Annotated in this window: 55 protein-coding genes (2 of these 55 running past the window's edge); 38 read left to right on the top strand and 17 right to left on the bottom strand. The window is 32.1% G+C overall.

The features are described from left to right. Nucleotides 1–229, top strand: the 3' portion of a protein-coding gene (locus HKO22_RS02025) for an ABC transporter permease (RefSeq protein WP_169968175.1). It extends 647 nt beyond the left edge of the window; only the last 229 of its 876 coding nucleotides appear in the window; its start codon lies beyond the left edge, outside the window; it ends in the stop codon at nt 227–229. After that, nucleotides 222–1001, top strand: a complete 780-nt coding sequence (locus HKO22_RS02030) for an ABC transporter ATP-binding protein (RefSeq protein ID WP_169968176.1) — start codon at nt 222–224, stop codon at nt 999–1001. The genes HKO22_RS02025 and HKO22_RS02030 overlap by 8 nt, the downstream gene beginning before the upstream one ends. Before the next feature lie 79 nt (nt 1002–1080). Here HKO22_RS02030 and HKO22_RS02035 read toward each other — a convergent pair whose 3' ends face one another. The 4 genes from HKO22_RS02035 to HKO22_RS02050 all read right to left on the bottom strand — a co-directional run bounded on the left by HKO22_RS02035 (nt 1081) and on the right by HKO22_RS02050 (nt 4025). After that, nucleotides 1081–1380: a hypothetical protein gene (locus HKO22_RS02035; RefSeq protein WP_075659560.1), complete on the bottom strand. Its 300-nt coding sequence runs from the start codon at nt 1378–1380 to the stop codon at nt 1081–1083. A gap of 46 nt (nt 1381–1426) precedes the next feature. After that, entirely contained in the window at nt 1427–1870 is a 444-nt protein-coding gene (locus tag HKO22_RS02040) for a hypothetical protein (RefSeq protein ID WP_169968178.1), read from the bottom strand. 161 nt (nt 1871–2031) lie between these two features. Continuing rightward, a complete protein-coding gene (gene hutG / locus HKO22_RS02045) occupies nt 2032–3063 on the bottom strand; it encodes a formimidoylglutamase (protein ID WP_169968179.1) in 1032 nt (343 codons plus the stop codon). 8 nt (nt 3064–3071) lie between these two features. After that, on the bottom strand, nt 3072–4025 hold the full coding sequence (locus HKO22_RS02050; protein WP_169968181.1) for a 2-hydroxyacid dehydrogenase family protein: 954 nt from the start codon (nt 4023–4025) through the stop codon (nt 3072–3074). Between the two features lie 422 nt (nt 4026–4447). Between HKO22_RS02050 and HKO22_RS02055 the strand changes: the two genes are divergently transcribed. The 5 genes from HKO22_RS02055 to tuf all read left to right on the top strand — a co-directional run bounded on the left by HKO22_RS02055 (nt 4448) and on the right by tuf (nt 10119). After that, entirely contained in the window at nt 4448–4714 is a 267-nt protein-coding gene (locus HKO22_RS02055; RefSeq protein WP_169968182.1) for a hypothetical protein, read from the top strand. Nucleotides 4715–5379: 665 nt separating this feature from the next. After that, nucleotides 5380–6117, top strand: coding sequence for a DUF1835 domain-containing protein (locus tag HKO22_RS02060; RefSeq protein ID WP_075659556.1), 738 nt, complete (start codon nt 5380–5382; stop codon nt 6115–6117). A 35-nt stretch (nt 6118–6152) separates the two neighbouring features. Next, the gene (locus HKO22_RS02065; RefSeq protein ID WP_169968184.1) at nt 6153–6653 is read left to right on the top strand and encodes a hypothetical protein; all 501 of its coding nucleotides are present in this window, start codon (nt 6153–6155) and stop codon (nt 6651–6653) included. A gap of 846 nt (nt 6654–7499) precedes the next feature. Further along, nucleotides 7500–8843 carry an MATE family efflux transporter gene (locus HKO22_RS02070; RefSeq protein ID WP_169968186.1) on the top strand — a complete coding sequence of 448 codons (1344 nt, stop codon included), beginning with the start codon at nt 7500–7502 and terminating at the stop codon, nt 8841–8843. A gap of 82 nt (nt 8844–8925) precedes the next feature. Beyond that, the gene (gene tuf, locus HKO22_RS02075; protein WP_075659124.1) at nt 8926–10119 is read left to right on the top strand and encodes an elongation factor Tu; all 1194 of its coding nucleotides are present in this window, start codon (nt 8926–8928) and stop codon (nt 10117–10119) included. Between the two features lie 171 nt (nt 10120–10290). On the opposite strand, the gene HKO22_RS02080 is transcribed toward tuf, so the two are convergent. The 3 genes from HKO22_RS02080 to HKO22_RS02090 form a co-directional block, all read right to left on the bottom strand. After that, the gene (locus HKO22_RS02080; RefSeq protein WP_235932801.1) at nt 10291–10521 is read right to left on the bottom strand and encodes a hypothetical protein; all 231 of its coding nucleotides are present in this window, start codon (nt 10519–10521) and stop codon (nt 10291–10293) included. A gap of 44 nt (nt 10522–10565) precedes the next feature. Continuing rightward, nucleotides 10566–10832, bottom strand: a complete 267-nt coding sequence (locus tag HKO22_RS02085) for a hypothetical protein (RefSeq protein WP_169968187.1) — start codon at nt 10830–10832, stop codon at nt 10566–10568. 116 nt (nt 10833–10948) lie between these two features. Beyond that, on the bottom strand, nt 10949–11890 hold the full coding sequence (locus HKO22_RS02090; protein ID WP_169968189.1) for a LysR family transcriptional regulator: 942 nt from the start codon (nt 11888–11890) through the stop codon (nt 10949–10951). Nucleotides 11891–12005: 115 nt separating this feature from the next. Here HKO22_RS02090 and HKO22_RS02095 point away from each other — a divergent pair, with 115 nt between their 5' ends. The 7 genes from HKO22_RS02095 (at nt 12006) to HKO22_RS02125 (ending at nt 20924) form a co-directional block, all read left to right on the top strand. After that, on the top strand, nt 12006–13214 hold the full coding sequence (locus HKO22_RS02095; RefSeq protein WP_075659551.1) for a dicarboxylate/amino acid:cation symporter: 1209 nt from the start codon (nt 12006–12008) through the stop codon (nt 13212–13214). 21 nt (nt 13215–13235) lie between these two features. Continuing rightward, complete coding sequence (locus HKO22_RS02100; RefSeq protein ID WP_075659550.1) at nt 13236–14453, top strand: pyridoxal phosphate-dependent aminotransferase; 1218 nt, start codon at nt 13236–13238, stop codon at nt 14451–14453. Beyond that, nucleotides 14453–14872 carry a RidA family protein gene (locus HKO22_RS02105; RefSeq protein WP_075659549.1) on the top strand — a complete coding sequence of 140 codons (420 nt, stop codon included), beginning with the start codon at nt 14453–14455 and terminating at the stop codon, nt 14870–14872. The genes HKO22_RS02100 and HKO22_RS02105 overlap by 1 nt, the downstream gene beginning before the upstream one ends. A gap of 42 nt (nt 14873–14914) precedes the next feature. Continuing rightward, on the top strand, nt 14915–16189 hold the full coding sequence (locus tag HKO22_RS02110) for an aminotransferase class V-fold PLP-dependent enzyme (protein ID WP_075659548.1): 1275 nt from the start codon (nt 14915–14917) through the stop codon (nt 16187–16189). Between the two features lie 111 nt (nt 16190–16300). Then, on the top strand, nt 16301–18013 hold the full coding sequence (locus tag HKO22_RS02115) for an ABC transporter ATP-binding protein (RefSeq protein WP_169968190.1): 1713 nt from the start codon (nt 16301–16303) through the stop codon (nt 18011–18013). Beyond that, complete coding sequence (locus HKO22_RS02120) at nt 18000–19742, top strand: ABC transporter ATP-binding protein (protein ID WP_169968192.1); 1743 nt, start codon at nt 18000–18002, stop codon at nt 19740–19742. Before HKO22_RS02115 ends, HKO22_RS02120 begins: the two co-directional genes overlap by 14 nt. A 9-nt stretch (nt 19743–19751) precedes the next feature. Further along, nucleotides 19752–20924 (top strand): iron-containing alcohol dehydrogenase, encoded by a 1173-nt coding sequence (locus HKO22_RS02125; RefSeq protein WP_075659545.1) that lies wholly within the window; start codon nt 19752–19754, stop codon nt 20922–20924. Between the two features lie 67 nt (nt 20925–20991). Here HKO22_RS02125 and HKO22_RS02130 read toward each other — a convergent pair whose 3' ends face one another. Beyond that, the gene (locus HKO22_RS02130) at nt 20992–21345 is read right to left on the bottom strand and encodes a class II SORL domain-containing protein (protein WP_075659544.1); all 354 of its coding nucleotides are present in this window, start codon (nt 21343–21345) and stop codon (nt 20992–20994) included. Nucleotides 21346–21471: 126 nt separating this feature from the next. Between HKO22_RS02130 and HKO22_RS02135 the strand changes: the two genes are divergently transcribed. Together HKO22_RS02135 and HKO22_RS02140 are read left to right on the top strand one after the other, a co-directional pair. Next, nucleotides 21472–22602, top strand: coding sequence for a THUMP domain-containing class I SAM-dependent RNA methyltransferase (locus HKO22_RS02135; protein ID WP_169968193.1), 1131 nt, complete (start codon nt 21472–21474; stop codon nt 22600–22602). 52 nt (nt 22603–22654) lie between these two features. Then, nucleotides 22655–23752, top strand: a complete 1098-nt coding sequence (locus HKO22_RS02140) for a SpoIIE family protein phosphatase (RefSeq protein WP_169968195.1) — start codon at nt 22655–22657, stop codon at nt 23750–23752. Nucleotides 23753–23780: 28 nt separating this feature from the next. On the opposite strand, the gene HKO22_RS02145 is transcribed toward HKO22_RS02140, so the two are convergent. Both HKO22_RS02145 and HKO22_RS02150 read right to left on the bottom strand, forming a co-directional pair. After that, nucleotides 23781–25439 carry a hypothetical protein gene (locus HKO22_RS02145; RefSeq protein ID WP_169968197.1) on the bottom strand — a complete coding sequence of 553 codons (1659 nt, stop codon included), beginning with the start codon at nt 25437–25439 and terminating at the stop codon, nt 23781–23783. Nucleotides 25440–25443: 4 nt separating this feature from the next. Continuing rightward, nucleotides 25444–26160 (bottom strand): ABC transporter ATP-binding protein, encoded by a 717-nt coding sequence (locus tag HKO22_RS02150; protein WP_169968198.1) that lies wholly within the window; start codon nt 26158–26160, stop codon nt 25444–25446. 302 nt (nt 26161–26462) lie between these two features. On the opposite strand from HKO22_RS02150, the gene HKO22_RS02155 reads away from it, so the two are divergent. Beyond that, nucleotides 26463–26666: a hypothetical protein gene (locus tag HKO22_RS02155; protein WP_169968200.1), complete on the top strand. Its 204-nt coding sequence runs from the start codon at nt 26463–26465 to the stop codon at nt 26664–26666. An 80-nt stretch (nt 26667–26746) separates the two neighbouring features. Here HKO22_RS02155 and HKO22_RS02160 read toward each other — a convergent pair whose 3' ends face one another. The 5 genes from HKO22_RS02160 to HKO22_RS02180 are packed head-to-tail and all read right to left on the bottom strand — an operon-like array spanning nt 26747 to nt 31291. After that, nucleotides 26747–27454 carry an ABC transporter ATP-binding protein gene (locus tag HKO22_RS02160; RefSeq protein ID WP_075659538.1) on the bottom strand — a complete coding sequence of 236 codons (708 nt, stop codon included), beginning with the start codon at nt 27452–27454 and terminating at the stop codon, nt 26747–26749. Next, a complete protein-coding gene (locus HKO22_RS02165) occupies nt 27447–28217 on the bottom strand; it encodes an ABC transporter ATP-binding protein (protein WP_075659537.1) in 771 nt (256 codons plus the stop codon). Before HKO22_RS02165 ends, HKO22_RS02160 begins: the two co-directional genes overlap by 8 nt. Then, a complete protein-coding gene (locus tag HKO22_RS02170; protein WP_075659536.1) occupies nt 28217–29197 on the bottom strand; it encodes a branched-chain amino acid ABC transporter permease in 981 nt (326 codons plus the stop codon). Before HKO22_RS02170 ends, HKO22_RS02165 begins: the two co-directional genes overlap by 1 nt. Beyond that, entirely contained in the window at nt 29197–30084 is an 888-nt protein-coding gene (locus tag HKO22_RS02175) for a branched-chain amino acid ABC transporter permease (RefSeq protein WP_169968201.1), read from the bottom strand. Before HKO22_RS02175 ends, HKO22_RS02170 begins: the two co-directional genes overlap by 1 nt. A gap of 55 nt (nt 30085–30139) precedes the next feature. Further along, nucleotides 30140–31291, bottom strand: coding sequence for an ABC transporter substrate-binding protein (locus HKO22_RS02180; protein ID WP_169968203.1), 1152 nt, complete (start codon nt 31289–31291; stop codon nt 30140–30142). Between the two features lie 362 nt (nt 31292–31653). Here HKO22_RS02180 and HKO22_RS02185 point away from each other — a divergent pair, with 362 nt between their 5' ends. The 11 genes from HKO22_RS02185 to HKO22_RS02235 all read left to right on the top strand — a co-directional run bounded on the left by HKO22_RS02185 (nt 31654) and on the right by HKO22_RS02235 (nt 44397). Beyond that, nucleotides 31654–33861 carry an S-layer homology domain-containing protein gene (locus tag HKO22_RS02185; RefSeq protein WP_169968205.1) on the top strand — a complete coding sequence of 736 codons (2208 nt, stop codon included), beginning with the start codon at nt 31654–31656 and terminating at the stop codon, nt 33859–33861. A gap of 428 nt (nt 33862–34289) precedes the next feature. Beyond that, the gene (locus HKO22_RS02190; RefSeq protein ID WP_075659533.1) at nt 34290–34724 is read left to right on the top strand and encodes a universal stress protein; all 435 of its coding nucleotides are present in this window, start codon (nt 34290–34292) and stop codon (nt 34722–34724) included. A gap of 347 nt (nt 34725–35071) precedes the next feature. Next, on the top strand, nt 35072–36214 hold the full coding sequence (locus tag HKO22_RS02195) for an acyl-CoA dehydrogenase (protein WP_075659532.1): 1143 nt from the start codon (nt 35072–35074) through the stop codon (nt 36212–36214). 18 nt (nt 36215–36232) lie between these two features. Then, on the top strand, nt 36233–37030 hold the full coding sequence (locus HKO22_RS02200; RefSeq protein ID WP_075659531.1) for an electron transfer flavoprotein subunit beta/FixA family protein: 798 nt from the start codon (nt 36233–36235) through the stop codon (nt 37028–37030). Nucleotides 37031–37044: 14 nt separating this feature from the next. Next, nucleotides 37045–38052, top strand: coding sequence for an electron transfer flavoprotein subunit alpha/FixB family protein (locus HKO22_RS02205; RefSeq protein ID WP_075659530.1), 1008 nt, complete (start codon nt 37045–37047; stop codon nt 38050–38052). 169 nt (nt 38053–38221) lie between these two features. Further along, entirely contained in the window at nt 38222–39145 is a 924-nt protein-coding gene (locus HKO22_RS02210; RefSeq protein WP_075659529.1) for a branched-chain amino acid transaminase, read from the top strand. Nucleotides 39146–39390: 245 nt separating this feature from the next. Continuing rightward, nucleotides 39391–39924 carry a TetR/AcrR family transcriptional regulator gene (locus HKO22_RS02215; RefSeq protein ID WP_235932802.1) on the top strand — a complete coding sequence of 178 codons (534 nt, stop codon included), beginning with the start codon at nt 39391–39393 and terminating at the stop codon, nt 39922–39924. Nucleotides 39925–40190: 266 nt separating this feature from the next. Continuing rightward, nucleotides 40191–41987 (top strand): oleate hydratase, encoded by a 1797-nt coding sequence (locus HKO22_RS02220; RefSeq protein WP_169968208.1) that lies wholly within the window; start codon nt 40191–40193, stop codon nt 41985–41987. 267 nt (nt 41988–42254) lie between these two features. Beyond that, nucleotides 42255–43376, top strand: a complete 1122-nt coding sequence (locus HKO22_RS02225; protein WP_169968210.1) for an FAD:protein FMN transferase — start codon at nt 42255–42257, stop codon at nt 43374–43376. Between the two features lie 8 nt (nt 43377–43384). Further along, nucleotides 43385–43882, top strand: coding sequence for a hypothetical protein (locus HKO22_RS02230; protein ID WP_169968212.1), 498 nt, complete (start codon nt 43385–43387; stop codon nt 43880–43882). A gap of 8 nt (nt 43883–43890) precedes the next feature. After that, entirely contained in the window at nt 43891–44397 is a 507-nt protein-coding gene (locus HKO22_RS02235; RefSeq protein ID WP_144015200.1) for a phosphatidylglycerophosphatase A family protein, read from the top strand. Here HKO22_RS02235 and HKO22_RS02240 read toward each other — a convergent pair whose 3' ends face one another. Continuing rightward, complete coding sequence (locus tag HKO22_RS02240; RefSeq protein WP_169968214.1) at nt 44398–45042, bottom strand: Crp/Fnr family transcriptional regulator; 645 nt, start codon at nt 45040–45042, stop codon at nt 44398–44400. It abuts the gene before it with no gap. Nucleotides 45043–45161: 119 nt separating this feature from the next. Here HKO22_RS02240 and HKO22_RS02245 point away from each other — a divergent pair, with 119 nt between their 5' ends. From HKO22_RS02245 to HKO22_RS02280, 8 genes are all read left to right on the top strand, one after another. Further along, nucleotides 45162–45434, top strand: a complete 273-nt coding sequence (locus HKO22_RS02245; RefSeq protein WP_005957852.1) for an NAD(P)H-dependent oxidoreductase subunit E — start codon at nt 45162–45164, stop codon at nt 45432–45434. A 12-nt stretch (nt 45435–45446) separates the two neighbouring features. After that, nucleotides 45447–46952 (top strand): 4Fe-4S dicluster domain-containing protein, encoded by a 1506-nt coding sequence (locus tag HKO22_RS02250; RefSeq protein ID WP_169968216.1) that lies wholly within the window; start codon nt 45447–45449, stop codon nt 46950–46952. A gap of 164 nt (nt 46953–47116) precedes the next feature. After that, nucleotides 47117–47545, top strand: a complete 429-nt coding sequence (rplM, locus tag HKO22_RS02255; RefSeq protein WP_075659522.1) for a 50S ribosomal protein L13 — start codon at nt 47117–47119, stop codon at nt 47543–47545. Nucleotides 47546–47557: 12 nt separating this feature from the next. Continuing rightward, on the top strand, nt 47558–47950 hold the full coding sequence (rpsI, locus tag HKO22_RS02260) for a 30S ribosomal protein S9 (RefSeq protein WP_075659521.1): 393 nt from the start codon (nt 47558–47560) through the stop codon (nt 47948–47950). A 330-nt stretch (nt 47951–48280) separates the two neighbouring features. After that, a complete protein-coding gene (locus tag HKO22_RS02265; protein ID WP_169968218.1) occupies nt 48281–51706 on the top strand; it encodes a pyruvate carboxylase in 3426 nt (1141 codons plus the stop codon). A 64-nt stretch (nt 51707–51770) separates the two neighbouring features. Continuing rightward, on the top strand, nt 51771–52076 hold the full coding sequence (locus HKO22_RS02270; RefSeq protein WP_075659516.1) for a PspC domain-containing protein: 306 nt from the start codon (nt 51771–51773) through the stop codon (nt 52074–52076). Nucleotides 52077–52243: 167 nt separating this feature from the next. Further along, nucleotides 52244–54427 carry an SF1B family DNA helicase RecD2 gene (recD2, locus tag HKO22_RS02275; protein WP_169968220.1) on the top strand — a complete coding sequence of 728 codons (2184 nt, stop codon included), beginning with the start codon at nt 52244–52246 and terminating at the stop codon, nt 54425–54427. Next, nucleotides 54408–55010: a ComF family protein gene (locus HKO22_RS02280; protein ID WP_169968222.1), complete on the top strand. Its 603-nt coding sequence runs from the start codon at nt 54408–54410 to the stop codon at nt 55008–55010. Before recD2 ends, HKO22_RS02280 begins: the two co-directional genes overlap by 20 nt. On the opposite strand, the gene HKO22_RS02285 is transcribed toward HKO22_RS02280, so the two are convergent. Then, entirely contained in the window at nt 55007–55930 is a 924-nt protein-coding gene (locus tag HKO22_RS02285; protein ID WP_169968224.1) for a YihY/virulence factor BrkB family protein, read from the bottom strand. The genes HKO22_RS02280 and HKO22_RS02285 overlap by 4 nt on opposite strands. An 82-nt stretch (nt 55931–56012) precedes the next feature. Between HKO22_RS02285 and HKO22_RS02290 the strand changes: the two genes are divergently transcribed. Both HKO22_RS02290 and HKO22_RS02295 read left to right on the top strand, forming a co-directional pair. Next, nucleotides 56013–56705, top strand: coding sequence for a response regulator transcription factor (locus HKO22_RS02290; protein ID WP_169968226.1), 693 nt, complete (start codon nt 56013–56015; stop codon nt 56703–56705). Continuing rightward, nucleotides 56705–57671: the 5' portion of a sensor histidine kinase gene (locus tag HKO22_RS02295; protein WP_169968228.1), read on the top strand. Its footprint extends 251 nt past the window's final position; the window shows 967 of its 1218 coding nt (coding positions 1–967); it begins with the start codon at nt 56705–56707; its stop codon lies off the right edge, out of view. The genes HKO22_RS02290 and HKO22_RS02295 overlap by 1 nt, the downstream gene beginning before the upstream one ends.

A 57671-nucleotide genomic window follows, 5' to 3' on the forward strand; every position in this document is an offset into this window, starting at 1 on the left:
CATGGTCATGGGACTTGCGGCAGTTGTCCTTGGAATAAAACTTTTAGAAAGTTTTAATTTTATTAAAGATTCCACAAAAGTTTTAATTGGATCAATTTTATACAAGGCGTCCATTGCCTTGGCAATTGCAATTGGATTTTCAGCAAACTCAATGAAACTCATAACGGCAATTATTTTTCTTGTAATTTTAATCGCTGGAAGAAGTAGGAAGAAGGTTAAAAATGCTTGAACTTAAATCAATTGACAAAACCTTTAACATTGGAACAATAAATGAGAATAAATTATTTAAAGATTTTAATTTAAAGGTTGGGAAGGGAGAATTTGTATCCATAATTGGTTCCAATGGTTCGGGGAAGTCCACTCTTTTAAATATTATTTGTGGTTCCATAAGAGAAGATAGTGGAGAAATATTAATAGATGATGAAAATCTTAAAAAAATTCCTGAACACAAAAGATACAAAAAAATTGGAAGAGTATTTCAAGACCCAAAAGTTGGCACATCTCCAAATATGACAATATTAGAGAACTTGTCTATGGCAGAAAATAAAAATAAATCATGGAATTTAACTCGTGGAATAAATAAGAAGAAAAAAGAAGCTTATAGAGAAATGTTAAGTGAAATTGGACTTGGACTAGAGGACAAGTTAGATGACAAGGTTGGACTTTTATCTGGTGGTCAAAGACAATCCCTTGCACTGCTTATGGCGACTCTTGTACCCATAGATTTTTTAATCTTAGACGAGCATACAGCAGCACTTGATCCAAAGACTGCAGATATAGTCATGCAAATCACAAATAAAATAGTGCGAGAAAAAAACTTGACAGCGTTAATGGTAACTCACAATTTAAAGTATTCCTTAAAGTATGGAGATAGGCTAATTATGATGCACAAGGGAAATAAAGTCATGGATAAATCTAAAGAGATTAAGAAAAATTTAAAATTAGAAGATATACTAGATAAGTTTTACGAAATAAGTATTGAAGTTGGAAACTCTTTATAAAACATAAACAACTCAAATAAACCTCTCAATCACAAAGAAAAGAGAGGTTTATTATTTTATCGGAAGACTAAGGCATATTTTAGTGATTATTAGATTGAGGATAGCTAACAGTTATTATTAGCCCATCATAATCATTATAGGAATTATGGGATAAAGTAGAATCAAAATCATTTTCAAGAAGTTCTCTGCACTTTGAATCTAATATTTTGTCTATCTCTTCAATAGACTTATCGCCAAAAATTTTTGATTTATCCTTTAAAGAATAACCAACAGTAACAATTTTCTTTACTTTAGGACTTTCTGCATTTTTATCTTGAGCAAAAGCTATGAAAGGCACACTAATTAAAAGCACTAATAAAAAATAGAAAAACTTTTTCATACTACCACCTCCAATAAAATATTTTTTGCATTTCTAAAACATAGAATTATGAATCGACTTTTAAATTTTTCATAAATTTTTCTAATTTGTGGAATTCTTCTTCGCTATTTTTAATATCATCTAAACTTTTATTACATTGAGCAGATAAAAACACATTTGCTATTTTTTTATCAACACCAAAAAATGAACCTCTTTTATTTTCGTAAATTATATCTTCGGCATTTGTCAAGATCAATAAATAAACTCCATTTACAAAATAAGGTTTTAGATTGGCATTAAAATAATCTATATTATTGTCAAAAATTATAGTAATTGTCTTATCTTTTATTTCTATTTTGTAGGAATCCTTATTCTCCCAATCTAATTGATTGATTAATTTCTCGACATTTTCCTCGTGGCTTAAGTCAGTTTTTAAAGAATATAAATTAGCTTTTGAGCAAGCCATTGTAAAGATTAAAATAAAAGTCAAGATGAGAACTTTTTTAGTCATATAATGCTCCCTTGATAAAAATTTAGCAGTTTATTCAGGTAAATTATAACGCTTTCACAAGTTTTTATCAATCATTTTTAAGCATATCCATAAAAATGCCCTCCTTACTATTTTCCAAGTAAAGAGGGTAATCAATAAATAAGAGACACTTATATTAAATTTTATAGAGGGATGTATTTTTTATTTTCCTTGCCCAATATGCGTTGCGCCATAGTTGATACAACTGTGTAGACTAAAATTGAAGCTAAGTTAGCAGTTACAGAGTCGTGGTCAAACCTTGGAGAAACTTCACATATGTCAAAACTAATTGGCTTTCCAGTTGAAAAGACGTGTTTTAGAAGAAGTATTACTTTTTCGGGGTCAACTCCAAGTGGTTGTGGTGCAGATACTCCCGGTGCAAAGGAAGATGTGAAACAGTCCATACAAATTGTAATGTATAGGTGATCTTGTTCGTGGATGTATTCGTCAAGGTTGTGAATTATCTCAAAGAAATTTCCATTGATTAAATCTTTTCCTAATACATATTTTACTCCTAAATCATCAGCGGTTCTAAAAAGCGCAAGAGTGTTGGAATGTTTTTGAATTCCAATAACATAATATGCGTAATCAGTTCCCTTTTCACGAGTATAGTCGGCGATTTGTCTAAACATTGTTCCACTTGTTCCAGTTCCCTTTTCGTAAGGTCTTAGGTCAAAGTGAGCGTCAAAATTTAAAATACCCAGTTTATTGTCTTCTTTATCGTCGAGATATGTGCTAATTCCCTTGTAATGACCAAAGGCAGTTTCGTGTCCGCCTCCTAAAACAAGTGGGAATAAATTTAATTCTAAAACTTTTTTTACAGCCTTTGCAAGTTCATCTTGGCTTGCTTCAAGAGTTGTGTTTTTACTTGTAACATTACCGCAGTCATAAATTTTAAGGTCTTTAGAAAACTGACAAGGAAGTTTTGCAAGTTCCTTTCTTATTGCAGCAGGACCTGCAGCAGCACCAAATCTACCCTTATTTAGTTCAATACCTTGGTCTGATTCAAAACCAATTATTCCAAAACCAAGCTTGCCGTCAAAGGGAGTTAGGCTATCGTCATTTAAGTCAAGGGGCTTAACCCATTGATGCCATCTAAAGCTTTCATAATCATTTTCGTCGTCAATTCTACCTGACCAAATTTTCATTTCTTGGGGACTGTAATAATTTATCATTTTACACCTCAGTTTACTTTGTTCTTTGGAGTTTTTCCATTTTTAAAATCAATTAAATTGTCCTTTGCATTTTCACCCATTTCTAGTCTTGCTTCAAAAGTAGCATTGCCAAGGTGAGGAGCAAGGATTACATTGTCTAGGTCTATTAGTTTTTCATTTACCTTAGGTTCTTCTTCATATACATCGAGAGCAGCTCCCGCTATTTTTCCTTCTATTAGGGCATCAGCAAGGGCATCTTCGTCTACAACTGGACCTCTTGAAGCATTTATTAATATAGCACTTTTTTTCATCATAGCCAGTTCGTTTTTAGAAATCATATGATGTAGTTCAGGCACATAGGCAGTGTGAAGACTCAAAAAGTCAGAATTTTTAATTACATCATCCTTTGTTCTATATTCAATATTGTATTCACTCTCAAAATCTTCTTTTCTAGTGCGTGAATAATAAATTACATTCATCTCAAAGGCTCTTGCTCTTTTTGCTAGATTTTTGCCAATATTTCCAAGACCAATTATGCCAAGAGTTTTTCCCTTAAGTTGACTTCCAAGGTAAAAAGTTGGTCTCCAACCATAGAATTCTCCTCTTCTTGTAACTTTGTCGCCTGACACAATTTTTCTTGCAGCAGCAAGCATTAGTCCAAAGGCAAGTTCCGCAGTGGAAACGGCAGATGCAGGTGCCGGTGCATTTGTAACAACAATATTTTTTTCTCTTGCGTAGTTTATGTCTATATTGTCAAAACCAGCTCCGTAGTTTGCAATAATTTTTAAGTCACTTCCTGCGTCAATTACATCCTTATCAATTTTATCAGATAGAGGACACAAAAGTGCATCTTGACCCTTAATTTTTTCAATAATTTCTTCTTTTTTTAAAGGCATATTGGAGTCGTGATAAGTTATCTCGAAATTTTTATTTAGTTCGTCATAAATTTTTTCAGGAATATTACTCGTAATTAATAATTTCATTTTATTCACCTCATAATCTTATTTTAACATATTTAAGGAATATATTAAAAGATGATAAAAATTTTATAAAGGGGAAAAGTCTAGGTTCATCAAACATTCGTGACAAAAAATAGTATAAAAGAAAAATAGGAAAACGTATTGACTAAAAAACAAGCAAATGTTATATTAAGCTAAAAGAGAAGGGATGTTTCCAATGTTCATATTATATTAATAAAAGAGATTAGTGTAGACATAGTTTTTATTAATAAAAAGGAGATTACGATAAAAAAATTATTATTTTGATGTAGAATTATTAGAGTCAGTTGGATTTTCTGTAACAAAATCAGAAAGTTGGTTTGCTAGAAAATTTTATAATTTCAACATAACCTTAGGAGTATAGCATTTTATGCATAGTGATAGCCTTGAATGAGGAAAAACATAATATGGAAAAAATTTATAAAATATTAAAATATTTTTTATATTTAATTAGTTCGATAGTAATGATGCTATTTGGAAGTAGGGGATTAGGTTTTGATTCTATAATTTATTTTATAAATCATATTAAATGGAAAATCACAGGAGATATAAGTCAAAGCATAAAGTATTTAGCTTTTTTTCAAATTGTTGAAAATATAATAAGTCTTATTGGTTTAGCCTTATTTATCTATACTATTACGAACATATTATTACTGTTAAAAGAAGAAAAATAAATAGAGAAAGATAAAATGTATTGACAAAAAAACTAAAGTGCAATATTTTTAAACAAATAATTTAAAGTGTTAAAAATATAAACAAGTAAATAAATTAAACATAGGAGGTGTTTTCAAGGTTTATAGGTTACCTTTAAAAACCTAAATGTATTATATAAGGAGATTATTATTAAAAAAATTATTTTAATATTAATAATATTAATTGGAACTATAAATGTTGTATGTGCGGAAAAATTACATACAGATTATACGGAAGAATTCTATGACATAACTTCTTCTAAATATTTAGAAGAATATAATTATGATGGGTATAAAGAAGGATATATAATTGAGTCTGATATAAATAGTAAGTCATTTATCCCCGATATAGCATTAGCTTATTCTGGTTTTAATGTAAATAGATTTACTAAGAAAATAAGAGGGTGGGCATCTACATCAGCACCTGAAAAATATGAAGTAAGTGTAAGAGGAGATATGTTCAAAAATTATCATTCAATAAATTTAGCATCTTCTACAAGAGGTTATGGAAATGTTAGGTCCAACTCTCCTTATATTGATTATAAAAAAGGAGATGTTTTTGAATTTAGAAGTTTCCATAACTGTTGGAATTCAGCGGGTGTTAAAGTTTTTAATGATAGTTTGTATATATCCAGAAACTTATAGCTATGAATCAAAAAGAAACTATTAATATTTGTTTTTCTCAGTCGTTAGAAGGAGTTTTAAAGGATTTTAATAGAGAATTAAAAATATTATCCATACCAATTTCCTTTGACATTGGAAATTTACAAGAAATAGAAAACCTTGAGTTTCAGGTATGCTTAGATCCTTATGTGGAAAATGAAATAAATATAAGAAGTATTTTAGACAAACTTGAGTATTTAGTAGCGAGTACTACTTTAAAGAATTTTGTGATTTGGTATTCAGAAGATTCCAATGAGTACTGTGGAATGCTATATGTTCTTTATAAGTTAAGAAAAACTAATAATAAAAATATTTATTTAATCAATGGTAGCGATGTATTGTATTTAAATAATCTTATTATAGATATAAAAAGGACTTCAGAGATAACAAAAGAATTTATACCTTTAACAATGAAAAAAATTAAAAGAATAAATAACATAGAAAAACAAAATTATATTGCTGAATTTAAACAAAATTTTAATAAAAAAGGCACTATTAGATTATATAATAGTAATTATAGGAGGATATTAAATTTCAGTTATTCAGAATTGGTTCCAGATGTATATTTTGCTTTAGAAACAAAATATAATCTAGAAGAGAATATACTTTTAATCAGAGATAAGCTTTCCTATAGTTATAATATTGCGGCTCACATGATAGAATTTCTTGAAAAAAATAATATGATAGAAATAAGAGAAGGCATGATTGTAAAAATAATATGAAATCACTTAAAAAGCTTATACTAAGTGGAATTTTATTGACCGTTTTGTTATTTTTAAATTTTTTTGAATTTTATAAAAATGAAGATTTAGTTAATTATGAATGCACCAATATTCAAATATTAGGATCAGAAAATAATATCAGAACGATAGCATTAAACGACAAAGGAAAAAATGTAAATAATGAAATAAACTTAAACATTAACTTCTCAACAAATAAAGAATTGTTATTTAATACGGTGCTGATTAACAATTTCGAAAATAAAAGATTTTCGATTAATGAATTAAAGAGTTCAAATATACAGAGAATAAAGTTCCCAGAAACAAAGAAAGCATCTTCAAACAATTTAATAAAAACAGAAAATACTGGTTTAAATTTAAATGATTATATTTTGATTTTTTTGGGAACTAAACAAAATAAAATTGACATAATTAAACATTTTAGATTCACAGTTCAAGATTATGGAACAAAGTCAATACAAAAAATAGAGCCGACATATACAAAAAATTTATATAGAAAAATAAAAAAACAAACTTAGATGGGATAGAAAACTTAGCACTATTAGATTATAAATTTAATGAGTTAGATAAAAATTTCAAAAAGAAAGATGATCTGAAAAAAACATATATATTTATAGATATAGAAAAAGAGTTAAATAATTCACCATATTTTGATAAACTAATAAATGATATTAATTTTGAAGAAAATATACTAGTTAGTTTAGCTATATTTTTTATAAAAGATAATCAAGGACAGATAATAAGAGATAGAGTATTTTATATAAATACTGAATTAGACAAGAAAATTTTAATAGAAAATCCATGTACAGATGAATTAAATAGTAAAGGAGATTTTCGAGTAATGGCTGTATTTTATCCTATGGAAAAATCAGATGATAAATTATATTCTTATAAAATATCTCTGTGGGACGTTTTATTTTATTCTAAAGTTTTTATCAGATATAAGAATTAAGTAAAAGATGAAAGAAATTATTGAAAAGATATACAAATATTTTTTTATTTTTAATAACATCATTGATTATAATGTTATTTGGAAATATTTCAAAATATAAAGAGTCTGAATTTAGGAGTATAGTTGTTTTATTAAATGACATTGTATTTCTTATCGGTGTAGAAGTAATCAAAAGTCAAAAACCTATAATTTTTTGTAAATACATATAGAATTTTATAAGATTAGTGGACTTAATACTAATTAATTATTATTGTTTTCAAAATATAATTACTTGTAAGTGAAAATAAAATATAAATTTATAAGAAGTTGGGAAATTATAATTTCTAACTTCTTTTTAAATTGCATAAGCTTTAAAAATTTTAAAATCTAATATATAATAGATAGGCTTATAAAAAAGTTAGGGAGTGATTAGGTGCAAAGTAATGAAAATAAATTGGGGACAATGGCAATCCCAAAGCTTTTATTTCAAGTATCCTTTCCCATTGTAGTTTCTATGTTTATACAATCTATGTATAACTTAGTGGATTCTTATTACATTGGAAAGATCAACGAAGAGGCCTTTACAGCAATTTCAATTGCCTTTCCCATTCAAAATATAATGATAGGAATAGCAGTGGGAACTGGTGTAGGAATGAACTCTTTGATATCAAGGTACTTGGGAGAAAAGAATTTTGAAAAATCAGATAGGGTTGCCGAGACAGGTTTATCTCTTGCAATAATTTACGGAATAATACTTCTAATAATTTCAAGGTTTCTGCCAAGACCTTTTTTGTCAGCACAGACGACAAACGAGAATATAATAAATTATGGAGTAGATTATCTCCAAATTGTAATGGGTCTATCTATGGGAGTTTTTATGCAAATTTTTCTCGAAAGGCTCTTACAGTCCACGGGAAGATCAATATTCACAATGCTCACGCAACTCATTGGGGCAATATTAAATATAATCCTTGATCCAATTTTTATATTTGGATATTTTGGACTTCCTGCCATGGGAGTAAAGGGAGCGGCAATTGCAACTGTAATGGGACAAATTATAGGAGCTCTCTTTGGATGCTTTTTCGAATATAAATTTAATGAAGAGATAACAATTAAGAAACCAGTTTTAGATTTAGATATAGTGAAGAGAATATACGTAGTTGGAGTCCCTTCTATGATTACAATTACAATTCAATCCTTTACAATTTATGTGCTAAATAAAATGCTTTCAGCAATATCAACTTCTGCAATTGCGGCACTTGGAGCATATTTCAAAATACAGTCCTTTGTATTTATGCCAGTCTTTGGAGTGAATAACGGATTGGTGCCAATAGTCGCCTACAATTATGGTGCAAAAAATAAAGAGAGAATTGTAAAATCAATAAAACTCGCCTTTTTAGCAGTAACAGGAATGATGATAATTGTATCGGCAATTATAATAATTTTCCCACGAGAACTACTTTCCATATTCTCAGCAAGTGGCAAGATGCTCGAAATTGGAATACCAATGTTAAGAATATGCGCATTATCATATATATTTGCTGGAATATCAATCGTTGGGGTAGCAGTTTTTCAAGCCCTTGGCAATGGAATTTTAGCACTATTTGATTCTATATTAAGACAAATAATTGTGCTCCTACCAGTAGCATATATTGCAATAAAATTTTTCACAGTCAATGAAATATGGTGGGGATATGTAATCGCAGAATTCGCTTCAATATTATTTGTAATATATTTTATGAACACTTTTGTTAGAAAAAAATTAGAGCATATTTAAGTCTTAAAATGGCTTAAATGTTGAAAAAAATTTAAATTTGATGTATCATGAAGTTAATTTAAAAAATCCTAGGAGGAATAGCATGGCTAAAGCAAAATTTGAAAGAAATAAACCACATGTAAACATTGGAACAATTGGTCACGTTGACCACGGTAAAACAACACTAACAGCAGCAATCACACTTGTAATGAACAAGAGATATGGCAGCGGAGAATTCGTAGATTACGCTCACATTGACAAAGCGCCAGAAGAAAGAGAAAGAGGAATCACAATATCCACATCTCACGTAGAATACGAAACACCAAACAGACACTACGCACACGTAGACTGCCCAGGACACGCTGACTATGTAAAGAACATGATCACAGGAGCAGCACAAATGGACGGAGCTATCCTAGTAGTATCAGCAGCTGACGGTCCAATGCCACAAACAAGAGAACACATTCTACTAGCACGTCAAGTAGGAGTACCAAAGATAGTAGTATTCCTAAACAAAGAAGACCAAGTAGACGATCCAGAACTAATAGAATTAGTAGAAATGGAAGTAAGGGACTTGCTATCAGAATACGATTTTGATGGAGACAACACACCAATCATAGTAGGATCAGCACTAAAAGCATTAGACGATCCAGACGGAGAATGGGGAGACAAGATCGTAAAACTAATGGAAGCAGTAGACGAATACATTCCAACACCAGCAAGAGACACAGAACACCCATTCCTAATGCCAATAGAAGACATCTTCTCAATCACAGGAAGAGGAACAGTAGCAACAGGAAGAGTAGAACAAGGCGTAGTAAAAGTAGGGGACACAGTAGAAGTAGTAGGCTTAACAGAAGAAAAAAGACAAGTAGTAGTAACAGGTGTAGAAATGTTTAGAAAACAACTAGACCAAGCTCAAGCAGGAGACAATATAGGAGCACTACTAAGAGGAGTACAAAGAGAAGAAATCCAAAGAGGACAAGTACTAGCAGCACCAGGAACAATACATCCCCACACAAAATTTGAAGCCGAAGTATATGTACTAACAAAAGAAGAAGGCGGAAGACACACACCATTTTTTAACGGATACAGACCACAATTTTACTTCAGAACAACAGACGTAACAGGAGATATCCAACTAAAAGAAGGAACAGAAATGGTAATGCCAGGAGACAACTCCACATTTACAGTAACACTAATCACACCAATAGCAATGGACGAAGGACTAAGATTTGCCATTCGTGAAGGTGGAAGAACAGTAGCATCAGGAGTAGTATCAAAGATTCTTGACTAATCCTTGGCTTACAAAATAAAAAATTAGAGCAGGTTTATACCTGCTCTTTTTTGTTGGGCTTTTAAAGCTGTTATTAAGAATTGTAAGAGAATAATTTACTTTTAAGTATATGGGGCGATTTTTATAAAGTTGTGATAAAAAGGAATTGAGGTTTTTAAATATAAATTTTAATTAGCTTAACATATTTATTATATCTCTAAGAATTGATGCAGAAGCTCGTATTGGACCAGATTCTCCACCTATAATAACTAATTCTCCAATGGTGTCTGTTTTATATTTAACGCCTTTATTTTTTCCGTTAATTGAATATAAAGTGTCATCTTCATTAACTAGTTTTAAGCCAACTTCAGCTTTTATCTTATCGTCATTTCTGATACAAGATCCCACTAGTTTATATCGCATATTATTATTTTTTGCGGCAATAACTTCTTCGGCATCTAGATTTTCTATTCCATTAGAACATCAATATCCTTATTAGACATCAAAAAATCAAAATTTATTTTCTTGTCATAAAGTTCATTAGACTTTAGGCTTTCGGAAATAATCACGTTATCAAAGTCAATTCCATTGGAATTATAAATTCCGCCTTTACTATCAAGTACATAAGTCAAGATAGGATTTATGCCCAAAGTCTCAAGATATTTATTTTTTATTTTTAAAAGCTTAACAAAAGCCTTTCCAACATTTCTATATCCTATAATTCCAATTCTCATAAATTATCTCCTTATAAAATATTTTATAAGATTAAATTAGCATGAAAGAAGGATGACTTCAAGGGATTGACCATAGGAATAATTGCATATTTTTATATGATTTATTATATAAGAAATTAAAGTTGAAAACTTTTTAGATATTTAATAAATTCTTTCTCCTTGTCAGAGAAGACTTTATTTTTCAGATAAAATAAGTTAACACTTCTTTTTGCATTATCACTTTTCAATTTATAATAAAGTAGTGAGTCATTAAATTTATCCTGTTTAACAATACGATCTCTAATGAATACTATTCCCTTGCCAGATTTTGCTATGTCGTAGGAAGTTTGGAGCTGATCCATATAAATTAAAATATTTGGTCTAAAACCATACTCGTAGCAAATGTTCATAGCACGATCATGTAAATCATTACCTTCTTTCAAGAAAATAAAATTTTCATTTTGAAATAATTTTAAATCAACACACTTTTCTTGGCTGACATTATCCAAATTAGTTATGTCTTCATAACTTAAAGCGAACTCAAGTAAATCATCATTTATTGAATTAGACTTAGGTACGGCCAAAATTAATTCTTCATTGAACCAAACTTTTGAGTTAAATAATTTTGGATTTAAATTTTCAACACAGACGCCTAAATCGGCCAAGTTAAATTTTAAAAAGTCATCAATCTCACCTGTTCCAATTTCTATTATTGCAATTTTTAGTTCGGGATCAATATCAGAGTATTTTTCAATAATCTCAGGGAATACTTGGGTGCAAAAATAAGTTGATCCGCAAAGAGTAAAAATATTTTGTTTAGAGTCAGTTAATTTTTTTAAATTTTCAGAAGTTATTTTTTCTAACTCCATAACTTTTTCTATTGCGTCTATATAAATTTTTCCAGCTTCAGTTAATTGAATTGGGTTTGACTTCCTATCAAATAAGACAACTCCCAAATCATCCTCAACTTTTTTTACAATGTTACTGAGAGAGGGCTGAGAAACAAACAATGATTTTGCTGCATTAGAAAAACTTTTATGCACATAAACTTCATAAATATATTCATTATAATCAAACATAATATCTCCTATAATCAAACTCATATAATCTTATACAAGAATACGTATTAGACAGTGAAAAGGTTTTACTGTTATGATTATATCATATTATATAGGTAAATTAAGGAGGTATATTATGAAAAAGTTACAATTATGGCAACAGATAGTAATCGCCATAGTATTAGGTGCATTGGTTGGAATATTTAGTCCAAGTGTAGTGCCTTACATAAAGTTTATGGGCGAAATATTCTTGAGACTTTTAAAGATGCTCATTGCACCACTTGTTTTAACTACTCTAATTAGTGGCGTAGTAAAGATGGGAGATATTCAACAACTAAGAACTGTAGGTATAAGAATAGTTCTATTTTACATTATTACATCAACAATAGCTGCAGCTATTGGAATGGGTTTTGCACTAATAAGTCAGCCGGGTAAAGGTGTTGTTGATTTATTAACTTCAGAAGTCGGTCAGGCTCAAGAGTATAGTTTCGTAGAGAATATGATAGGTTGGATTCCGACAAATATATTTGAATCTTTAACAAATGGAGATACATTACAGATAATAGTTTTTGCTTTATTCAGTGGAGTTGTACTTTTAATATTAGGTGATAGTGCAAAGACTTTAGTTAAGGTTATTGAACAAGGCGCAGACTTAATGTTAAAAATGACAGAACTTGTTATGAAGATTTCTCCTTTTGGAATATTTGCTTTAATAGCTGATATGATGACAAAACTTTCTGGATCAATGTTAATGCAAGTATTAAATATGATAATTACGGATTGGGTTGCTTGTTTAGTGGTAATTTTTATACTTCAACCACTACTAGTAAAAGCTTTAGCAAAGATAAGTCCTTTCCTTTTCTTGAAAAAAATTGCTCCAGCAATGATTGTAGCAGCATCTACAACATCTTCAGCTGCAACTTTACCTGTATCTATTGATTTATCGAAAAATGAATTAGGAATACCAGAAAAAATATATGGATTTACACTTCCTTTAGGAAACACTTGTAACATGAATGGTATGGCAGTAGCGTTAGGTGTTATTTCTGTATTTGCATCAAATTTATATGGATATGATATTACTGCAGGAGCATTAATACAATTTGTATTTATGGGTCTTGTGCTCTCTATAGGAGCTGCTGGTGTTAAAGGCGCTGGAATTGTAATGTCAACTGTTTTACTACAAACATTAGGAATGCCATTGACTTTGGTGCCTATATTAGCAGCGATATGGCCTGTAATTGATATTTGTCACACTACAGCAAATATCACAGGAGACCTAGCCGGAACTATAGTTGTAGCTCACTCAGTTGGTGAACTAGATAGAGAAGTATTAAATTCATAATAAAATATAAGGAGATAAAAAATGACTAGAGTTGAAGAAAAATTTAAAAAATTAGGTATTGATAATGCCCCAGGTCAAGAAGGGCTTCAAGCTGAAGAAAAACTTGAGCTAAGGGGTGAAAAACTTGAAGGAGAGTTTGTTGATTTTTCACATGGTGATGTAGATGCTCATCCGCCTATACCAGGTTCCTTAGAAAGATTCATTGAGTCCTATAAGGCTGGTGGAAAGCAAGCTTACTCTGAATATAGAGGTCACAAGTTTATTCGTGAAAAAGTTGCTAAGAATATTGAAGATTTCACAGGAGTAAAAATAGATCCTAATGATAATATAATTATAACTCCAGGCACGCAGGGAGCATTATTCTTAGCTATGAGTTCTCTAATTGCTGCAGATGATAAGGTAGCAATCTTAGAACCAGACTATTTTGATAATAGAAAATTAGCAGAATTTCTGGAAGCAGACATTTATCCAATCCAATTAGACTATCTAAATGCGCCTTCAGGAAGTTCAGGGATTGACTTTAATGCTCTAGAAAATGCTTTTAAAGATGGAGTAAGAGTTTTCTTATTTACAAACCCAGGTAATCCAACTGGTGCTGTTTACTCAAAGAAAGAACTTGAAGAAATAGCGAGATTAGCCAGGAAGTATGAAGTTACTTTACTTGCTGACGAATTATACTCAAGACAAATTTTTGATGGACGTGAATACCACCATATGATTAATGAAGATGTAGATTTTGACAAGCTAATAACTATTATGGGACCATCAAAGACTGAATCAATGAGTGGATTTAGACTTGGTATAGCTTATGGATCTAAGCAAATTATTGATAGAATGGAAAAACTTCAAGCTATAGTATCCCTTAGGGCTCCAGGTTATAACCAAGCAATGTTAGATTTATGGTTTGATGAACCTGAAGGATGGTTAGAAGATAGGATAAGGGCACATCAAGAAATCAGAGATGACTTAGTTGCTAAATTTAGAAGTGTTGAAGGAGTTAAGATTAGACCAACCGAAGGTGGATCTTACATCTTTCCTAAACTACCTAAACTGGATGTAAGTATTGGAGATTTTGTTAAGATTTTAAGAGCTCATGCAAATGTAATAGTAACAGTTGGTACTGAATTTGGACCACAGTTTGATGATTGCATAAGACTTAACTTCTCTCAAGATCCTAAAAAAGCATCAGATGCAGTAGATAGAATCGTAGAAATGATAGAAAGGTATAGGTCAAAATAATGGAAAAAAACCCAATTCCTCAAGGAAAATATATACCAGCTAAGAAATCACAAAATTTAATTTTTTCAGCAGGTATGACACCAAGATTAGATGGAAAATTAATTATAGAAGGTAGGATTATGCTATCTGATGATCTCAATAAGTTCAGAGATGGAGTGAGACAAGCAACAAAAAATGCACTCGTTGCTATAAAAAATACACTTGAAGAAAATCAAGAGATAGACTCTATTGTAACTATGACAGTTTATGTAAACGCTGAAGAAGACTTCACATCACAATCAAAAATTGCTGACTTTGCATCTGAATATATTGTAGAGAACTTAGGAGAAATTGCAATTTGTTCAAGAGCTGCAATTGGAGTATATTCACTTCCTGGTAATGCGCCTGTGGAAGTCCAACTTGTTGCAAGTTATAGATAAAAAAGAAGTTAGTAGAAATTTATTAAAGTTAGGAGTGGAAGTATGTATAAGAATGTTTTTTCTGATGAGTATTTAGATAAATTGAGATCTAAATTTGCTTATTTAAACTATGACCCAAGATATGGCAAGAGATTATTCATGGATAATGCAGGTGGATCTCTTAGGTTGACAGAATCAATTACAGAAAAAGTTTCTTGGGACCTTTTCCCTGATTGCCCATTGAGATATCATGAGAGGGCTTTAGACTTAACTAAACTTGTCAATGGCACAATGGAGGATCTTTTGAAAACCGTTTTTGGTGCAAAAGATGGATCTATTATGACTGAAATTTCTGCTTCATCATGTTTCTTTAAAGCAACCAGAATTATCTGTGAAAATATTAAAGGTAAGAACGTTGTAACAACAAATGTTGAACACCCTTCTGCTTATGACTCTTTAAAGATTGCAGCAGAAAAAAATAATCTTGAATTTAGGGTTGCAAAGGTAAATCCAAAAACTGGTTTTGTTGAGCCTGAAGAAGTAGCCAAGCTTGTAGATGAAGACACAGTAGTAGTAAGCGTAATTGCGGCTTCAAATATTTCTGGAAACATAATGGATTTAGAAAGAATTAATGAGTTAATTAGAGAAAAGAAAAACGATGTTTACTTCATCTCTGATGCTGTTCAACACGCACCTCATGGTGTAATTGATGTTGTAAAAGACGGATTAGACTTCACTAACTTTGCTCCTTATAAATTTTTTGCAAATAGGGGAGTAGGTTTTGGATATTGTTCAGATAGGTTGTCAAAATTAAATCATGATAAACTTCTTGCTAAACCTTATGACGAGTGGACAATAGGGACACCAGCTCCAACAGTATATTTGTCAATGAGGAAAGTAATAGACTATGTTTGTGACATTGGCAAAGAATTTATAAATACAGAAAATAGGAGAGAACAATTTGTAGAAGGAATTAATAAAATTGCAGCACAAGAAAAGGCTCTTCTATACTTCATGCTAGAAGGTGATGAAAAAATATCTGGTTTGAGACACATAGAAGGTGTTACAGTATTTGTCGATGATGAAAATCTAGATAATAGGGACCTAATAAGTGCTATTGAGATAAAGGGAATCTCTTTCCAAGATGTAGTTCTTGAGTATGCGGAAAGAGGAGTAACACTATTTAATAGGACTAACGATTCAATGTATTCTAAGAGAATAGTTGAAGCCTTAAATCTCACAGGGGCAATTCGAGTATCTCCACTTCACTGCAATACCTTTGATGAAATAAGAGAATTCTTATTGATTACAAAGGAAATAGCAGAAAAATTTAATTAAGCAATCTCTTTGATAAAATCTCAGCTGTATAAAGCTGGGATTTTTTTATTTATTAAGTCCTTTGATTATCTTTTAAATATCTATATGTTATAATGGAAAGATGGAGGATTTATGAGTATATATAAAGGACTTAATAAATATAAAATTAGAATAATAGTAGTTATTTTGCTTACCTTTGGCAATGCTTTAGGTGAACTTTTTTTGCCAAAACTTATGAGTCTTGTCATTGACAAGGGCGTGGCTTATGGCGACACAAGTTATGTGCTAAAAATTGGTGCAGTTATGATTTTTGTTGTGATAATCACTGTTATGTGTAGAGCTTCTGCTGCCTATCATTCTTCAAAAACTGCTATGGCTTTTTCGCGCGATCTTAGGTATGAACTTTTTAGAAAGATAAATTATCTCAGCTTTGATGATGTGGAACATTTTTCCATTTCATCACTTATAACGAGAACTACGGATGATGTCGATCAAGTGGAGCAAATGGTTTTAATGGGACTTAGACCGCTAATTAGAGGTCCACTTATGTTTATTGGTGGACTTATTATGGCACTTTCTACAAATGTGAAGCTTTCCATTGTGTTTCCTATTACCATTCCCTTTATTGCTATTGGAATTTTTTATGTTTTTAAAATAGGACTTCCCTATTTTCCAATTTTGCAAAAGAGACTTGATAAACTAAATGAACTTTTTAGAAGAAGACTTACAGGTCTTAGGGTCATAAGAGCTTTTTCAAAGGATGAATATGAAGAGAAAATTTTTGATGAGGCAAATATATCTTATCAAGAGATGGCTATTAAGGTAAATAAGCTTCTTGTAAATGTTAGACCGATGCTTGGCACTATTTTAAATTTTGGAATTATTTTTGTGCTATTTTTTGGTTCAAAATTAATTGACATTAGAGATTTAGGCATAGGAGAACTCATGGCTTTTATTCAGTACATTACACAAGTTTTATCCGCAATGATTATGATGAGTTTTCTTTTAACGCTTTTACCTAGAACTTTTGCTTCTATGGAGAGAATCAACGAAGTTTTAGACTTTAATTCTACAAAAACTGGTGGCGAAAAAGATTTATCAGGTGAAATTTATGAGATTGAGGCAAAAAATTTGTCCTTTTCTTATCCTGATGCAAATTTAAAGGTGTTAAAGGATATAAGTTTTAAGGTCAAAAAGGGAGAGACTCTTGGCATAATTGGTGGAACGGGTTCTGGAAAATCAACTCTTTTAAGACTTTTGCTTCAATTTTATGAGCCGGGAGATGGTGAACTTTTTATAAACGGAATAGACATCAAGAGTTTAAATAATTATGGAGTAAGAGATAAAATCTCATATGTGCCACAGGAAAATTTCTTTTTTTCAAAAACTGTTGCAGAAAACTTATCCTATGCAAAGGAAAATGCTGAGGAAGAAAAAATGCTTGCGGCAATAAAAAATTCTGATGCAGATGGTTTTTTGGGCGAAGATCCATTGAACAAAAAAATTGCAAGGGGAGGAAAAAATCTTTCGGGAGGACAGAGACAGCGACTTGCAATTGCAAGATCACTTACTCGTGATGCGTCAGTCTATATTTTTGACGATTCCTTTTCTGCATTAGATTATAAAACTGATTATGAACTTAGGCAAACTTTAAAGAAAAATTTAAGGGATAAAATTGTAATTCTAGTTGCACAAAGAGTTGCTACTATTTTGAATGCCGACAAAATTTTGGTATTAGAAGATGGTGAAGTGGTGGGCTATGGAAATCATTATAGTTTAATGAAGACAAATGAAATTTATAGGGAAATTGCGACAAGTCAGGGGCAAGCATATGAAGAAAAATAATACAATTTTAAGGATAACTTCATATTTAAAAGATTATAAGGGGCTTTTATTTCTCGCCATTTTTCTAACTATTGGCTCTTCTGTTTTTGAGATAATTTCACCAAAGTTAATGGGAAATATCACTACGCGTATTTTTGAAAATTTGAAGATGAATACAGCTATAGAATTTGATTATGTAATAAAAATTTGTATAATTATGGCAGTGGTCTATTTATTGCAAGGTGCCTTTGAATTTTTTAAGGGCAGGATTTTAGTAGATGTGACGCAGGATTTAATTGCAAAATTTAGGAGGGAAATTTCTGAGAAAGTTAAGTACATCCCCACAGCATATTACGACAAAAATAAAACCGGCGACCTTTTATCTAGGATGACCAATGATGTGGAGACTCTCGGCAAGAATTTGCAACAGACGATTTCTTCGGTTTTATCTTCTATAGTTTTAATTGTAGGAATTTTGGCTGTGATGATAAAAATTTCACCAATTTTAACTTTGGTATTTTTATTTACTCTTCCTATGACTTATTTTTCTACAAAATTTATTTCTAGCAAATCTCAAGGATATTTTAGAAGAAAGTCAAGGGGTATAGGATCTATGGTAAGTTTTGTCGAAGAAAACTTTTCTGGTTCTGAACTAATTAAGGCTTTTAATTATGAAAGTAGGGCTGAGAGAGAATTTTTAGAGATAAATGAAAACCTCTATGAAGTAAGTTATCGAGCTTCCTTTATGACGGGCATCATGCTCCCTATAATGACCTTTATTTCAAATATTGGATATGTAATGCTTTCAATAGTTGGCGGGCTTTTAGTGCTATCTGGCAAGTTATTTGTGGGAGATATTCAAGCTGTGATTCAATACGTAAGAAGACTTGCAAATCCTATTGAGCAGCTTGCGGAGATGGCGTCAATTTTTCAAGCATCTATTGCAGCTGCTGAAAGGGTTTTTGAATTTTTGGATCAAGAAGCTGAAGTTGAAATTGTAAAAGATGAAATAAAAAAACCTGTGGAGGATATTGAATTTAAAAATGTATGTTTTTCCTACGACAAAGAAAAACCTGTAATAAATAATCTTAATCTTGAAGTTGAAAAAAATAAAACTGTTGCCATAGTAGGTTCTACTGGTGCAGGCAAAACTACTATTGTAAATCTTCTCATGAGGTTTTATGATATTGATAGGGGAAGTATTAAGATAAATGGAAGGGATATAAGGGATGTTTCGAGAAAAAACTTGCGCTCTCTTTTTGGAATGGTTCTTCAAGATTCGTGGTTGTTTCACGGCACAATTTATGAAAATATTTTGTACGGACGTGAAGATGCCACGCTAGATGAAGTTATTGATGCAGCAAAGAGGGCTTATTGTCATTCTTTTATTGAGAAACTGCCCAAGGGTTATGATACAGTTTTAAATGAAGAGGCTACAAATATTTCTCAGGGACAGCGACAACTTATTACTATAGCAAGGGCACTTTTGTCCGACCCAGAAATTTTAATTTTAGATGAAGCGACTTCATCTGTTGACACGAGAACAGAGGCGCTAATTCAAAAGGCGATGAAAAATCTTCTGCATGATAGGACAAATTTTGTAATTGCACATAGGTTATCGACAATTGTAAATTCAGATTTAATTTTAGTTTTAGACAAGGGGGACATTGTTGAAAAGGGTAGTCACAGTGACTTAATTGAGAAAAATGGAGTTTATGCGGAATTATACAATTCACAATTTAAGAACTAGGAGGTTATTATGAGAGATTTTATTTTTAATGTGAGTACGAAAATTCTTTTTGGAAGGGACCAAATGAAAAATTTGGCAAAGGAAATTAAAAATTATGGCAGCAGAGTTCTGCTTTCCTATGGAGGAGGCTCTATCAAAAGAAGTGGGCTTTATGACGAGATAATAAAAATTTTTGAAGAAAACAATATTTTCTACAAAGAACTTTCTGGCATTGAACCCAATCCAAGAGTTGAGTCAGCAAGAGAAGGCGTAAAAATCCTTAAAGAAAATGATTTGGACTTTATTTTGGCAGTTGGAGGTGGTTCTGTAATTGATTTATCAAAATTAGTTGCGGGAGCAGTATTTTTAGATTGTGATCCATGGGATATTGTGATTAGAAAGGCAAAAATTGAAAAGGCACTCCCTATTGGCACTATTCTTACACTTGCAGCAACTGGTTCTGAAATGGACGCCGGAGGGGTTATTACAAATCCCGAAACTAAACAAAAACTTGCATTTGGGTCACCTTACACTCTTCCAAAATTTTCAATTTTAAATCCAGAAATAACTTACACAGTTAATGCAAAGCATACAGCTGCAGGTGTCGCTGACATAATGAGTCACACAATGGAAAATTACTTCACATTAAAGGATGGAGCTTATATGCAAAATAGACTTGCAGAGGGAATTTTAAAAACTTGCATTCACTATGGACCAATTGCCATGGCAGAGCCAGAAAATTACGAAGCAAGATCAAATATTATGTGGGCATCAAGCTGGGCGATAAATGGACTTCTATCAACTGGAAAGGCGACACCTTGGTCAGTTCACCCAATGGAACACGAGCTTTCTGCCTTTTATGATATTACTCATGGCATTGGACTTGCAATTTTGACTCCAAGATTTTTGAGCTATATTTTAAATGAGGACACAGTAGATATGATTAGAGATTTTGGAGTGAATGTCTTTGGAGTAGAGCCAAGCGAGGACAAATTTAACGACGCTAAAAAAGCTATTGCTAATCTTCACAAATTTTTTGAACAAGACATGAATATTCCAATGACTCTTGGCGAAGTGGGAATTGATGATAAAAAATTAGAAGAGATGGCAGAAGCGGCAGCAAGGCATTCTGGCGGTTCAATAAAGGGTGTTGTTGAACTTAAAAAAGATGATATCTTAGAAATTTATAAGGCTTCTCTTTAATTTGAATACAATAGAATAGAAATAAAAAAGAGCTATGATTTTAAGGTCATAGCTCTTTAAAATTAAATTATGCTTCTACTGAATTTTCCCAAAGTCCATGGATATTGCAATAGCTTAGTGCGTAAACTTCTCCGCCTTTGTCAGTCTTCACAACAGTTTTAACACAAGGAACTGTAAAGATTTCACCTTCGCCATGAGCCTTAAATTCATAAGAACCAACTTCAATTGGGAATTTTTCTCCTTCTGGTTTGAAGAATACCTTAATCCATGCGATGTGGTGTTCTAAAGTATTTGGATGTTCTATTTCCTCTCCAACAATTGCTTTTATCTTTAAAAGACCATCAGCCTTTTCTACGTGGATTACAGGAACGTGTTTTTCAGATTTAAAATCAGCAGTTTGTACTGTTTCAGTTAATTTCATTTTTATTACCCCCAAATTATATTTTTTTACTACATAAAATAAATACCCTTTTTAAATTAATTAACTCATTAATTTTAAACAAAGAAAAAATTTTTCATATCTAGTATAATAAAAAAGAGGTGTAAAATGGAAAAAATAAAATTAATCGCCACGACAAATATGGGTCTTGAAGCAGTTACCAAAAGAGAGCTAATTGACTTGGGTTACGAGGACATAAAGGTTAGTGACGGAAAAATTGAAATAAATTGTGAGCTAAAGGATATAGCAATTTTAAACTTAAAACTTAGGACGGCAGAGCGTGTTTTACTTTTAATTGATTCCTTTAGAGCAGAGACCTTTGAAGAACTTTTTGACAAGGTTTTTGAAATAAAATGGTGGGACTACATCGCTAAAGATGACAACTTTATCATCCAAGGAAGAAGTAGGAAGTCAAAGTTATTTTCTATTTCCGACTGTCAAAGGATTACTGAAAAGGCGATAATCGAAAAATTAAAGATGAAATATAAAATATCTTGGTTTGAAAAAAGTGGACCAAGAGTAAAAATCGAAGTTTCATTATTAAATGATATTGCAGAAATTACCATGGACACATCGGGCGATGGACTTCACAAGAGAGGTTATAGAGAAGTAAATTACAAAGCGCCACTTTCCGAAACTATTGCAGCAAGTCTTGTAAAGTTAACTTTTTGGAACAAAGATAGAATTTTATCTGACCCCTTCTGTGGTTCAGGCACAATTCCAATTGAAGCTGCGATGATAGAAAAAAATATTGCACCGGGACTTATGAGAAAATTTGACTTTGAAAATTTTACTTTTTTTGATCCAGATATATTTAAAGAAGAAAAGAAAAAATGTTATTCAGAAATAAAATACGATGTAAAATTGGAAATTTTGGCTTCAGATGTATCTTACAAGGCAATTCAAATTGCAAAATCAAATGCAGAGATACTTGGGCTTGATGAAGATATATCCTTTTTCCAAAAGGATATAAAAGATATTGACTTACCAGATGATTATGGTGTAATAATAACCAATCCACCCTATGGTGAGAGAATTGGAAAAGAAGATGTTGAGGAGCTAAACATAGAATTAGGCAAACTTGCAAAGACGCTAAAGACTTGGTCCTTTTATATAATTACTGCAAATGAAAATTTTGAAAAAAATTTTGGTAGAAAAGCACATAGAAATAGAAAACTATACAATGGTAGAATTAAAACTTATTATTACCAATATTATGGACCAAAGCCAAAAAGATAATTGTTTACTTAATTTTAATTTGTTATACTGTAAACAATAATAGGTGGTGAATATGGAAAATTATTTAGCTGAGGAAATAAATGATGACAAAATTGACTTTCAGGTTCTAAATGCCATTGCAGACTTAGTGCGAGTTTTAGATTATAACGAAAAAGTTGTCTTTGTAAATAAAGCTATGGAGGACTTGCTTGGGTATGACAGCGACAAAAAAGTTTGCATTCTGGGCGAAGATCTCTTTGACCCAGAGATAACTAGGCGTGCACTTTTAAGTGGCGAAGTTATTCAAAGGGAAGAAAATATTGGAAATATGATTTTTTCTGTAAAATGTTCACCAATTACCAATAAAAAGGGAGAAATCAAAGGCGTAGTTGAAGTTTTTAGAAATGTTACTATGGCAAGAAAGCTTCAAAGGGAAATTATCGAGAAAAATAGATTTATGACTAGCGAAACTGTGGCTGCATCACTTATTCAACAGAAAGTTTTGCCAGAAAAGGGATTTATAAAAAATCTAAAGGTAAATTATATTTACAAACCCTCCACTATTTTAAGTGGCGATATGTTTGATGTATTTGAAATTGACGATGAGAATATAGCAGTCTATATAGCTGATTCCGTTGGTCACGGTTTTGCCTCATCTATGGTAACTATGTTTATAAAATCTGTGATAAGAACTTTAGATAAATTGACACTATTATCTCCTAAAAAAACTTTAACAGAACTTTGTACTAGGTTCACAAGTCTTAGACTTGAGATAGAAAATTATTTTACCTGTTTCTACGGAGTTTACAACATAAAAAAGAAGAAAATTATTTTTTCTAATGCAGGCCACTTGCCGTTGCCGATAATGGTTCGTGACCGAGAATATATGAATTTAGAGTCTAGGGGATATCCAATTTCTAGATTTTTTGCAAAGCCAGATTATGAAGAAAAAGAGATAAAACTTTATTCAGGCGATTATATTTTATTTATGACAGATGGAGTTGTAGAGGCTAGAAACTCAAAAAAAGAATCCTTTGGCTACGATAGAATTTACAACATTATATTAGAAAATAATAAAGATGTGCTAGAAATTTTAAATAGTAAATTAGAGGAATTTAACGATGGAGAACAAACTGACGACATTTCCGTGTTACTTATAAATATTTGGTAAAATTAAAAAAAGCTCACCAATTGATGAGCTAAAAATATGAATCATATTCAGGCAAATTTTCTTTTAGAGAAATTTTTGCCTGATTTTTTATTGCAGTTGAAAGAAACATTGCCAAGGCTAAATAGAAAGTAGCTATAAACTTAAAAACAATTATTGAGCCTAAATTCTTAAAAATCAAATAAAATAAAAAGGCATTGAGTGCTATTGCAATCATGTTAAGTATTCCAAAAATAAACACTGGGAAATTTCTCTTAACAGCATCTTGTGGATTTTCCCAATTGAGTTTAGGGTACTTTATCCCAAAGAAAATTCCAAAGCTTGAAGAAGCATAGGAACCCAATATGGCACCACACAGCATAGATAAAATATATAGTATATTAAATTTTGTAAGGTAGGATAAAAATATTATTATGGGAAGAGTTGATACAACTTGAAAAATAGTTGAACCTAAAAGTCTTCCACTCACTTGATCTTCGTAGGCTATGGGAAGAGTCTGCATAATATAAATATTTTTGCCTTCACGAGTAATACTTGTTAAAGACAGTGGAGTCATAAAAGCTGCATAGAAAAATACTGTAAGCATAAAGGCAAAGAATAAATTAATTTTGTCAAAGCCATAAATTTCTATATTGTCGAAGAAGTTTTGAACAATACTTATATTTTCCCTTCTCTTAAAAAAAGGAAGTGATATAAAAAATGGAAGCATAAAGGAAGCAGATGCCAAATTAAAAAAGTAAACAGGCGTCCTTAATACATTGACGACATCTTTTTTTGCCAGTGAAAGAACAATTGATGTATTTTTATTTTCTCTACTGTGCCAAACCCTTGAACTTTGCACATTAGTTTTTAAAACTCCAGCAATCATTATCTTTGAAAGAGGGAAACTGAGTACATACAAAATTATTGCCATTGCAATAAGTATAAAAAAGCTTAAAGAAAAGGCAGGCAAATCACTCATTCCGTAAATTTTATTTAATAAATGAACTTGAGGGAAGAGGAGTTTTATAAAATGTACTAAATTATTTTCATTAAATATACTTGAATTTTCTGATCTATTCATAATTTGTGGCAATAAGGTTACACAAATAATTATTATAGAACCAAGGGTTTGCAATAAATTTTTCAAACCGCCAATACCTGCGAAAGCCCTCATAAATAAAATTAATAGAGTAGACAAAATTAAAATAGTAAAAATAATATTTGATAAATTCAAAAAGATAATTGAAAAAAATTTTAAAAAACTTAAATTCGCAAATCTTATTAAGGGAAATACCATTGGAACAAAAATTATAAAACTAATAACCAAGGAAGGAAGAGCAGAGCCCAAAATTTTTGAAAGATAAATATTATTTCGCCTAATTGGAAGGGGAAGAAGTATTTCCACATCTTTTGAATAATAAATTTTAGAAATAATATTTGCACTTGTAAAAATTAACACTCCAATGGAAACAAATCCAAAAAATGCCATTAACACTGTACTTGACATGCCATTTTTAGCCATAGGTATTATAAAGGCGAGAATTAGCATTAAATATAGAAATCCAAGGTAGATAAATAGAATTGCAAGTCCAAATACTGACAAAGCTTTAAAAGATCCACCCCTTTTTGATGGCTTTTTAAGGGGAGCAATAAAATTCAAATAGAGATCTTTTTTTAAAAGAGTCTTTAATTCTAAAAATTTGTCCATAAAATCACTCCGTAAGTTCCAAAAATATTTTTTCAAGACTTCCACTATCCTTTGCAGAAGCCCTAATCTCTTCGAGAGTTCCCTTTGCAATTAATTTGCCCTTGTTGATAATTGCGATTTCGTCGCACATTTTTTCTGCAACTTCCATGACATGAGTGGAGAAGAAAACTGTGCCGCCCCTTTCTGCAAATTCTCTCATAATATTTTTTAGTCTAAAGGAACTTTTTGCGTCAAGTCCCACCATGGGCTCGTCTAAAATTAAAAGTTTTGGCTCGTGAATAAGTGCGCCAATTAAAACTATTTTTTGCTTCATTCCATGTGAGAGAGCGGAAATTGTCGCATCTAAATTTTCTTCCATCTCAAAAATTTCTGCGTATTTTTTTATGTTTTCATTTCGCTTTTCTAAACTAAGTTTAAAGACATCGGCGATAAAATTTATATACTGCCTCGCAGTCATATTGTCGTAGATGTCAGGATTGTCTGGAACATAGGCAAATTTTTTCTTTGCCTCAATTGGGTCATCTAAAGTGTCGACACCATCAATTTTAATTTTTCCTTGGTCCTGTCTTAACATGCCAACTATCATTTTAATTGTAGTAGTTTTGCCTGCACCATTGGGGCCTAAGAAACCATAGACAACACCATTGGGCACCTCTAAGTTTAGATCATCAACTGCAATCTTTGTTGCAAAAAATTTCTTTAAACTTTCTATTTTAATCATATTGCCTCCTTGCTTTTATATCTTCAAAAATTTAAACTCCAAATTCAAATTAATATTATAATAAATTCAAGGCAACGTCAACTCTATTTTGAAAATATTCTAAATAGTCCTGTAAAATAATTTATAGAATAATGAAAATTTTATGAATACATCAATATATTTTTAAAATAACTGAAAGCTCCTATATATAAACGATAAATATAAATGGAGAACTTGACTTTAGTTAGTTTTCTTGATTTTCTAATAAAGAAAAAATGAATTGCATAAAAACTTTTATGTTGATGATGGAGGGCTATGTTTAATTGAATAAAAAAGAAAAAAGTATTAGAATATTAAAACTTTTATTATTAGCTAATATATTGAGAATACCCTTAGCATTTATAAAAAGGGCTATAGAAATTAAAATACATTCTCCTTTATTTACGGGGATAAGCTCATCCTTAATAATAACAATAAATATAATAGTAATTTTAATTGCTGTTATTACGGCATTTGCAGAAGACTAATATATAAAAAAGAGTACAAGTAATTTTGCGACTTGTACTCTTTTTTGATATTTATTTTATTAAAAAGTTAATGTTAGTTATTAAGCACCAAGGTAAGCTGCCTTTACAATAGGATCACTTAAAAGTTTCTTTGCAGATCCGCTCTTGACAATTTTTCCAGTCTCAAGGACATAGGCTCTATCAGAAATTTTAAGAGCTAGGTTTGCATTTTGTTCCACTAATAGAACTGTTACTCCAATCTCTTTGAAATTTTTTATTACATCAAAAATCTTTTCAACAAAGAGAGGAGACAGTCCCATAGAAGGTTCATCCAATAAAATTAATTTTGGTCTAGTCATCATGGCACGACCCATGGCAAGCATTTGTTGCTCGCCACCAGAAAGTGTGCCTGCTCTTTGATTTTTTCTTTCTTCAAGAATTGGAAATCTTTCGTAAATAACTTTTAAAATATCTTCGTCGCTTTCCCGTGGATTTTTCACAGCAAAGGCACCAAGCTTTAAATTATCTAAAACAGATAAATCTGTGAAGACTCTTCGACCTTCAGGCACTTGTGCAATTCCCATTTTGGTAATTTCATGAGCCTTTGCCTTAGTAATATCTTTGTCTAAAAATCTAAGCACACCACTTTTTTTGGGGATCAATGCCGATATACTTTGAAGAGTGGAAGTTTTTCCAGCACCATTGGCGCCGATTAAGCAAACTATTTCACCTTCCTTTACTTCAAAACTTACGCCCTTTAGTGCGTGTATATTTCCATAAAATACATTTAAATCTTTTACATTAAGCATTGCTACCTCCAAGATAAGCTTCTATAACTCTAGGATCATTTATAACATTGCGAGGGAGACCTTGAGTTAGCATCCTTCCATAATTTAACACAGCAATCCTTTCACAAATGCCAAGTACAAGTTTCATATCATGTTCAATCAATAAAATTGTAATATTAAATTTGTCACGAATAAGTCTAATTGTCTCCATAAGCTCTTCTGTCTCTTGAGGATTCATTCCGGCGGCAGGTTCATCTAAGAGAAGAAGTTTTGGATTAGATGCCATGGCACGGGCGATTTCTAATTTTCGTTGATCGCCATAGGACAAAGTATTGGCAGAGAAATTTTTAAACCTATCTAAATTAAAAATTTTCAAAAATTCCATGGCACGAGTGATGCCTTCGTACTCTTCTCTCCAGAATTTTTTTGTCCTAAACATTCCATCTAATAATCCATATTTTATTTCATCATTTTGAGCAACACGAACATTGTCAAGGACAGACATATAGCCAAAGAGCCTTATGTTTTGAAAAGTTCTTGATATTCCCTTTTTCACAAGTTTGTGAGGTTGAAGACCATTTATTCCTTCGCCCTTTAAAAGGATTTCACCTTCAGTGGGAGAATAAACGCCTGTTATCATATTAAATACAGTAGTCTTGCCAGCACCATTAGGTCCAATTAGTCCAAAGAGCTCGCCTTCATTTATTTCCAAATTAAAATCGTCAACAGCTTTAAGGCCGCCAAAATTTATTCCAACATTATTTAATTTCAAAACAGAAGTCATTAGTCCTCACTCCCTTCATAGTGTTTATCTATCTTTAATAATTTGTAAACGAGTCCAGTAAGGGTAAATTCTTTTCTTCCAAGTAAGCCATTAGGTCTAAATATCATGACAATAATTAAAGCTAGAGAATAGAAAATCATTCTGTACTCTGCAAACTGACGAAGAAATTCTGGAATTATAGTTAGAACTATTGCAGAAAAAATTGCACCAGTAAAGGAACCCATACCACCAAGGACAACCATTACCAAGATGTCAAAACTTCTATTGTAGTCAAAAACTTTTGCACCAATTACACCTATGTTGTGAGCATACATTGAACCAGCAATACCCGCAAAGAAAGCAGATAGTGCAAAGGCATAGGTTTTAAAATAAGTTATATTTATACCAGAAGATTCAGCTGCAATTTCATCGTCACGAATAGATAAAATTGCTCGACCATGTTTTGATGTCATAGTGCTAAACATTATAGCAACAGAAATTATTGTAATTATATAAATAACTAAGAAGTTTTGCATAACGGGAATGCCAGATAAACCTTGTGCACCACCAGTGAATCCAAAGTATTCAATTAAAACCCTTATTATTTCACCAAAGGCTAAAGTTACAATGGCTAGGTAGTCGCCCTTTAATCTAAGGGCAGGAATGCCAATTAAAATTCCAATGATAGATGCAAAAATTCCACCTAAAAGCATTCCCATGATATAACCACCAAGTCCTGGTATAATTCCAGCTTTTGTAAAAAGGGCAGCAGTATAAGCACCTATTGACATAAAACCTGCGTGCCCCAAAGTTATTTGTCCAAGGTTTCCCACGGTGATGTTAAGAGAAACGGCGAGGACTATATTTATTAAGACAAGTCTTAAAACACTCATGGCATATCTATTTAAGATGCCGACATAATTTAGACCAATAACTATAAAATAAAATAGTGCAAGAAGTATTACACTTAAAACCATTATTCCCTTTTTTTCTCTAGTCATTATACTTTCTCCTTTTGATTCTTGCCAAGTAAGCCATTAGGTTTAACAAGTAACACTACAATTAAAAGACCAAAGACAATTGCATCAGCAAGTTTTGAAGAAACATAGGCCTTTATAAGAGCTTCCACAATTCCAATGATGATTCCACCAATAACGGCACCGGGAATAAGACCAATGCCGCCAATGACTGCGGCAGTAAAGGCTTTTATGCCTAACATAGATCCCATTAAAGGATAAACTTGTGGGTAGGCACTGATGTATAAAACAGAGGCCACTCCAGCAAGGGCAGATCCAATTGCAAAAGTAAGGGACAGTATAGTGTCAACATTAATTCCCACAAGACTTGCAGCACCATAATCTTCACTAGTGGCAATCATAGCCTTGCCATATTTTGTATTTTTCATAAATAATTGCAAAACAACAGTGAGTATGGCTGTGATAATAATAGTTACATAAGTAGAAGGAGCAATGTTTATTTCTCCAATATTAATAATACCTGATTTAAAAATTGGAGGAACAGATTTTGCACCTGCACCAAAAATTTTCATAAAAGAATTTTGTAATAGTAAACTCACGCCAATAGCAGTGATTAAATTTGCAATTCTAGGACTATTTCTAAGCGGTTTATAGGCAAGCCTTTCTATTAATACGCCAACAACAATGCAGACTAATATTGATGGAATAATAGCAAGATAAAAGGGAAGACCAGCACTTAGAAGAAGACCAGAGATAGCATAGATAGCAGTATAAGATCCAATCATTATAATTTCGCCGTGAGCAAAATTTATAAGTTGAGCAATGCCATATACCATTGTGTAGCCAAGCGCAACAAGAGCATATACAGAACCTAAACTAAGTCCATTTAATAGTTGATTTATAAAACTCATAGAGCCTCCTTAAAAATTAATAAAAAAGACAAGCATAAGCTTGCCTTTGCTTTTATTATTCAGCTGAAACTAAACTGTTAAAAGTATATGAGCCGTCCTTAATTTCTATAATAGTTGCAGATTTTACAGGGTTGTTGTTTTCACCAAACCTCAAATCTCCAGTAACGCCACTAACTTCTACAGACTTTAGAGCCTTAACTATTTCAGCAAAGTCCATAGAAGCGGACTTTTCTATTGCCTCTTTATAAATATAAACTGTGTCATATCCAAGAGCAGAGAATGCAGAAGGATCTTCATTATATTTTTCCTTGTAAGCATTTACAAAGTTTTGAACCTTTTCGCTAGTATCGTGAACTGAGTAGTGATTAGTGAAGTAAACACCATTTAATAAGTCTTTTGAACCTTCGTCAATAACAGCAAGCACTCCATCCCATCCATCAGGACCAATAATTTTAGACTCAATGCCAAGGTCTCTAGCTTGCTTAATAATTGAAACATCTTTTTCGTAGTATTCAGGCACTATAATTACATCAGGTTTTTCTTTATCAATATTTGTAAGTTGAACCTTGAAGTCAACATCACTATCGCCATAACCTTCATCAGCAACAACCTCAAGTCCCTTAGATTTTGCTTGCTCAATGAAAGCATCAGCAACACCATTAGAGTAATCGTTAGAAGTATTTCTAAGGATTGCAACTGTCTTTGCCTTCAAGTTGTCACAAGCAAAGTTTGCTAAAATTTTTCCTTGAAGAGGATCAGTAAAGCAAGTTCTAAAAACATTGTCTTTATTTTCTGTTATAGGAGCACTAGTTCCTGTTGGAGTAATTATAGGAATTCCATCTTGAGAAGAGTTTTCTGCAACTGCAAGGGAAGGTTTCGAAGTAATAGCGCCGATGATGACATTATTACCACCTTCAACTAATTTGTTGTAAACAGTAACTGCTTCAGTTGGATCACCCTTGTCGTCTTCAGAGAGGTATTCAATTTGTTTTCCGCCAATACCGCCAGCTGCATTTATTTCCTCCACTGCCAGCTTAACACCTTTGTCAGCAGAATTACCATAGACAGCAGCAGAACCAGTCTTTGGAATAATTCCTCCAATTTTAATAACATCTCCATTGTCGGGAGCAGTAGAAGTCTTTTCAGCTCCGCCTCCACAGGCTGTAAGTAATGCAGCAAGTGAAAGGACACATAATATTTTTTTCATCGTCGTCATCTTTCTTACCTACCTTCTTAAAAAATTTTCATCTCAACTAATAAGTGTTTAACATATATCAACTGTTTAATTAAGATATTTTTTTTATTATAACAATTTATGCAAAAAGGTCAATAGAAAAAGATAAATTTATTGTAAATTAATACATTTTTAGTTATCTAATCATATTATCAGCTTAAACAAAATTTAAGATTTGAAATTAATTGTCTATAGATTTTATTTAAGTAATGTTACAAATATATTAAATTTATTAAAATTTCATAAAGTGCTAAAACTTTTTGTTGATATTGGGTATAATAGCACTAAAGAAAATGTTTTTATATCATTTAATTTTATAACGAGGAGGAGAGTTTATGAAAAACAAGAAAGTACTTAGTCTATTACTTGCGGGAGTAATGATTACGGCAATTCCATTTAATGTATTTGCAGATACTAAAGAGGTACAAGAAGGACCAAATACTGAAGTAACAGCGTCTGCTGAAGAACCTGAAAAACTTGAAGTTGGTGAAGAAGAAGTTCCTGAAGCATTAAGGGCACCAGCGGAAGATTCTTTTACAGTTACTTTTGAATTAAATGGCGGTACGGGAACAACAAGCACAGCGGTTCAAAATGGAGGAACAGTTAGTGCACCAACACCAGCACCAATAAAAAAAGATTATGATTTTGCTGGTTGGTATGCTGATGAAGGTCTTCAAACAAAATTTGACTTTTCAACAACAATTACAAAGAAAACTACTATTTATGCTAAATGGACAGAAAAAGTTACAAAATTCACTGTTACTTTTAATTCAGATGGTGGAAGTGCAGTAACTTCTCAGACTGTTGAAAGTGGAGAAAAAGCAAATGAACCATTAAAACCAAAAAAAGAAGGCTATACTTTTAAAGGTTGGTACGATGGAGATACAAAATTTGATTTCAACACTGCTATTACAGGAGACAAATCTTTAAAAGCAAAATGGGAAAAAGATGTACCAGTTACAAAAGTTCTTTCTATTTCTGAAAGATATTATGACAAGGGAAGATTTTATGGCAAAGTAACTGCGGATGGAGATGCAGTAAAAGGCGCTACTGTTAAATTATATGATTATGACGGAGACTATACAGGAAAATCTGATGTAACAGATGCTAATGGATATTTTGATATCTATGTAGGGGATTACTACTATGGATATTATGATGACGATTATTATGGATATTACCGCTATGATAGCATAAAAGATAAATACTATTACTATGATTCTAAGGGAGACAGACAATATATAAATTATACTCCATATAATTATAGATATTACAATGATAGATACTATAATGGCAGATATTATGGTGGATATCTTTTAGCAACTAGCGATGATTATGAAACATCTTCTAAATATTATCTAAATGACGGAAGATATTGGGACGGATATTACAGAGATTATAAATATTATGACAGATACGACAAAAAAGTTTATCCAACTGATATCTCTAGAACAAATTATTCAACTAGTGGATATCTAAAGGGATATAGCAACAGTACTGTATATGTATATGACGATGGAACTTATCTCGGTAGCGATGTAATTGACTCAAAGGGATACTTTAAAGTAACTTGGAATAGTCCTTATGTTTCTACTGGAAGAACTTTAGACTATTATGTAAATGGAACTTACAAAGCAGATAATGGATATTCAATTATTCCAACTGTTAACGCAGTTTCAGCTGGAGCAAAATATGTAAGAGGTAATGCAGGATTTAATGCAACTGTAACTGTATATGATGCAAGTGGAAATACACTTGGAAGTACAACTGCAGGAGATACTGGCATTTACAATGTAGTATTAAACAGAGAATTGAGAGCTGGAGAAACTATTAAAGTTGAATCTAAGGAAGCCGGCAAAGTTTCAAGAAGTACTGAATATAAAGTTGGTGGAGTAGCTGTTTCTACAGAAAAAGTTAACCAACCTTCATATATCGCAGGTTTCCCAGATGGAACATTTAAACCATCTAAGGAAGTTACAAGAGCAGAGGCTGTTAGAATGTTTGTTAAACTTGTAAATAATGGAGAAGAACTTCCAAGCAATCCAAAGACAAGTTTTAAAGACGCAAACAATGCTTGGTATTCAGATGAAATTAACTACGCAGTTTCTAAGGGCTTTATCAAGGGTTACTCTGACAACACATTTAAACCAAATCAAGCAATCACAAGAGCAGAATTTGCACAAATGATTTCTGTATTTGTTAAAGATGGTTATCCAGGAACTGGATCATTTAAAGACGTAAAAGGTCACTGGGCATCTGATGCAATCAATGAACTTTACGGAAATAAGAACATCAAAGGTTACTCTGACGGAACATTTAAGCCAGATCAAAAGCTTACGAGAGCAGAAGCTGTAACAATTTTAAACTCTGTATTTGGCAGAAATACTAAATCAACATCTTTCACAAAGATTAGTGAAAGCGGATTAAAGAAATTTACAGATGTACCAAAGAGCCACTGGGCATATTATGAAATCCTAGATGCTTCTAATGGACACAATGCAGCTAAAACTGGAAGTTCAGACGAAGTAAGTGTATGGCAATAAATTAAGTTTTAAATTTAAAAATTAAAATTTAATAAAGAAAGCGGCAAGATATCCTGCCGCTTTTTTTGCTTTAAACATATTTAATGGATAAATGCAAATAAATTAAATTGATATAGATGATAAACTAGAAAGTATTTATATTTTAAGTGAGTGTAAGTTAAATTATTTTAAATAGAAGATAAAAGAAGATAAAAGTTTTAAAATTTTAATTATTTCCTTGGCATCAACACATTATAGAAATAAAAATCACAGAAAAAGTTATTGATATATGGTGATGTTAAATATATTTGAAAAAGCTTAAAAATCAAAGAAATTTCAAAGTTAATACTTTATCTTTATAAAGAATTACAAGAGTTTTTAAAAGCATCTATTTTTGGGTATAGTATAGATAACAAATACTTATAATTTATATTTTATAGGAGGTAATTATGAAAATATTAGTGCCAATCGATGGATCAAAGAGTTCAAAAAAATCAATAGAGGTAGCAAGAGATATGGGACAAAAACTAGGGGCAGATCTCATTATTTTGACTGTTACTCCAGAAACTTCTATCTTTGAACAATATCCAGCCAATTTTAATTTTACACTTGAAATAGACAAGGCTAATGTTGAAAGAGCAGAGATGATACTTAAAGATGCAGAAACGGATTTAAGCGGATATCCAAACAAAGTTGAAACTTTTTACACTTCTGGAAATCCTGGTGAACAAATTTGTAAGTTTGCTGAGGAAAAAGATGTTGACTTTATTATAATGGGCAATAGGGGACTAGGTGCTTTTTCTAGGACGCTTTTAGGTTCTGTATCCAATAAAGTAATAAATCATTCAAAGAAATCTGTACTTGTAGTTAAGTCAGATATTTAATAAGGGGCGGTTATCCGCCTTTTATTTTTTTGATTTTTAAGAGAGAAAATAATTTCAATTAATATTTTGTAAAATTTTATAAAAATACTATTGTTATTTATATTTTTTTCAAACTCAAAGTTAGTTTGATATACTTTTAGTTAAACAATGATAAAAAATACCTTGTATTTTTCGTTTTTATTAGAAAAAGCTTACTTTATTTTCAATTTCAAATTTATGGCAAATTTATTTATGTGCTTGTTTTTTTAGTTAAAGATGCCTTGAAAAACAAGCACATAATGTTATAATAGAAATAACGTATGTTAATTAAATAACATTCTTTATAATAATTGTTAGGGGGATTTTAAATGGATTTTAGAATGGACAAGGAACATCTATTGTTACAACAAATGTATCGTGCATTTGCTGAAACTGAAGTTGAACCTGTTGCTGCTGATGTAGATGCAACAGAAGAAGTTCCTATGGAAAATGTTAAAAAAATGGCCAGATATGGTTTCTTTGGAATACCATTTCCTAAAGAATATGGTGGACAAGGTGCAGATTATTTAGCTTACGCTATGGCAGTAGAAGAACTTTCAAAGAAATGTGCTACTACTGGTGTAATTGTTTCTGCTCATACTTCACTATGCTGTGCTCCAATTTATGAAAATGGAACAGAGGAACAAAAGAGAAAATACTTACCAGATTTATTAGCAGGTAAAAAAATCGGTGCTTTTGGTCTTACTGAACCAGGTGCTGGTACTGATGCAAGCGGTCAAAGAACAACTGCTGTACTTGATGGTGATGAATATGTACTTAATGGATCAAAGATCTTTATTACAAATGCAGGATTTGCTGATGTATTTGTAATTATCGCAATGACTGATAGATCTAAGGGAAATCACGGAATTTCTGCGTTCATAGTTGAAAGAGGAACTCCAGGATTTACAGTTGGTGAACCAGAAGACAAGATGGGTATCAGAGGTTCTTCTACTTGTGAGCTTATCTTTGAAGATTGTAGAATTCCTAAAGAAAATCTTTTAGGAAGAGAAGGCAAAGGATTTAAGCTTGCAATGAAAACTCTTGATGGTGGTAGAATTGGTATCGCATCTCAAGCTCTTGGCATTGCAGAAGGTGCAATTGACGAAACAGTTAAATACACTTCTGAAAGAAAACAATTTGGAAGAAGAATTTCTCAATTCCAAAACACTCAATTTGAACTTGCAGATATGAAAACTACTGCGGAAGCAGCTCAATTATTAGTTTATAGAGCAGCTGATGCTAAAGGTAATGGCGAAGCTTACGGACATTATGCAGCTATGGCTAAATTATTTGCAGCAGAAGCAGCAAGTGATATAACTAGAAGATGTCTTCAATTATTCGGTGGATACGGCTACACTCGTGATTATCCAATTGAAAGAATGATGAGAGATGCTAAGATCACTGAAATTTACGAAGGTACATCTGAAGTAATGAAGATGGTTGTATCTGGCTGGATGGGCGTTAAATAATCGGAAGGAGTATTATAGATGAATATAGTAGTATGTATTAAACAAGTACCTGATACTAATGAAGTTAAACTTGACCCTGTTACTAACACTCTTATTAGAGAGGGCGTGCCAAGTATTATAAACCCTGATGATAAATCAGGACTTGAGGTTGCACTTAGACTTAAAGATGAAAATCCAGATACCCACGTAACAGTTTTATCAATGGGACCGGGACAAGCCGAAGTTGCATTAAGAGAAGCTCTTGCAATGGGAGCAGATGAAGGAATCCTTGTAAGTGATAGAGCCTTTGGTGGAGCTGACACTTGGGCTACATCTTGTACAATCACTGCAGCACTTGAACACTTAGATTATGATTTAATTATCTGTGGTAGACAAGCTATCGATGGAGATACTGCACAAGTTGGACCACAAATTGCTGAACACATTGGAATTCCACAAGTTTCTTATGTTGAAGAACTTGAACTAGACAAAGATATGAAGGGTATAACTGTTAAAAGACAATTTGAAGATAGATATCACATAATCAATGTTAAATTCCCATGCTTAATCACTGCAATTGCAGAATTAGCAGAACCTAGATATATGACGATTGGTAAAGTTTTTGAAGCTTACCAAAAAGAAATCAAAGTTTGGGGTCTTGAAGATATTAAAGACAAACTCGATATGGCAAACATAGGACTTAAGGGATCACCTACTAAGGTTAAAAAATCCTTCCCTAAACAAGGAAAAGGTAAAGGTGTTCTTTTAACTGACCTTACTGCTGACGAAGCAGCTCAAGCTATCGTTGCTAAACTTCAAGAAAAGTATATTATCTAATTGGGGGTTTAAAAATGAGTAAAGATGTATTTGTATTTGTAGAACAAAGAGACAATAAACTTGAAAAAGTTGGAATAGAACTTTTGGGAAAGGCTAGAGAACTTGCTGACGATCTTGGACAAGATGTCGTTGCAATGTTGCTTGGTGAAAAAGTTAAAGATCATGCTGAAACTCTTATCAGACATGGAGCCGATAAAGTTATTGTAGTAGAAGATGAAATGCTTAAAGAATATGTTACTGAACCATATGCTAAAGCAATTACAAAAATTATAAAGGAAAAAGACCCTGAAATTGTAATTTATGGGGCATCATCAATAGGCCGTGACCTTGCACCAAGACTAGCAGCAAGAATTCACACAGGACTTACTGCTGACTGTACTAAACTAGAAATAGATGAAGAGTCTAAAAATCTTATGATGACAAGACCTGCCTTTGGCGGTAACTTAATGGCAACAATCCTTTGTGAAGATTTTAGACCACAAATGGCGACAGTTAGACCTGGAGTTATGCAAGCACTTGATTCTGACAATTCTAGAAAAGGTGAAATTGAAGAAATCAAAGTTGACTTTACTGATGCCGATATGAATATTGAAATTAAAGAAATTGCTAAACAAGAGTCTCATAAGAAAGATATCACAGAAGCTAAGATATTAGTATCTGGTGGTCGTGGAATTGGTGGACCAGAAGGATTTAAACCTCTTCAAGAACTTGCTGATAAATTAGATGCAGAAATTTCTGCATCAAGAGCATCTGTAGATTCAGGCTGGATAACTAAAGATCACCAAGTTGGACAAACTGGTAAGACAGTTAGACCAGAACTTTACTTCGCAATGGGAATTTCTGGAGCAATCCAACACGTTGCAGGTATGGAAGATTCTGACCTTATTATCGCTGTCAACAAGGATCCAGAAGCAGCAATTTTTGAAGTTGCAGATTTAGGCGTAGTTGGCGACATTAATGCAGTTGTTCCAAAGCTTATTGATGCAATTGAAAGAGAACAAAGAATTAAAGCTGAAATTTAATTTTTAAATAAATTTAGAGGTTACCTTTTTGTAACCTCTTTTTTATTCAGATTATAAAAGTTGAGGAAAAGATATATTAAATACTTAAAAGCACTTGGATTTTGCGTGCAAAAGTGGTAAAATTTATTTCAATAATTTTTATTTTAGTGTAACAAATGGAGGGAAGATAATGGATAAGTCTTATGTTTTTTATAATGGGGAAATCGTTGAAGAGGAAAAGGTATCAGTAAGCATTAGATCTAGAGTTGTAAACTATGGACTAGGTGTTTTTGAAGGTATTCGTGCTTATTGGAGCGATGAAGATCAAGAACTTTATGGATTTAAATTAATTGAACATTACAAAAGATTTTTACAATCAGCAAAGGTAGTTAATTTAAAAATAGATTATACTGCAGAAGAACTTGCAGACTTTACAATTGAACTTTTGAGAAAAAATGGATATAAACAAACCACTTATATAAGGCCTATTGCTTATAAAGATACTAAAACAGTTGGAGTTAGTATTGAAGGACATGAAGATGATGTAGTGGCAATTTATTTGCAACCAATGGGCAAGTACATGGAACAAGAGGAATTTAGAGTTAAAGTTTCGTCATGGGTAAGAATTGCAGACAATATGCTTCCACCAAGAACTAAGGCTACGGCAGGTTATCTTAACTCAGCACTTGCATCGCTAGAAGCTAAGAGAGCGGGATATGATGAGGCTGTATTGCTAAATAGAAATGGATATGTATGTGAGGGTCCAGGTGAAAATATCTTTATTTATAAAAAGGGAAAACTAATTACACCACCTGCTTCAGACGATATATTAGAAGGTATTACAAGAGATGTAGTAATGCAGCTTGCAAGGGAAGAACTTGGAATTGAATGTGTAGAAAAGTCAATAGCGAGAACTGAACTTTACAATGCAGATGAAGTTTTCTTCTCTGGAACAGCAATGGAAGTTGCACCTGTAGTTGAAGTCGATGGTATAAAAGTTGCTGATGGCAAATCAGGCGAAGTTTGTATGAAGTTAAAGGAACTTTTTGCAGATATAACACATGGTAGAAATGAAAAATACAAAGATTCATTGAGACCAGTTTATGGCAAATAAAAATTTTAAATATTTATATAAAATGATTTTTATTTTATAAACTTATAGAAATCGGTGTAGCTTATTGTCTATGCCGATTTTTTGTTGAAAATATTTATTTAAAAATAAAAGATACAAAATTCAAATATGATATAATTCTTTTAAAATAGTCTAATTATAGTTTTAATATTTTTGGGTAATTTATTACATAGAGAGGTGATTAAGTGGCGAAGCAATACACCAAAAATTTAATCAAGAGGGAGTTTTTGAAACTACTTGAAGAAAAAAGTTTTAGCGGTATTACGATATCTATGCTTTCAGAAAGATGCGAGATAAATAGAAACACGTTTTACTATCATTATGAAGATATATACACTCTAGTGAAGGAAATTTTAAGTGATGAACTAGAAAAAGTTGATGAAGAATTTAATGAAACCTTTTCTTGGGAAAAAAGCTTGATTCACGCCTCTTCTTTCTTAATGGAGAACAAAAAAGCAGCACAGAATCTTTTCAAATCTATTGAAAAAAGTGACAGAGACAATTACCTTTACCAAGTTTGTGAGTCTGTAATGGAAAAATATGTGGAGAACAAATGTAAATCTAAAAATATTTATGCAAAGAAAAGAGACAAAAGACTAGTAACAGATTTTTATCGTGCAGCGCTTGTTGGATTATTAGATAATTGGATTCAGGATGGAATGAAGGAGTCGCCCGAAGATATGATTTATCGCATTGGCAAACTCTTTGATGGAAATATTGAGAGATCTCTTCGAATTAGCGAGGATCTAGATGAAGTTTAATAAAATTAAAAACTATAATTGCTTGAGAATGTACTGAGGACATAATCATTGTTCGGGTTTAGAAGTTTAGTACACTCTCAAGCTTTTTTATTTTTTAAATTTTATAGTGAGAACTTGTGCAAAATATATAATTTGTCTAAAAACTAGTCAATGCAACTTTACTATCTTAAATTAATACAAAGCAGAAGTATTATCTGATGTGAACCAAATATTTCCAGGGTAGAATAAAGATAAAGAAAAAGAAATAAAATTAATGGAGGTAAGTTATGGAAATTAAGACATTTGACGAAAGACTAAAACTTGGTAATGGAGATTATGACAGACTTGTAAACTCTAGAAAACCTAAGGGAATTGATGAAAAGAAAGCTTATATCATAGGTACAGGAATCGCTGGATTATCAACTGCTGGCTTTTTAATTAAAGATGCAAAAATGGATCCTTCAAAGATCGTGTTTTTAGAAAAAGATGATATAGCTGGTGGAGCACTTGATGGTAAAGTTCTTCTAAACAGTGGCTATGTTGCAAGGGGTGGTCGTGAAACGGGTAACCGCTTTGAAACATTGTGGGATATTTTAAGTGTAATTCCTTCAAGAGAAAATCCTGAGATGTCAATTTTAGATGATCTATATTACACTAATCTTGACGATCCTAACTTTAGCAATTGTCGTATTACAAAAAACAATGGTCAACGCTATGATAATGGAAAATTTAATCTTTCAAAAGATGTAATTAAAGAAATTATTCATTTAATTTTGACACCAGATGAAAAATTACAAGGTATATCTGTTGAAGAAGTTTTATCTGATGAATTTTTAGAAAGTGATTTTTGGACATATTATAGAACGATGTTTGCCTTTGAAAATTGGCATTCAGTACTTGAATTAAAATTGTATATAAATCGTTTTATTCACTTAGTCGGTGGATTGCCTAACCTTTCAGCATTACAATTCACAAGATATGATCAATATGAATCTATTGTAGTACCTATGATGAAATGGTTAAAGGATAAGGGTGTTAAAACTGAATACAATTTTGAAGTTAGTGATATAGAATTTAATATTACAAAGGATAAAAAAGTTGCTACTAAAATTATCGCATCTGATTCAAAGACAGGTGAAGATAAGTCAATTTCACTTACAGAAAATGATCTTGTATTTGTAACTACAGGTTCTTTAGTAGAATCATCAGTTTATGGCAACAATAATAAGGCACCAAGCATTGACATTGATACAGAAGAAAGCTTTAAATTGTGGAAAAATATTGCTAAAAAATCTGATGATTTTGGACATCCAGAAGTTTTCACATCAGATATTGACAAAACAAATTGGGAATCAGCAACAGTAACTGTAAAGAGCAAAGAAATTTCATCTTATATTGAAAAAATAACTAAGAGAAGTCCTTACACGGGAAAAGTTGTAACTGGTGGAATTGTATCTGTACTTGATTCAAATTGGTTAATGAGTTGGACAATTAATCGTCAAGGACAATATATTGGACAACCAGAAGATGAAATAGCTGTTTGGGTATATGCACTCTTTACTGATAAAGAGGGAGATTATATTAAAAAACCTATGAAATTCTGTACTGGTGAAGAAATTGCAAAAGAATGGCTATACCATATTGGAGTACCTGAAAGCGACATTGATAGGCTTGCAAAAGAAACTTCAACTGTTCCTGTATTCATGCCATATATTACAGCACAATTTATGCCAAGAAGTTTTGGAGACAGACCTTATGTTGTTCCTAAAAATGCAGTTAACTTTGCTTTTCTAGGACAATTTGTTGAAACACTTGACAATCCAGGTCGTGATACAGTATTTACAACAGAATACTCTGCAAGATGTGCAATGGAAGCAGTGTATGTATTAACAGGTGTAGAAAAGAAAGTACCAGAGGTATTTGCATCAAGATATGATATTAGATATTTATTAGCAGGAGTAAGCGTATTAAATGATGGTGAAAAGCCAGAATTAGATCTACCTTTTGGTGCAGATGCGATTGTAGGAAAGAAAATTGCAGGCACAGAAATCGAAAAAATGCTTAAAGAATATAATTTGATTTAAAAGATAAATTAAAAATAAAAAATAATAAAAAAGAAAGAATACCAGTTCTGAAAAGGACTGGTTTTCTTTATAATAGTTGTAATTTAATTTTGTCTAATTAGCACTTAAAAATGTAGATATTTATAAAGAATATTGATATGAAAAATTATAGCATCATATGAAAATTTATTGTTATATAGTTTTGAATTATAAATTTTTGAAGTATGTATGAAGCAATAAATATTGTAAAAACATGACCTTAAATGGTATCATATAGAAGGTGATACTATGAAAAAGATAATACTTGCCTTGGCTTTGGGAGGACTTTTAATTTTCTCTGGTTGTGGCGATAAAAATGTTAATAATAAAAATTCAAATCAAAAAAACAATAATTCAATTTCTCAAGAAGTTAAAAAAGATGGAGAAAAACACGAACTGGAATTTTACGATACCTTTGACACTGTTATAAATATTGCAATTTTTTCTGATTCCGATGATTTTGCAAATGAAAATTTGGGATATGCAAAGGAAAGGTACGAAGAACTCCACAAACTTTTTGACAATTATAAAAATTACAATGGTATTGTAAATGTAAAAACTATTAATGACAACGCAGGTGTCAAGCCAGTCGCTGTAGATAAGACATTATTTAATCTTATAAAAAGCTCCATTGACGATTATAATAATATTTCTCACAAAACTAATATCGCCCTTGGGTCTGTAACCAAACTTTGGAATGAGTACAGAGATCTTTATGAGTCTGGAAAGACTAAAGAAGAAGTTATAAAGCTAAAGGGAGAGGCAATTCCCAGCGATGAGGAGTTGGAAAAGCTACGTCCTTTCATAAAGGTAGAGAACATAAAACTAAATGAAGATACAAGAGAAGTCTATATTGACAAGGGTATGAAACTTGATTTAGGTGCAACTGCCAAGGGATTTGCAACTGAGATTGTGGCAAAGGAACTTGAGGAAAGAGGAGTTAAGTCGGCGGTAATTTCTGCTGGTGGAAATGTTAGAATAATTGGAAAGCCAGTTGATGGTCGTGATAATTTTAAAATTGGGATTCAAAATCCTGATATGGAAAGCGAAAATTCAATTATTGCCGTTGTAAATGTAACTAATACTTCTATTGTAACTAGTGGCGATTATCAAAGATATTTTGATTTAGATGGCAAGAGATATTGTCACATAATAGACCCTGACACTTTAAAGCCCGCAACAGACTTGAAATCTGTAACTATTATTAAGGAAGATTCAGGACTTGCTGACTTTTTATCTACAGCTGCTTTTAATTCCACAGGTGAAGGTATAGAGTCTTTGTCAGAAAAAACTAATTCTGCAATTATCTGGGTGGATAAGGACATGAACTTAAAGATGACAGAAAATGCAGCTAAGTACATTGACCATTAGGAGTTATCATGAGAAATAACACTAGAGGTTTAATTTTTCACATCTTAATAATTTTTATAACTTTTGCCATGGCTGCTATAATTAATATAAGTAGCAGCGTGAGAAGTTTAGTTTATGGGAATATTTTTTTTAAATATATTTTAGTTGCCGCAATTTTGCTGCTATATTACAATTTTGGAAAATTGCTTTCAAAGAGAAATGCAAGGAGTATTGATTTTTTTGCAGGTAATTTAATATTCTTAATAGGATTAATTTTATTTGCCTTTGGTTTTTTAGGGCTTGGAAGAAAAATTTTTGAAGCTTCAGTTGGAGGAAGTTATTGGAAATTTCCTCTGGAATTCTTTTTGATGCCAGAAGTTTATGCTATTAAGGTATTGGGAATAAATTACAATGCCATAAGTCTTCTTATTGCTACGTTAATACCGAGTTTTATTTATGGAATCAGCATAAAAATTTCTAGAGCAAAGATAATTAAAAGAAATAGACTTAAAAACAGAAGAAAATAGGAGGATACATGAAAAATTCAATTTACAAATACGACAGTGAAGAGCTTTACAATCACGCTGTCAATAGATTAAGGGATTTTGGTGTTGAACTAATAGAAATTGCAAAGTTGGTACAGGAATTGCAGGGCGAATATATTGAGAATCTTGATCTTGATAGATGTCTTGACAGTGTAAAGAGCGTAATAAAAAAGAGAGATTCCGTTCATGCAATTCTAACTGGACTTGCCCTTGATGACTTGGCAAATGAAGGAAAATTACCGGAACCAATTCAATCAATAATTCACGACGACGAAGGATTATATGGAGTTGATGAGATATTAACTCTTGGAATTGTGAATATGTATGGCACAATTGGTCTTACAAACTTTGGCTATCTCGACAAGAAAAAAATTGGGATAATAAAAGAACTTGATGAAAAGAAAAAAGCGGAAAGAGTAACTACCTTTGCAGATGACTTGGTGGCAGCAATTGCTGCAGCTGCATCTGCAAGAATAGCTCATCAAAATAGAAAATAATTATAAAATGCGGAAGGTTTTATTGTGATAATCGATGAGACCTTCTTTTTTTAGTTTAGAAAGTTCACGGGAGAGGGAGGAGCGGTTTAAATTTAAAAATTGTGCTAGTTCTGTTATGTTAAAGTCAATGGTAAAGTATTTTGAGTGACTTTTACGGGCTTGCGTTGACAAGAAATACAAAATTTTTGCACGAGAAGTGGGAAGGGTCAAAAGATTTAATTTGTCGCGCATAAATAAATTTTTGCCAGCAAGAATTTTTATTAAATTATCCTTAACTTTTTCCTTTGATTTTAAATTTTTACTTGAAAAAGAATTGTAGTCGAAGAAAATTATTTCTGTATCCATAGTTGTAACCACGGATAGCGGAATTTCCCTTACGCCCTTGATTAAAATTGACTCGGCAAAAAGTGCAGGCGCAGATAATTTTGATAAAATAGTTTTGTTGCCAAAGACATCGTCCATTTCTAGATCCACTTGTCCCTTTAATAGTATGCCAAAGTAATTTATGTGATCTCCCACGCTAAAGATAGTACTTTTATTTTTATAAACTTTTATATCTGAAAGATAATTTTTAACTTCATCAAGTTCTACTTCATTTAAATTGTTGAATAATTGTAGATTTGTAAGTATATTTGAAAGTTCCATATAACACCTCATCTATATTTTAACATTAAAGGGATAATAATATTAAAAAAATCACATGATTATTGAAGAAGTGATTGTTAAATGTTAAACTATCTATATAGAAATCTTTAGGAGGATATATGAAAGTTACTATTTGCATGGGTGCTAGGTGCACTCTTATGGGAGCTAATGCTATATACGACGCAGTAGAGTACTTACAAGACCATTTGTGTGGACCTGAGTCTGAACTTTGTTCTGCAGAAAATTTGGAAGTTGAATTTGCACATTGCTTAAATTATTGCAAGATTCACAACAATGAAGCATCGCCAGTTGTTATTGTAGATGACGAAATTATGCTAAAGGCTACCGCTCAGGAAGTTAGTGCAAAAATTATTGATAAATTAAGGATATAGTAAGGGGAAGAGATGAAAGAAACATATGGAACACTTGTCGATATCAGAAGAAAAGTTTTTGCTGAAGTTGCAAGAATTGCATATAATGATATAGATATTTCCGCCCTAGAAGAGTCCAGCTACAAAATTGTGCCTGGCGAAGTGGCGAGATATAGAAGTGATATTTTTAGAGAAAGAGCAGTTGTTGACGAGAGACTTAGGCTAGCTATGGGTCTAGATGTTAGAAAAATTGGCGTATTTAAAAATGTAACTGATGGTTTTGACAAAGTAGACATAGACACAAATGCTTATGAAAAACCTCTTATAAATGTAATAAAATTTGGTTGTGAAGCTTGTCCAACTAAGGCATATTACACTACGGATAATTGTAGAAAATGCCTTGCACATCCATGCATAAATGTATGTCCAGTAAATGCAATTTCTATGGGAAAGGACAGAACTATAATTGACAAGGACAAGTGCGTTAAATGCGGCAGATGTCAAGATGCCTGTCCATATTCTGCAATTGTAAAGTACGAAAGACCATGTGCAGCAGCCTGTGGTGTAAATGCAATTGATTCAGATGAATATGGAAGAGCTGAAATAGATCAAGATAAATGTGTTGCATGTGGAAGATGTATTGCAGAATGTCCCTTTGGAGCAATTTCTGACAAGACACAAATTTTCCAATTGATAAAGGCAATAAAATCTGGCAAAAAAGTTTATGGAGCTATTGCACCTTCATACATAGGACAATTTGGTGCTAATACAAGTGCAAAACAAATAATTGAAGCAATAAAATTACTTGGTTTTGAAGATGTAGTAGAAGTTGCTCTTGGAGCGGATTTGACAACTCTTCATGAAGCAAAGGAATATCTCGAGAGGGTGCCTGAAGATATACCATTTATGGGTACAAGTTGTTGCTTTTCATGGACGCTTATGATAAAAAATGAATTTCCAGAATTTTTTGATCAAGTTTCTGACTCCGGTTCGCCAATGAGGTACACGGCAAATCATATAAAGGCAAAGGATCCCGATGCAGTAGTAGTATTTATTGGACCTTGCACTTCGAAAAAATTAGAGGCAATTGATACAAAAGTAAAATCCGATGTTGACTTTGTAATAACTTTTGAAGAACTTATGGGAATGTTTGTAGCAAAAAATATTGAACCATCAGAAATAAAAGTTGAAGAAAAGGTTGAAGATGGTTCAGCACTTGGGCGAGGGTATCCAATTGCAGGTGGCGTTGCCGAATCTGTAAAAGTTGTCGCAGAAAAAATTGCTCCAGACAGGGATATTCATATTCAAGGAGCACACACACTTTCTGAATGTATGAAGATGCTAAAAATTGCAAAGGCTGGAAAGTTAGATGGATATTTACTAGAAGGTATGGCATGCCCTGGCGGATGTATCGCAGGTGTGGGGACTATTGCATCCGTAAATAGAGTTAAAAAGCAAATTGAAAAATTCAAAAAAGAATCAATTTATCAAACTCCTTTAGAAAATGTAAATATAGAAAAAGAGAGAGAAAATATATAGGAATTTAGGTATTTAATTTTACAAACTATCTAATCCAAAAGCTTGTAAAAATAAATAAAAAAATCCACCATAAATATTGACAAACTAGGCTACGTAGTCTAAAATATAGGTCATGTTTAAAAAGCCCCGGAATAATTTTTTAAACTATTTAGGAGGAAAATTCATTGAAAAGCTACATGGCTAAAGCAAATGAAGTTGAAAGAAAATGGTATGTAATTGATGCAGAAGGCAAAGTCCTTGGTAGATTAGCATCTGAAATTGCAAGCGTACTAAGAGGAAAGAGAAAACCTATCTTTACACCACATGTGGACTGTGGGGACTTTGTAATTGTAATTAATGCGGACAAAGTTGTATTGACAGGAAATAAATTAAATCAAAAAATTCACGCATATCACACAGGATATCCAGGCGGAAGAAAAGAAATTGTCTATTCTGAAATGATTAAAAAAAGACCAGAGAGAGTTATTGAACTGGCTGTTAAGGGAATGCTTCCTAAAAACAGACTTGGTAGAAAGATGATCAAGAAACTTAAGGTTTATGCTGGAAGCGAACATCCACACGAAGCGCAAACACCTGAAGTATACGAATTTTAATTGGAGGTAAGAATGGATACTATACAATATAGAGGTACTGGAAGAAGAAAAAAATCCATCGCCCAAGTTAGACTTCTACCTGGCAATGGAAAATTTACAATTAATGGAAGAGATATTGAAGAATACTTTGATTTTGAAACTCTAAGAACAGTTGCAAAAGAACCCCTTGAACTTACTGATACAGAAGGATCTTTTGATGTAATTGTTAAAGTAATCGGTGGCGGTTACTCAGGACAAGCAGGTGCTATAAGACATGGTGTTGCAAGAGCACTTCTTGAAGTTGATCCTGAATACAGATCAGTTCTTAAAAAAGCAGGTTTCTTAACAAGAGATCCGAGAATGAAGGAAAGAAAGAAATACGGTCTTAAAAAAGCAAGACGTTCTCCACAATTCTCAAAAAGATAATTTTATATTATTTTACAAAAGCCTTGGAAACAGGGCTTTTTTGTTTGCTCTAATTTAGGCTCTATGTCAAACTTTGGGAGGCTCTATAGTATCTGTTGGGTGTAAAAACTCTAATAGATATTATGGAGCTTATTTTAAATATAGTAGTTAATTATTTAATTGCAAAAGAAGAAAAGCAAGAATTTATAAAAGTGATGAATAAGTTATCTGAATAAAAAATTGAACTTTGGATACTTATTGCAAGTTTAGGGAAATTCAGATTTTTATTTGCTGATTCTACACTTTAGTCTATATTTGATGTATAATATGTAAAACTAAAGGGAGGATATTATGAAGAAGTTCAAAAGAATTTTAGTGGCAAATCGTGGTGAAATTGCAATTAGAATATTTAGGGCTGCTAGAGAATTGGGGATTCGCTCAGTTGCAATATATTCTGAAGAAGACAAGCTTGCACTTTTTAGGACTAAGGCTGATGAATCTTATCTAATTGGCAAGGGAAAGTCGCCCCTTGATGCCTATCTCGACATCGATGAGATAATTAGTCTTGCAAAGAAAAAGGGCGTAGATGCAATTCATCCGGGATATGGATTTTTGTCTGAAAATCCTGAATTTGCTAAAAAATGTGAAGAAGAAGGAATTACTTTTATAGGTCCAAGATCAGAAGTAATGGAAAAGCTTGGCGACAAGATAACTTCAAAAATTGTTGCAAAAAAAGCGAAAGTTGCAACTATTCCTGGTATTGAAAGGCCAATAAAAAATGAGGAAGAGGCAATTTTGTTTGCAAAGTCTTGCGGCTACCCTGTAATGATAAAAGCTGCTGCTGGTGGTGGCGGTAGAGGAATGAGAATTGCTGAAAGTGAAGATGAGCTCTTGGAAAAATTTGAATCTGCAAAGGATGAGGCGAAAAAAGCTTTTGGTGACGATTCGATGTTTATAGAAAAATATCTTCACAAGCCAAAACATATCGAAGTGCAAATTTTAGGCGATGAATATGGAAATATTGTCCACCTTTATGAAAGGGACTGTTCAATTCAAAGACGACATCAAAAAGTAATTGAGTACACTCCAGCTTTTTCGCTACCAAAGGTGCTTAGGGAAGAAATTTGTGAAGATGCCCTAAAAATTGCTAGATCAATTGGTTATTCTAACGCAGGTACTGTGGAATTTTTAGTGGATTCAAAGGGAGATCACTTCTTTATAGAAGTCAATCCAAGAATTCAAGTTGAACATACTGTTACAGAGATGTGCACGGACATCGACATTGTGCAGTCGCAAATTTTAATAGCCATGGGATACAGACTTGACAGTGAAGAAATTGGAATAAAGGGACAAGATTCAATTGAACACAGAGGATTTTCTATTCAATGTCGTGTTACAACGGAAGATCCGCTAAATAATTTTATGCCAGACACGGGACAAATTAACTTATATAGATCATCATCTGGGTTTGGAGTAAGACTTGATGGCGGCAATGGGTTTACTGGTGCAGTAATTTCTCCTTATTACGATTCACTTCTTGTAAAAGTCATTACTGAAGCAAGGACTTGGAAGGATGCAATTAGAAAGGCAAAGAGATCCTTATCTGAGTTAAAAGTTGGCGGAGTAAAGACAAATATTGGATTTTTGTTAAATGTTTTAAATACAAAGGAGTTTCAAGAGGGAATTTGTGATACAGGTTTTATCGAAGAGCATCCAGAACTTTTTGAAATAAAATCCTCAAAGGACAAAGAACTAAGGCTTATGAAGATTATTGGCGAAAGAGTTGTAAATGACAACAAAACTTTGGAAAAGAATTTTGATGTGCCACAAGTTCCAGAATTTGAAAAGAAAAATTTTGAAGGCTACAAGCAAATTTTTGACAAGCTTGGTGGGGACAAATTAAAGGAACATATTTTAAAGGAGAAAAAACTTCTTCTCACTGATACAACTATGCGTGATGCTCATCAATCGCTTATGGCGACTAGAATGAGGACTATTGACCTTGTGAAGATTGCTGAGGCACTAAACTACAACATGGACAAATTATTTTCTGTGGAAATGTGGGGCGGAGCAACTTTTGATGTTGCATACAGATTTTTGCACGAAGATCCATGGGAAAGATTAAAAATTCTCCGTGAAAAGATGCCAAATATGCTTTTACAAATGCTAATTCGTGGCAACAACACTGTTGGATACAAAAATTATCCTGACAATGTAGTAGTTAAATTTATAAAGCAATCTTCAAAAAATGGAATTGATCTATTTAGAATTTTTGATTCCCTTAATTGGCTACCGGGTATGCAACTTTCTATTGATGAAGTTCTTAAAAATGGGAAAATTGCAGAGGCAACTATGTGCTATACAGGCGATATTTTAGATGAATATAGAGACAAGTATTCTATAAAATATTATGTGGACTTTGCGAAGAAACTTGAAAAAACTGGTGCACATATAATTGGAATAAAGGATATGTCAGGACTACTAAAGCCTTATGCAGCTAAGAAGTTGATAAAAAATTTGAAAGAAGAAATTGGACTGCCAATTCATCTTCACACTCACGACACTACTGGAAATGGGGTTGCAACAATTTTACAAGCAACAGAAGCTGGCGTCGACATCGTAGACACTGCGGTAAACTCCATGAGTGGACTTACTTCACAACCTGCGCTAAATTCTGTTGTAGCTGCTCTTAAAAATACAGACAGAGATACAGAAATTGACCTAGATAAAGCTGAAGATATTTCAAAATATTGGGCAGCAGTAAGACCTGTCTATGAAAATTTTGAATCTGATTTAAAATCTGGAACTACAGAAATTTATAAATATGAAATTCCTGGTGGACAATATTCAAACTTAAAACCGCAAGTTGAAAGTTTCGGACTTGGCCACAAATTTAAAGATGTAAAGGAAATGTATAAGCGTGTAAATGAAATGGTAGGCGACATTGTAAAGGTTACTCCTTCGTCAAAAATGGTAGGCGACTTTGCAATTTTCATGGTACAAAATGATCTTACTCCAGAAAATATTTTGGAAAAGGGCAAAAATCTAGACTATCCAGATTCTGTAATGACTTATTTTAGAGGAATGATGGGTCAACCTTATGGTGGTTTTCCAGAAAAACTACAAAAGATGATATTAAAGGGAGAAACGCCAATTACAGTTCGCCCTGGTGAGCTTTTGGAAGATGAAGACTTTGATAAAATCAAAAAGCATTTGGAAGAAAGGGGAATAGAACCAAGGGAAGAAGATTTAATTTCTTCTGCACTTTATCCAAAGGTATTTGACGATTATATCGACTATATAAAAGAAAATGGCGAAGTTACAAAAATTGGTTCAGATGTATTTTTCCACGGACTAATGGAAGGTGAAAGTACAGAAATTTCCATTGAAGAGGGCAAAACTTTGATCGTAACATTAATTGAAGTTGGAAAACTTTTGGACAATGGCACTAGAAATTTAACTTTTGAAATAAATGGCTCAAGGAGAACTATTAATATCAAGGACGAAACTGTTAAGGACAAAGAAAATTTTGGAGAAGAAAAAATTTATGCCGATCCAAAAAATGAAAGGGAAGTTGGGTCTTCTATTCCAGGTAAAATTGTAAAAGTCTTGGTAAAAGAAGGCGATGAAATTAAAAAGGGCGACAAACTATTTATCGCAGAAGCCATGAAGATGGAAACTAATATTGTTGCCAATATCCATGGGAAAGTAGCCAATGTTTTTGTAAAAGAGGGCGACATGGTGGAAAGTGGAGAACTGCTTTTGTCCTTTGAATAAAAAATTTCTTCTTGGGTAATTAAAAAAAAGGATTAGTTTATTTAATGTACAAAGGAAGTGTAAAATGAAGAAACTATATAGATCTAGAGATGATGCTATACTCGCAGGGGTATGCGGTGGTATAGCAAAGTATTTAGGGATTGATTCGACAATCGTAAGAATTATTGCCTTCTTATTAATTGTGCCAGGTGGACTTAGCATTTGGGTTTATATTGCACTTGCAATTATTATTCCACCGGAACCTCATGGAAATATAATTGATGAAAGTTATGGGGAGAAATTTAGCGAACCAAAGACGGATTCTTATGAAAAAAATTACAGAAATACCTATGAAGAACAAAAGAAAAAATCTGATGAAGATTTTTATTAAGAGAGACCTGATAGACCTTCGGGTCTCTTTTTATTTTGTAAAATACTCTTAGTTTTATTTTAAAAAGTTTTTATAATAGCATATTATATTAAAGTCTGTGTTAATATCTGTATTTATTTCTGTATTTAATCGCAAATTATTGATACAATAATCACGAGGTGTTTTAATTGATTACTCTTGAAGGAATTGTGGAGAGAATTATTTTTAGAAATGAAGAAAATGGATACACTGTTGCAAAAATAAATTCAACAGATGGAGATCTTGTAATAGTTGGTTCTGCTACTATTTTAAAAACAAATTTAAAATATAAATTCACGGGAGATTTTACATATCACAACAAATATGGAGAGCAGTTTGCCTTTATAGAAATGGAAGAAATTATGCCAGAAGGCGAAGCTGCAATAATAAATTATCTTTCAAGTTCAATGATACCTCATGTCGGTGAAAAAATGGCAGAGCGAATTGTAAATAAATTTAAGGATGAAACCTTGGACGTAATAGAAAAGAATCCAGAAAGACTTTTGTCTGTGGAGGGAATTGGAAAGAAAAAATATAAGGACATAAAGGAAGCGCTAGATAGACAATATGCAATGCGCAAAATTTTCCTATACTTTTCTAAGTATAATCTGCCGGCAGCTATAATTTTAAAAATTTACAAGGAATATGGCGACGAATCCATAGAAATTGTCATGAGAAATCCCTATGACTTAATCGGAAGAGTTAGGGGCATTGGATTTAAAAAGGCTGACGAAATTGCAGAGAGTATTGGTGTAAAAAAGGATTCTGATTTTAGAAAGATTGCAGGGTTAAAGTACGCCCTCATGCTTGCAAATAGAGATGGACACACTTATTTGCCGCTAGATAAATTAATTAGAGCTTCAGAAAATATTTTAGGTTTAAAGTTTGAAAATACAGACGAAATTGCGAAGACATTAACTCTTGAGAAAAACTTTTTCGTGGAAAGAGATGGCGAAAATTACAACTGTTATATTGCGAGATATCTTGCCGCAGAAAATTATGTTGCGGGAAAATTAAAGGACTTAAATATTTCCTTTGAAGAAGAAATTGACATAGATAAAAAAATTATTGAGACAGAGAGGTTTAGAGAAATTGAACTTTCGAAGACGCAAAGAAAGGCCGTTAAAGAGGCTATAAATAGAGGAGTTTTTGTAATAACTGGTGGGCCTGGAACAGGCAAGACCACGACTCTAAAAGTGTTAATCGACATCTTTGAATCCATGGACAAAGTCATTAAACTTGCCGCTCCAACGGGACGTGCTGCAAAGAGAATGAAGGAACAGACGGGACGAGATGCTTTTACAATTCACAAGCTACTTGAAATTGGATTTGCAGGAGACATAGGATTTTCAAACATTGAAGAGCTTGAGTGTGATGTGCTAATCCTCGACGAAGTGTCCATGGTTGATATTATTTTAATGGAAACTTTATTAAAATCAATTGAGAGTCCAACTAGACTTATTTTAGTTGGAGATAAGGATCAACTTCCATCTGTGGGTGCAGGAAATGTTTTAGCGGATATTTTAAAATCTGGCATAATTGAATCTGTGAACTTAGAGGAAATTTTTAGACAATCAGAACAATCCATGATAGTAAAAAATGCCCATTTAATAAATAAGGGAGAGATGCCAATTTTAAATGAGGGCGACTTTTTTATGATTTCTGAAAGAGGAGAGATGAAGGGTCTGGAAATTATTAAAGACCTAGTAAAGACTAGGCTTCCCAACTATTTTAATGTAAGTGAAGCAGATGTGCAGGTGTTAACTCCAACTAAAAAGGGAAATCACGGTACAATTAACTTAAATAAAGTGCTTCAAGACCACTTAAATAATAGCGAAGAATTTATAGAAATTCTCGGGAAAAAATTCAAGGTTGGCGACAGAGTTCTTCAGACAAAAAACAATTATGAACTTGAGACAAGAGTGGAAAATGAGTTTTATCAAGATATACAAAAAGGCGTTTTTAATGGCGACTTAGGCTATATTTCGAAAATTGACAAGGAAAACAAAAAAGTAACAGTAATTTTTGACGATGTGAGAAGCGTGGAATATAATTCTGACAATCTAGATGAATTGGCACTTGCCTATGCCATGACTATTCACAAATCTCAGGGGAGTGAGTTTCCAGTAGTTGTAATTCCTCTTTACCGAGCGGCACCAATGCTACTTACAAGGAATTTAATTTACACGGCAATTACTAGAGCGTCAAAGGCAGTTGTCCTTGTGGGCATGAGTGAATATTTAGTAAAAATGATTGAAAACAATAAAACTGTGAAGAGATATTCCAATTTGGCAAAAAAATTGAGGAGACAAAATGAAATTATTGGAAAATAATTGTCCTATTTGTGGGAAAATTGTAAATAATTATGGACTTTGCAGTGATTGTTTTGATTTAATCAATAAAGACCCAGTATTTTATTATAATATTGATGGTTTAGAGGATTTAATTGTATCTTCAACTTATTCTGGAATAATGAAGAAGCTTATAATTGACTTTAAGTTTAAGGGAAAGCTGGCATATGGAGAAATTATTTCTGAAATTATGATAGAAAAGCTTTTGGAGAAAAATTTAAGTAGTGAAGTCTTGACTTATGTTCCCATGCATAAATATAAGGAAAGAGAAAGGGGATACAATCAATCTAAAATATTGGCGGAAGATATTGCAAAAAAGTTGGATTTAAAATGCGAGGATGTCTTCGAGAAAGCAATAGATACAAAATTTCAAGTTGGTTTAAAAAAACATGAACGTGAAGAAAATTTAAAAGATTCCTTTAAAGTTATAAAAATTCCAGAAGAAATTATTATTGTAGATGACGTAATCACAACGGGTGCAACAATAAAGGAACTTACAAAAATCGCAAGGGCTTCAGGCGTAAAAAAAGTGACTGCACTTATTGCAGCCACAGAAATTGCTTAGTTATTAAAATTTTTAAATATGGAATCATGTCTTGGCCAATGATTTAAAGATTTAAAGTTTTTCATTGAGTAGAGGGTAGAATTTATCTCTGCGCCAATTAATATAATTATGGAAAGTAAATATAGCCAAACCAAAAATATAATAATACCCCCAAGGGAGCCATAGGTTATGGAGTATTTCCCAAAGTTTGTTACATAAAAACCAAATACAATGGAGGCTATTATTACACCAATTGTAGAAAAAATTGCACCTGGAAGGACACCCTTAAAAGTAACCATGTTTTCGCCACTCTTAGAAGGTGAAAACTTATATAATAGGACAAAGGTAATTAACATATATAAAATAGGTATTGCGTTTTTTGCTATTCGCCACATTTTGTCAAAAAATTCATTTTTTATGCCAAGATAATTCATCACATTTACATAAATAATTTCGCCGAAGATTTGAGTAAATATTAATAAAAAAAACATTATAATAAGTGCTATTGTAAAAAACAGTGCAAGAAGTCTTAGTTTAATAAAACCTCTTTTTTCAGCAAAGCCATAGGATAAATTTATAATATTTATTAGCTTAAAAACTGCAGTGGACGCAGTGAAAAGACCTACTACAAAGGAAATTGTGAAAAAAGATCCTGAAGATGAATTTTGAATTTCAATTAAAAAATTTGACACAATATTTTGTATGTCAGTTGGCAAAACTTTTATAAGTGAAAAAATATAATCTGGATTTAATATTCCTGAAAAATTAATTGCGTTAATCAGGGAAATTAAAAATGGAAAAATTGATAGAACTAAAAAATATGAGAGACTTCCTCCATAGGAAAAAGTGTCGTGATTTATTATTCTATATATTAATTTGTCAAAGAAAGTAAAGACCTTATTGTCTTTAACTTTATCTATGTAATTATTTAAGAATTTCATTAAACACCTCTTCTGTATTATATATTAATTTTTGTGTGATAACAATTCATTACATGATAAAATAGAGTAAAGGATGATGATTATGGATTATAATATATTAGTTTGCGACGATGAGAAAGACATCTTAAATGCAATAGAAATTTATTTAAAGGCAGAGGGCTACACAGTTTTTACTGCTGAAGATGGAGAAACTGCTCTTGAAATTGTAGAAAAAAATGAAATACACCTTGCTATAATAGACATAATGATGCCAGTGATGGATGGTATTACACTTATTATGAAAATGCGTGAGATTACAAATATTCCAATTATTGTGCTTTCAGCAAAAAGTGAAGTTACAGATAAAATTGTTGGCTTAAATGTAGGTGCAGATGATTACATAACTAAGCCTTTTAATGCGGTGGAGCTTACTGCGAGGGTAAATTCTCTCATAAGAAGATATTTTTCCCTTGGTGCATCAGATATAAAGACGGGAGATTTAAAAATCGGCAGAGTTAGCATATCTGACGAATCAAAGGAAGTTAGAGTGGAAGATGAAGTCGTAAGTTTAACTCCTTACGAGTACAAAATTTTATATCTCTTAGTAAAGAATCCTGGAAGAGTTTTTTCTTCCAATGAAATTTACGAAAGGGTTTGGGAAGAAGAAGCAATTGATGTCAGAAAAATTATTTCAGTGCATATTTCTCATCTTCGCGACAAGGTGGAGATAAACCCAAGAAAACCGGATTTGATTAAATCAGTGTATGGCATGGGATATAAAATTGAGGCAAAGTAATGTTTTCTGATATAAGAGAATATATTAAGGACATTTTTATAAATATTTCAGATAAATTTTTTGTGGAAAATATTTTTGCATCTTGTGTAATTATTTTTGAACTTTTAAACATAAACAAGCACTTCATTATCTCTTGGATTGTCACGCTTTTAATTATAATTTTAAAAATTAAAAGGAAAAAGCTTGTGGATACTTGTTTCACATACAATCTTTTTAAATACAGACAATTTAAGAATTTTAGGCTCTTTGGAACCCTAAATGTGACATTATTTATTCTATATATTTTATTTTATAGTCTTTTAACAAAGGGAATAGTTCTTTTAAATGTTCTTCTTTTTATGATTCTTAGAGCAGTTTTTACTGTGGAAATTCAGTTTGCACAAAACACCTTATCCATTGAACTAGTAGAGTCAATACTCTATGGATATGATTTTGTAATTCCAGAGCCTTTTGAAAATGAATATTTGGAAAAAATCACAATTTTAATGGAAGATTTTAAAAAGAGAGACAGAAAGAGATTGGAAGAAAATTTTAGGTCGGAGAAATTAAAGATAGAGCTTATCACAAATATTTCTCACGACTTGAAAACGCCTCTTACCTCAATAATAAATTATGCAGATCTTTTGTCTAAGAAAGATGAATTTGACGACGAAGCAAAGAAATTTTTGAGCATTTTAAAGAGAAATTCAACAAGACTTAAGGATTTAATTGTTGATTTAGTTTTTGCTTCAAAAACTAGCACGAGGGACATTCCTGTGGAAAAATCTTTAGTTGAACTTAATGAAATGATTTTACAAATTTACGGAGACTATGATTCCCTCTTTAAGAAAAGAGATTTAGATTTTTTGTACAATTCCACAAGTGATGAAATTTTAATTTATACAGATGTCAATTTATTTGTTAGAATTGTGGAAAATCTTTTGTCAAATGCCGTAAAGTATTCAAAACAAGGCACAAAGGTACTTG

Source organism: Peptoniphilus faecalis (assembly GCF_012976305.1).
Classification (GTDB): domain Bacteria; phylum Bacillota; class Clostridia; order Tissierellales; family Peptoniphilaceae; genus Peptoniphilus_A; species Peptoniphilus_A faecalis.

Coding starts and splice junctions, on each gene's coding strand:
- HKO22_RS02050 (WP_169968181.1), bottom strand. CDS start 4,025: ATGAAATTATTAATTACGAGTAATATTCCTGAAAAAATTTATGACGAA.
- HKO22_RS02185 (WP_169968205.1), top strand. CDS start 31,654: ATGAAAAACAAGAAAGTACTTAGTCTATTACTTGCGGGAGTAATGATT.
- HKO22_RS02235 (WP_144015200.1), top strand. CDS start 43,891: ATGAAAAATTCAATTTACAAATACGACAGTGAAGAGCTTTACAATCAC.
- HKO22_RS02285 (WP_169968224.1), bottom strand. CDS start 55,930: ATGAAATTCTTAAATAATTACATAGATAAAGTTAAAGACAATAAGGTC.
- HKO22_RS02145 (WP_169968197.1), bottom strand. CDS start 25,439: ATGGACAAATTTTTAGAATTAAAGACTCTTTTAAAAAAAGATCTCTAT.
- HKO22_RS02060 (WP_075659556.1), top strand. CDS start 5,380: ATGAATCAAAAAGAAACTATTAATATTTGTTTTTCTCAGTCGTTAGAA.
- HKO22_RS02140 (WP_169968195.1), top strand. CDS start 22,655: ATGGAAAATTATTTAGCTGAGGAAATAAATGATGACAAAATTGACTTT.
- HKO22_RS02135 (WP_169968193.1), top strand. CDS start 21,472: ATGGAAAAAATAAAATTAATCGCCACGACAAATATGGGTCTTGAAGCA.
- HKO22_RS02080 (WP_235932801.1), bottom strand. CDS start 10,521: ATGCGATATAAACTAGTGGGATCTTGTATCAGAAATGACGATAAGATA.
- HKO22_RS02165 (WP_075659537.1), bottom strand. CDS start 28,217: ATGACTTCTGTTTTGAAATTAAATAATGTTGGAATAAATTTTGGCGGC.
- HKO22_RS02230 (WP_169968212.1), top strand. CDS start 43,385: ATGAGAAATAACACTAGAGGTTTAATTTTTCACATCTTAATAATTTTT.
- HKO22_RS02265 (WP_169968218.1), top strand. CDS start 48,281: ATGAAGAAGTTCAAAAGAATTTTAGTGGCAAATCGTGGTGAAATTGCA.
- HKO22_RS02225 (WP_169968210.1), top strand. CDS start 42,255: ATGAAAAAGATAATACTTGCCTTGGCTTTGGGAGGACTTTTAATTTTC.
- HKO22_RS02245 (WP_005957852.1), top strand. CDS start 45,162: ATGAAAGTTACTATTTGCATGGGTGCTAGGTGCACTCTTATGGGAGCT.
- HKO22_RS02090 (WP_169968189.1), bottom strand. CDS start 11,890: ATGTTTGATTATAATGAATATATTTATGAAGTTTATGTGCATAAAAGT.
- rpsI (WP_075659521.1), top strand. CDS start 47,558: ATGGATACTATACAATATAGAGGTACTGGAAGAAGAAAAAAATCCATC.
- HKO22_RS02115 (WP_169968190.1), top strand. CDS start 16,301: ATGAGTATATATAAAGGACTTAATAAATATAAAATTAGAATAATAGTA.
- HKO22_RS02270 (WP_075659516.1), top strand. CDS start 51,771: ATGAAGAAACTATATAGATCTAGAGATGATGCTATACTCGCAGGGGTA.
- HKO22_RS02290 (WP_169968226.1), top strand. CDS start 56,013: ATGGATTATAATATATTAGTTTGCGACGATGAGAAAGACATCTTAAAT.
- HKO22_RS02095 (WP_075659551.1), top strand. CDS start 12,006: ATGAAAAAGTTACAATTATGGCAACAGATAGTAATCGCCATAGTATTA.
- HKO22_RS02200 (WP_075659531.1), top strand. CDS start 36,233: ATGAATATAGTAGTATGTATTAAACAAGTACCTGATACTAATGAAGTT.
- HKO22_RS02220 (WP_169968208.1), top strand. CDS start 40,191: ATGGAAATTAAGACATTTGACGAAAGACTAAAACTTGGTAATGGAGAT.
- HKO22_RS02205 (WP_075659530.1), top strand. CDS start 37,045: ATGAGTAAAGATGTATTTGTATTTGTAGAACAAAGAGACAATAAACTT.
- HKO22_RS02240 (WP_169968214.1), bottom strand. CDS start 45,042: ATGGAACTTTCAAATATACTTACAAATCTACAATTATTCAACAATTTA.
- HKO22_RS02105 (WP_075659549.1), top strand. CDS start 14,453: ATGGAAAAAAACCCAATTCCTCAAGGAAAATATATACCAGCTAAGAAA.
- HKO22_RS02160 (WP_075659538.1), bottom strand. CDS start 27,454: ATGCTTAATGTAAAAGATTTAAATGTATTTTATGGAAATATACACGCA.
- hutG (WP_169968179.1), bottom strand. CDS start 3,063: ATGATAAATTATTACAGTCCCCAAGAAATGAAAATTTGGTCAGGTAGA.
- HKO22_RS02100 (WP_075659550.1), top strand. CDS start 13,236: ATGACTAGAGTTGAAGAAAAATTTAAAAAATTAGGTATTGATAATGCC.
- HKO22_RS02180 (WP_169968203.1), bottom strand. CDS start 31,291: ATGAAAAAAATATTATGTGTCCTTTCACTTGCTGCATTACTTACAGCC.
- HKO22_RS02125 (WP_075659545.1), top strand. CDS start 19,752: ATGAGAGATTTTATTTTTAATGTGAGTACGAAAATTCTTTTTGGAAGG.
- tuf (WP_075659124.1), top strand. CDS start 8,926: ATGGCTAAAGCAAAATTTGAAAGAAATAAACCACATGTAAACATTGGA.
- HKO22_RS02170 (WP_075659536.1), bottom strand. CDS start 29,197: ATGACTAGAGAAAAAAAGGGAATAATGGTTTTAAGTGTAATACTTCTT.
- HKO22_RS02040 (WP_169968178.1), bottom strand. CDS start 1,870: ATGACTAAAAAAGTTCTCATCTTGACTTTTATTTTAATCTTTACAATG.
- HKO22_RS02030 (WP_169968176.1), top strand. CDS start 222: ATGCTTGAACTTAAATCAATTGACAAAACCTTTAACATTGGAACAATA.
- HKO22_RS02120 (WP_169968192.1), top strand. CDS start 18,000: ATGAAGAAAAATAATACAATTTTAAGGATAACTTCATATTTAAAAGAT.
- HKO22_RS02150 (WP_169968198.1), bottom strand. CDS start 26,160: ATGATTAAAATAGAAAGTTTAAAGAAATTTTTTGCAACAAAGATTGCA.
- HKO22_RS02280 (WP_169968222.1), top strand. CDS start 54,408: ATGAAATTATTGGAAAATAATTGTCCTATTTGTGGGAAAATTGTAAAT.
- HKO22_RS02190 (WP_075659533.1), top strand. CDS start 34,290: ATGAAAATATTAGTGCCAATCGATGGATCAAAGAGTTCAAAAAAATCA.
- HKO22_RS02130 (WP_075659544.1), bottom strand. CDS start 21,345: ATGAAATTAACTGAAACAGTACAAACTGCTGATTTTAAATCTGAAAAA.
- HKO22_RS02055 (WP_169968182.1), top strand. CDS start 4,448: ATGGAAAAAATTTATAAAATATTAAAATATTTTTTATATTTAATTAGT.
- HKO22_RS02110 (WP_075659548.1), top strand. CDS start 14,915: ATGTATAAGAATGTTTTTTCTGATGAGTATTTAGATAAATTGAGATCT.
- HKO22_RS02035 (WP_075659560.1), bottom strand. CDS start 1,380: ATGAAAAAGTTTTTCTATTTTTTATTAGTGCTTTTAATTAGTGTGCCT.
- HKO22_RS02085 (WP_169968187.1), bottom strand. CDS start 10,832: ATGAGAATTGGAATTATAGGATATAGAAATGTTGGAAAGGCTTTTGTT.
- HKO22_RS02210 (WP_075659529.1), top strand. CDS start 38,222: ATGGATAAGTCTTATGTTTTTTATAATGGGGAAATCGTTGAAGAGGAA.
- HKO22_RS02195 (WP_075659532.1), top strand. CDS start 35,072: ATGGATTTTAGAATGGACAAGGAACATCTATTGTTACAACAAATGTAT.
- HKO22_RS02250 (WP_169968216.1), top strand. CDS start 45,447: ATGAAAGAAACATATGGAACACTTGTCGATATCAGAAGAAAAGTTTTT.
- HKO22_RS02175 (WP_169968201.1), bottom strand. CDS start 30,084: ATGAGTTTTATAAATCAACTATTAAATGGACTTAGTTTAGGTTCTGTA.